Genomic DNA, 56719 nt, shown 5'->3' with positions numbered 1-56719 from the left:
ACCGACCGCGAGACCGAGGTGCTCCGGCTCGTCGCCAAGGGGCTGAGCTACAAGCAGATCGCCGAACGCCTGGTCATCTCGCACCGCACCGTGCAGAACCACGTGCAGAACACCCTGGGCAAGCTCCAGCTGCACAACCGCGTGGAGCTCGTGCGGTACGCGATCGAGCGAGGTCTCGACGACGCATGACCCCTCATAAGAGTGAACCCGCGTGATCAACTCCCCTTTATCGGCCAGGAATTGACCATCCGGACCGTCCCTGAGTGACCTGGATCACCATTAGCGTGACTCGCATCAGGTCACTGAGGCGAAGGGACGTTTCCATGGCGGCCAAGAAAATCGGAGTACTGACCGGAGGCGGCGACTGCCCCGGGCTCAACGCCGTCATCCGGGGCGTCGTCCGCAAGGGCGTGCAGGAGTACGGCTACGACTTCGTCGGCTTCCGGGACGGCTGGCGCGGTCCGCTGGAGGGCGACACCGTTCCGCTCGACATCCCGGCCGTGCGGGGCATCCTGCCGCGCGGCGGCACCATCCTCGGCTCCTCGCGCACCAATCCGCTCAAGGCGGAGAACGGCGTCCGCCGGATCAAGGAGAACCTCACCAAGTACGAGGTCGACTCCCTCATCGCGATCGGCGGCGAGGACACCCTCGGCGTCGCCGCGCGGCTCACCGACGAGTACGGCATCAACGTCGTCGGCGTACCGAAGACCATCGACAACGACCTGTCCGCCACGGACTACACCTTCGGCTTCGACACCGCGGTGGGCATCGCCACCGAGGCGATCGACCGGCTGCACACCACCGCCGAGTCGCACATGCGGGTCCTGGTCTGCGAGGTCATGGGGCGGCACGCGGGATGGATCGCGCTGCACTCCGGGCTCGCCGGGGGCGCGAACGTCATCCTCATCCCCGAGCAGCGCTTCGACGTCGACCAGGTGTGCGCCTGGGTGACCTCGCGGTTCAAGGCGTCGTACGCGCCGATCGTCGTCGTCGCCGAAGGGGCCATGCCCAAGGACGGCGAGATGGTCCTCAAGGACGGCACGCAGGACTCCTTCGGGCATGTGCGGCTCTCGGGCGTGGGGGAGTGGCTGGCCAAGGAGATCGAGGGGCGCACCGGCAAGGAGGCGCGGACCACCGTCCTCGGGCACATCCAGCGCGGCGGGACGCCCAGCGCCTTCGACCGCTGGCTGGCCACGCGGTTCGGCCTGCACGCGATCGAGGCCGTGCGGGACGGCGACTTCGGGAAGATGGTCGCGCTGCAGGGCACGGACATCGTGCGGGTTCCTATCGCGGAGGCGACGGCGAAGCTGAAGACGGTGGATCCGAAGCTGTATTCCGAGGTCGGGGTCTTCTTCGGCTGATCTTCGGTGGGCGGGTGCCCCTGTGCCGCCGCTTCGCGGCGGAGCTCTTCCACCCGCCCACCCGTTCCCGTAGTGCCGTCCTGCCCCGACATATCTAGACTCGCCCGCATGGAGATCCTCGCCTTCGGCGTGCAGACCGACGAGCGGCCGTTGATCGAGAAGGCCTTCGCCGCGCACCACGACGTCCGCTGCCTGGACGTCTTCCTCACCGAGGACACCGCCCCCATCGCCGCGGGCTACGAGATCGTCTCCACCAGCGTCAACGCCGATCTCGGCAACCGCGTCCTGCAGACCCTCGCCGCGGGCGGCACGCAGCTGATCGCCCAGCGTTCGACCGGGTTCAACAACATCGATCTCCAGGTCGCCGAACGCCTCGGCCTCACCATCGCCCGCGTCTCGTACTACTCGCCGTACTCCGTCGCCGAGTTCGCCTGGACCCTGGCGATGGCCGTCAACCGCCGCATCGTCCGCGCGAGCAACCGCACCCGCGACTTCGACTTCAGGCTCGACGGCCTGATGGGCAGGGACCTGCGCGGTCGCACGGTCGGCGTGCTCGGCACCGGGAAGATCGGTGAGGCGTTCACCCGGATCGCGCACGGCTTCGGCATGAATCTGCTCGGCTGGGACGTCGCCGAGAACCCCGCGTGCGTCGAGCTCGGCATGAAGTACGTCCCGAAGGAGCAGCTCTTCGCCGACGCCGACCTGATCAGCCTGCACGTGCCGCTGCTGCCCGCCACGCAGCACATCATCGACGCGGACGCGCTGCGGACGATGAAGGACGACGTGATCCTGGTGAATTCGAGCCGCGGCGGCCTGATCGACACCGACGCCCTGGTCTCGGAGCTGCGGAGGGGGCGCTTCGCGGGCGTCGGGCTCGACGTGTACGAGGCGGAGGCCGGGCTCTTCTTCCTCGACAGGTCGCTCGAAGCCATCGAGGACGACACCCTGGCCCGCCTGATGACGTTCCCGAACGTCGTGGTCACCTCGCACCAGGCGTACTACACCGCGGACGCGGTCGGCCAGATCATCGACACCACGGTCCAGAACGTCCTGGACTACAAGGAGGGCCGCCGCAGCGAGAACGTGCTGGTCCCGGCGGCCCCCAAGCCCTAGACCGCTGCTAGACCAGTACCCCTGAGAGCAGCTCCCGCACGATCGCCGTCCCGCGCAGCGAGAGCACCGACTCCGGGTGGAACTGGACGCCCGCGAAGCCGGGCCCCCGCAGCGCGTGCACCTCTCCCGTGGCCTCGTCCCTGCTGACCTCGATGCCGTGCGCCGCCAGCTCCAGCGAGGTCTCCTCGTCGCAGCGGGCCACGAAGCTGTTGTAGAAGCCGACCGTCTCCGGCCGCCCGAACAGATCGATCCGCGTCTGGGCGCCCTGGTACGGGACCTCCTTGCGGACGATCTCCAGGCCCAGCTCGGCCGCCAGCAGCTCATGGCCGAGGCAGACGCCCAGGACGCCGTGGCGGTGCTCGCGGACGGCCTCGGCGGTCAGCGAGCGCAGGAAGGCCATCTTCGGGTCGGCGGGGTCCGACGGGTCGCCGGGTCCCGGACCGATGACCAGCGGGCCCTCGTGGGCGAGCGCCGCTTCCCGCAGCCCCGGCTCGTCGTAGCGGCGTACGGAGACCGTGAGCCCTGACGAGCGCAGCAGATGCGCGAGCATCGCCGTGAACGTGTCCTCGCCGTCGATCACCAGAGCGTGCCCGGACAGCTCCGCCGTCGGCTCCCGCATCCGCAGCCAGAACGGCGCGAGCCCGGCCCGCCGGCCGTCGAGCGCCTCCCGCACCCGCGGGTCGTCGGCGAGCGCGGGGCGTACGCGCTCCTCGCGGGGCCGCCCCGGCCGCACCCCGAGTGCGGCGAGCACGCCGGCCGCCTTCGCGTGCGTCTCGGCCACCTCGCCCGCCGGGTCCGAGCCGCGCACCAGCGTCGCGCCGACCGGGACCCGCAGCTTCCCCCGCGCCGAGATGTCGGCGGTGCGGATCAGGATGGGGGAGTCGAGGGTCTGCGCGCCGCCCGCGTCGCGGCCGATGAGGGCGAGGGCGCCCGCGTAGTAGCCGCGCCCGCCCGCTTCGTGGCGCTCGATGACGCGGCAGGCGTTCTGCACGGGCGAGCCGGTGACGGTCGCCGCGAACATCGTCTCCTTCAGGACCTCGCGCGCGTCGAGCGACGACTTGCCCCGCAACTCGTACTCGGTGTGCGCGAGATGGGCCATCTCCTTGAGCCGGGGGCCGATGACGACCCCGCCCATGTCGCCGACGGTGCACATCATCTTGAGCTCCTCGTCGACGACCATCGACAGCTCCTCGGTCTCCTTGCCGTCGGCGAGGAAGCCGAGCAGATCGTCCGCGGTGGGGCCGTCGGCCGGGTAGCGGTAGGTCCCGCTGATCGGGTTCATGACGACCGTCCCGCCGGACATCCGCACATGCACCTCGGGGCTCGCCCCGACCAGGGTCCTGTCCCCGGTGTGCACGACGTACGTCCAGTAGGCGCCCCGCTCGCCCACGAGCAGCCTGCGGAAGAGGGCCAGGGCGTCCGCCCTGCCGAAGCCGGGGATCTCCCCCTCGTACGTCCGGCGGATGACGAAGTTCGCGCCCTCGCCCCGCCCGATCTCCTCGCGCAGGACCCGCCCGACGATCTCCGCGTACGCGGTGTCGTCGACGTCGAAGGCCCCGCCCTCGACGCGCACGTCATGGGCGGGCAGCGTCGAAAGGGCCTCGGAGAGCGGGATCTCGTACGTCTCGTCGGCGGTCAGGACCGCGAGCGGCGTGCCGTCGTCGCGTACGTCGAATCCGCGCTCCCTGATCTGCCGGAAGGGGATCAGGGCGAGGCCCTCGTCGGGGATGTCGGCGAGCCGGTCGTACGTGGCGACGGCGCCGACGATGACCTCGACCGTGTCGTGGTCATGGCCGGGCGTGCGGCGCCGGAGCACGGCGAACGGCCGGTCGTCGTCGATCAGGTCGGTCAGATCGAGCAGGTGCGGCTGGGAATGCATCGGTTCGGTTCCTTCTCACTCGGAGAGGAACGGCCCCGGTCCTGAGCTTCCCGGGCAGGTCCGGAAAACACTGAAGGCCGCCCCTCGGGCGGCCTTCGCGAGTCTCGATACGCGCAGAATCAGTGGGCCGCCGGATGAGCGGGCCACCACCAGTTTCGGGTCGTCTGCGCGTGCATGTCCCGCACCCTAGCGCATCACCCCGTGTCTGGTCCGTCTCACTTGGTGAGCGGGGGGATGGACGGCGGACATCACCCCGTAATGTTGTGCGGGTGACCGTGAACGCTAAGACCACCCCTACCGGTGGCAACACCTGGCGAGACCTTCCCGCGGCGCAGCAGCCCGAGTACCCCGATGCCGAGGCTCTGCGCGATGTGATCGCGGAGCTCGAGTCGTATCCGCCGCTCGTCTTCGCGGGCGAGTGCGACCAGCTGCGCGCCCGACTGGCTTCCGTCGCCAAGGGCGAGGCGTTCCTGCTTCAGGGCGGCGACTGCGCCGAGGCTTTCGACGCCGTGTCGGCCGACCAGATCCGCAACAAGCTGAAGACGCTGCTCCAGATGGGCGCCGTCCTGACGTACGCGGCCTCCGTGCCCGTGGTGAAGGTCGGCCGCATCGCCGGGCAGTACTCGAAGCCGCGCTCCAAGGGCACCGAGACCCGCGACGGCGTGACCCTGCCGACCTACCGCGGCGACTCGGTCAACGGCTTCGACTTCGACGAGAAGTCCCGCATCCCGGACCCCGAGCGCCTGAAGCGGATGTACAACGCGTCCGCCTCCACGCTCAACCTGGTCCGCGCCTTCACCACCGGCGGGTACGCGGACCTGCGCCAGGTCCACGCCTGGAACCAGGACTTCGTGAAGTCGTCCCCCTCGGGCCAGCGCTACGAACAGCTGGCGCGCGAGATCGACAACGCGCTCAACTTCATGCGCGCCTGCGGGACGGACCCGGAGGAGTTCAAGACCGTCGAGTTCTTCGCCTCGCACGAGGCGCTGCTCCTGGACTACGAGTCGGCCCTCACCCGCGTGGACTCGCGCACCGGGCGGCTCTACGACACCTCGGGCCACATGGTCTGGATCGGTGAGCGCACCCGTCAACTGGACGGCGCGCACATCGAGTTCGCCTCCAAGGTGCGCAACCCGATCGGCATCAAGCTCGGCCCGACGACGACCGCGGAGGAGGCGCTGCAGTACATCGAGCGCCTCGACCCGGACCGCGAGCCCGGCCGCCTCACCTTCATCGTCCGCATGGGCGCCGACAAGGTCCGGGACAAGCTCCCCGAGCTGGTCGAGAAGGTCACGGCCTCCGGCGCGACCGTCGCCTGGGTCACCGACCCGATGCACGGCAACACCTTCGAGGCGGCATCGGGTCACAAGACCCGCCGCTTCGACGACGTGCTCGACGAGGTCAAGGGCTTCTTCGAGGTCCACAAGGGCCTGGGCACGCACCCGGGCGGCATCCACGTCGAGCTCACCGGTGACGACGTCACCGAGTGCGTGGGCGGCGGCGACGAGATCTTCGTCGACGACCTGCACCAGCGCTACGAGACGGCCTGCGACCCGCGCCTGAACCGCAGCCAGTCCCTGGACCTGGCCTTCCTGGTGGCGGAGATGTACCGCGACCAGTAGATATTCCCGAAAGACGCGGCGGTGGGGCACGGATCCATGTGATCCGTGCCCCACCGGCGTATCGGGGCTTTTGTGGACCCGGGGTCGTGGGTAAGGTTAGGTTAGCCTCACCGATTAATCGGGACGGCGCCGCCGATGAATCCTGCCCGGGAGGTGAACCGCGTGTACGTCTGCAACTGCTTCGGAGTGACCGAGGCGCAGGTGAAGAAGCACGCGGCGGACGGTGCCTGCACACCCCGCCAGATAGCGTCCGCCAGCAAGGCGGGCACCGACTGCGGTTCGTGTGTACGCAGCATTCAGGCGCTCCTGGGCCGGGGCACGTGCCCCCGCAGGGAGCTGGCCGACCAGGGTGCGCCCGTCCTCACGGGCCTGGACGAGGCCGCCTAGCTCTCCGGCTGCTCGATGAGCTGCGAGATGTAGAGCGGCTCGCCCAGCTTCTCGACCAGTTCGAGCTGGGTGTCGAGATAGTCGACGTGGTGCTCCTCGTCCGCGAGGATCGACTCGAAGATATTCGCGGAAGTGACGTCTCCCTTGCCGCGCATCACCTCGATGCCGCGCCTGAGGCGGTCGATCGCCTCCGCCTCGATCTGCCGGTCGGCCTGGAACATCTCCGTGACGGTCTGCCCCACGCGCACGTGGAAGAGCCGCTGATAATTGGGCAGGCCGTCGAGGAAGAGAATCCGGTCGGTCAGGATCTCCGCGTGCTTCATCTCGTCGATCGACTCGGACCGGGTGTACTTCGCGAGCTTGGGCCAGCCGAAGTTCTCCTGCATCTTGGCGTGGAGAAAGTACTGGTTGATCGCCGTGAGTTCGGCGGTCAGCTGCTCGTTGAGAAATTCGATGACCTCGGGGTCGCCCTGCATCGCAGAGGCTCCTTCCACGTGGTAACTGGGCAGGTTCCGCGCATCCTTGCACCGGTGCGAGAGGCCGTCCAGTAAGTGCACGCTTAGTAGGAGTTGCCCCAATCAGCGTCCGGTCGGCGCCTGTCGGCGGCCTCCTGGTCACGTCCACCTTCCCCGGTCTGTCAGGATGTAGACATGGGTCAGCCGGCGGATCGCGCATCACGGGGAGCAGTGGAGCCGGAGCTTCCACCGGGGCAGCGGCTCCAGCGGGGCTGGCCGGTCACGCACTACGGCCCGGTGCCGAAGTTCCGCCCGGAGCGGTGGGAGTTCAGGGTCTTCGGGGCCACCGCCGACGGCGACAAGCACTGCTGGACGCACGAGGAGTTCTCGGCCCTTCCGTACGCCACCGTGACCGGTGATCTGCACTGCGTCACGAAGTTCAGCATGCTCGGCGCCGAATGGGGCGGTGTGTCCGCGCGGGCGCTGCTGGAGATCGCGCCGCCCGCGCCCGACGCCACACACGTGATGGTCTGGGCCGAGTACGGCTTCAGCTCGAATCTGCGCATGGCCGACTTCATGGACGAGCGCGCGATCTTCGCCACCCACAAAGGGGGCGAGCTGCTGACCGCGGAGCACGGGTTTCCGCTGCGGCTCGTGGTGCCCCATCTGTATGCCTGGAAGGGCCCCAAGTGGGTCCGCGGTGTCGAGTACATGACCGCCGACCGCCGCGGCTTCTGGGAGGAGCGCGGCTATCACAACGTCGGCGACCCCTGGACCGAGCAGCGCTACTCCTACCAGGAAGAGCCCGGGGACGGCCCCGAGCTCTAGTCCCGCCGCCGCCCCAGGGCGCTCAGATGCTCCTGAGCTCCTTCAGGCGCGCCACGTCCGCCGCGTGCCCTTCCTTGCCGCCGGGCGTCTCGATGATCAGCGGTACGTTCTCGGTGGCGGGGTGCAGCATCAGCTCGCGGAAGGGCTCCTCGCCGATGTGGCCGGTGCCGATGTTCTCGTGGCGGTCCTTGTGGGCGCCGACCACGTCCTTGGAGTCGTTGGCGTGCACCAGCTTCAGGCGGCCCTCGCCCACCGTGTCGACCAGCAGGTCGAGGGTCTGCTTCATGCCGCTCGGGCCGGTCAGATCGTGGCCCGCCGCGAAGATGTGGCAGGTGTCCAGGCACACGCCCAGCTTCGGATGGGCGTCCAGCGCCTCGAAGTACGGGCCGAAGTCCCAGGTGCGGGAGCAGAGCGAGAAGCCCTGGCCCGCGGTCGACTCCAGGAGGAGGAAGGGGTCGTCCTCGTGCGTCAGCTCGTCCAGCAGCGGCAGCAGCCGCTCGCGCACCTGGCGCAGCGCGACGGCGCGGTCCCGGCCGCCGGTCGCCGAGCCGGTGTGCACGACGACGCCGAGCGCGCCGATCTCGCGGCCCCGGCGCAGCGAGTGGCGCAGGGACTCCACCGACTTCTCGGCGGTCGCCTCGGTGTGCGAGCCGAAGTTGATGAGGTAGGGCGCGTGGACGTACGCCGGAATGTTCTCGGCGGCGCAGGCCGCGCGGAACGCTTCGTCCTGCTTCGGGTTGCCGGGCGGGGTCGCCCAGCCGCGCGGATTGGCCACGAAGACCTGGACGGCCTCGGCGCCGAGCTCCCTGGCATACGAAAGCCCTACGGAGGCGAGACCGCCGGCCACGGGGACATGGCCGCCGACGGGATTGCGGGAGGCGAGGCTCTGGGCCACGGTGCTGGGGGACTTGTCGCTGCTCACGCGTTCAAGGGTGGCATGGGCGCGGGGGCGCCCTGCCGCCGGACCGGCCGGGGCGGCAGGGCCCCGGCCGGGCTCAGCGGATCTCGATGGTGATCGTGGACCCCTTGGGCGCCTTGTCGCCGCCGTCCACCGACTGGCCCTTGACCGTGTCCCCGAAGATGCCGAGGATGCCGCGGTCCTCGTCGACGTCGAAGCCCTCGGCCTCCAGCTCCTGCGTGGCCTCGTCGACGCTCATGCCCTCGACGTCCGGGACCTCGATCATCTCCGGGCCCTTGGAGAGCGTCAGCGTGACCGTGTCGCCCTCGGCGAGCCGCTTCTGGCCCTCCCGGGGGGACTGGTCGACGACGGTGCCCTTGTCCTCGTCGGAGTGGACCCGCTTCTGCTCGATCTTGACCTTGAGGCCCGCGTCCTCCAGGTCGGAGGTCGCGTCGGCCTGGGAGTCGCCGGTGACGTCGGGGACCTCGACCTCGGGGCCCTTGCTGACGGTGAGCGTGATGGCGGAGCCCGCCTTGCGCTTGGTGCCCGACTTCGGGTCCGTACCGATCACGGAGCCCTTGCGGATCTCCTCGCTGAAGGCCTTGTTCGTCATCCCGGGTGCGAGCCCGGCATCCTTGAGTTTGTCCTTGGCCTCCGCCAGGGAGGTACCCGAGAGGTCGGGGACCTTCACGATCTCGGGGCCCCTGGAGATGGTCAGCGTCACGCTGCCGTTGTCACGGATGCGCTCGCCCGCCCCGGGGTTGGTGGCCATGACCGTGCCCCGCTTGTCGGTGTCGCTGTACGCGCGCTTGACGTCCTTCACGTCGAGTCCGGCCTCGCCGAGCCGCTTCTTGGCCGCTGACTCGGTCTTCGCCAGGAGCGGCGGGACCTTGGTGAACTGGCCGGAATTGATGTACCAGACGCCCGCGCCGAGACCGAGCGCGAGAAGGACGGCGGCGACGATCGCCAGGACGCCGCGGCGCGGGTTGGGCCGCCGCCTGCGGTCGGGGGCGGCCGGTGGAGCGGGCGGCGGTGTCGCCAGGATGCTGGTGCGGTTGAGCTGGTCCTCGCGGTCGCGCCGGTCCTCGGGGCCCTGATCGCCGTCCGTGGGCAGCGGCAGCTGCACGGACCGCGCCGAGCGCGGAATCACGCTCGTACGGTCGTCGGCGTTGTCGTGTCCGGTGCTGTGCGCCTGCGGCGGCACCGCGTCCAGCTGCTCCAGGGAGAGCGCGGCCCGCGCGTCCCTGGCCTGCCCGAGGAGCGCCACCGCGTCGTGCGGGCGGACGTCGGGCGTGCGGGCGGTGGCGGACGCGACCAGGTCGTCGAGCTCGACGGCGAGTCCCGGAACCACCGCGGACGGCGGCGGCACGTCCTCGTGGAGGTGCTGGTAGAGCACCTGGGCGGGCGACTCACCGGAGTGCGGCTTGGCGCCGGTCAGCATTTCGTAGAGCACGACCCCGCACGCGTACACGTCCACGCGTGTGTCGGCCGTGCCGTGCTCTATCTGCTCGGGGGCGAGATAGGAGACCGTGCCAAGGACCGTGCCCGTCGTGTTCGTGACGGTGTCCACCGCGCGCACGAGCCCGAAGTCGGCGACCTTGACCCGGCCGTCATCCCCTATGAGGACGTTCTCCGGCTTCATGTCGCGGTGCACGAACCCCGCGCGGTGCGCGGCGCCGAGCGCGGCGAGGACCGGCTCCAGGATGTCGAGGGCCGCGCGCGGCTGCAGGGCGCCGCGCTCGCGGAGCACGTCACGCAGGGTGCAACCGGCCACGTACTCCATCGCGAGATAGACGTACGCACCGTCGGCGCCCTGGTCGTACACCCCCACCACGTTCGGGTGCGAGAGCCGGGCGATCGACTTCGCCTCGCGGATGAAGCGGTCGACGAACGAGACGTCGGCGGCCAGCGTCGGGTGCATCACCTTGAGCGCGAGCACGCGGTCGAGGCGGGTGTCCACGGCCCGGTAGACCGTGGCCATCCCGCCGACCGCGATCCGCCCGTCCACGCGATAGCGGCCGTCGAGCACCTGCCCGAGGAGCGGGTCCTGAAGGGTCGTGTCCACGAAGGGAGTCTACGAGCCACCGCTGACAGGGTTGCCCGCCCGGTCCGGCTCGGACCGGGACTGCAGCCGAGCTGTAACAGGCGCGCGACGCTCAGAAGGCGGGCCGCTCCGGATCGAGCCGGGCCATCCCCTCCGCTGGCGAGGAGGCCTCGGCGAAGTGCCGCCTGGGGATCCGCCCGGCCCGGTACGCGAGCCGCCCCGCCTCGACCCCGTGCCGCATGCCCTCGGCCATGAGGACCGGCTCCTGCGCCCGGGTCACGGCGGAGGCGAGCATCACACCCGCGCACCCCAGTTCCATCGCGAGCGCCGCGTCGGACGCCGTTCCCGCCCCCGCGTCCAGAATCACCGGCACGCGTGCGTGCTCCACGATCAGCTGGAAGTTGTGCGGGTTGCGGATGCCGAGCCCGGAGCCGATGGGGGAGCCGAGCGGCATGATCGCCGCGCAGCCCACGTCCTCCAGCTTGCGGGCGAGCACCGGGTCGTCGTTCGTGTACGGAAGGACCGTGAAGCCGTCGTCGACCAGGGTCTCGGCGGCGTCGATGAGCTCGATCGGGTCGGGCAGCAGCGTCCGCTCGTCCGCGATGACCTCCAGCTTGACCAGGTCGGTGCCGAGCGCCTCCCGCGCGAGCCGGGCGGTCAGGACGGCCTCGCCCGCGGTGAAGCAGCCCGCCGTGTTCGGCAGGACCCGGATGCCCAGCCGCTCCAGGACGGAGAGCACCGAGCCCTGCACACCGGGATCGAGGCGGCGCATCGCGACCGTCGTCAGCTCCGTGCCGGAGGCGACGAGGGAACGCTCCAGGACGTCCAGGCTCGGCGCACCGCCCGTACCCATGATCAGACGCGAGGAGAGGGTGAGCCCGCCGATGAGGAAGGGGTCGTCTGCCATGTCGGTTCAGCCTCCCTGGACCGCGGTGAGGACCTCGACGCGGTCCCCTTCGGTGAGCGCGGTGGTGGACCACCGGGTGCGCGGCACGACGGTTTCGTTGAGCGCGGCGGCGACCCCGGACGGGGCCGCGGTGAGGGTGGCGACGAGGGCTTCGAGGGTGGTGCCCGCGGCCACGTCGCGCGCCTCTCCGTTGACGGAGACGGCTGTTACGGCTGAGAGAGTCATGCGGGCTGCTCCATGAAGCGCTTCGTGAGGGGACTGCCGGTGAAGCGCCGGGGGGTGAACCCCCGCGCCTCGTCGGGCAGTTCACCGGTGGTCAGGGCGTGCGCCATGACGTCACCGGTGATGGGCGTCAGCAGGACGCCGTTGCGGTAGTGGCCGGTGGCCAGCTGGAGGCCGGACAGCGCGCTCGGGCCGAGCAGCGGCGCGTTGTCGGGGGAGCCGGGGCGCAGGCCCGCGCGGGTCTCGGTCAGCGGCAGTTCCGTGATGCCCGGTACGAGCTCGTGGGCGTCCCGGAGCAGCTCATACACGCCGCCCGCGGTGACCGTCGTGTCCCAGCCGAGCTCCTCGCTGGTCGCGCCGACGACGAGCTCGCCGTTCTCGCGCGGCACCAGATAGACGTGGCTGCCGCGCACGACGGCGCGCACGGTGCGGCTCAGGAACGGCGCGTACCGCTTCGGCACCGTGAGCCGCAGCACCTGCCCCTTCACGGGACGCACGGGAGGCAGGACGCCCTCGGGGACCCCGGCGAGGCGCCCGCTGAGGCTGCCCGCCGCGAGCACGGTCTGGCCGGCCTCCAGGGCGGTGCCGTCGGTGAGGACGATGCCGGTGGCCCGGTCTCCGGCGACCGTCAGGCGCTCCGCCCACACACGGTGGAAGACCACTCCCGCCCGCTCGCAGGCCACGAGCAGCGCCGCCGCGAGCCTGCGCGGGTCGACCTGGTGATCGCCGTCCACCCGGAGGCCGCCGCGGACGCCAGGCGCGAGCATCGGTTCGAGGCGGCGGCACTCGCGCCCGCTCAGCCACTCGGACGTGAGCCCCGACCGCTCCTGGAGGGCGTGCAGTTCGCGCAGGTGGGCGCGGTCGTCGGAGTCGAGCGCGACGGCGAGCGTGCCGCACGCGCGGTAGCCGAGATCGCGACCGCTGGCCTCCGCCAGCTCGGCCACGAACGCGGGATAGCGCTGCGCCGACGCCAGATTGAGGCCGAGCAGCGTCTGCTCGCCGTAGTGCAGCTCGGTGACGGCGGCCAGCATGCCCGCGGCGACCTGCGCCGCGCCGCCGCCCGGTTCGGGGTCCACGACCGCGGTGGACAGACCGCGCTGGGCCGCCCGCCAGGCCGTGACCAGGCCGATGATGCCGCCCCCGACGACAAGGACGTCGGTCGGCCCCGTCGCCCCATGGGGTGGTGTACGTGAATGCATGGGCGTCCAGCCCCTCCCTTCGCCGGCATGACCCGGATCAGGTTCGTACGGTCGGAGGCCGTCCAGCCTCCCTCTCAGCCCGGTGCGTCCGGGCTCCCGCGAGTGTTCTGCATCCGCCACCCTAGCCCCTGGTGTCCGGGGGCAGTAGGGGAGCTGTCCGGGTATGCGCCGTGACGGTGTGTCATAGATCTCCCCGTAGCGCTCTGCGGGGCGCGTCACCCGCCGCCCTAGAGTGATCGGGTGAGCGAGCAGCGGAGGCAGGCAGAGCGGCGCGTAGTCGTCGTCGGCGCGGGGATGGCAGGGGTACAGACCGCCGTGGCCCTGCGCGAGCAGGGGTTCGCCGGTGCGGTCACCCTGATCGGAGCGGAACCCCATCAGCCGTACGACAGGCCGCCGCTGTCCAAGGCCGTGCTGCTCGGCAAGGCGGAGGGCTCCGCCTTCGACATCGACTTCGAGGCGCTCGGCATCGAACTGAGCCTGGGCCACGAGGTCACGGGCGTGCGCCCCGCGGACCACGCGCTGGACACCGCGTCGGGCCCGGTGCCCTACGACACCCTCGTCATCGCCACCGGCGCCCAGCCGATCCTGCTGCCCGGCTCCTCGGGAGTCCCCGGTGTCCATCTGCTGCGCACCCTCGACGACGCCGAGCGGCTGCGGCCCGTGCTCGCCGAGCAGCACCGCATCGTGGTCGTCGGCGCGGGCTGGATCGGCGCCGAGTTCGCGACCGCCGCACGTGAGGCGGGCTGCTCGGTCACCGTCGTCGAGGCCGCCGAGCGACCGCTGGCCGGGGCGCTGCCCGCGGAGGTCGCGGCGCCGATGACGTCCTGGTACGCCGATTCCGGCGCCGAACTGCGCACCAGCGCGCGCGTGGAGCGCGTCGAGCCCGGCAGCGTCCTCCTTGACGACGGCACCCGGCTGCCCGCGGACGCGGTCGTCGTCGGCATCGGCGCACGCCCCGCCACGGACTGGCTCGCGGACTCCGGCATCACCCTGGGCGCCCACCGGGAGGTCCTGGCCGACGACCACCTGCGGACGTCCCACCCCGACGTGTACGCGGTCGGCGACTGCTCCTCCTTCCCTTCGGGAAGGTATGGCGAGCGCCTCCTCGTGCACCACTGGGACAACGCGCTCCAGGGCCCGCGCACGGTGGCGGCGAACATCATCGGCGAGACCCCTTCGGCGTACGACCCCGTCCCGTACTTCTGGTCCGAGCAGTTCGGCCGCTTCGTCCAGTACGCGGGACACCACGCGTCCGCCGACGAGCTCGTGTGGCGCGGCGACCCCTCGGGCGCCGCCTGGACTGTGTGCTGGCTCCGCCGGGGCGCCCTGGTCGCCGTACTCGCGGTGGGCCGGCCCAGGGACCTGGCGCAGGGCCGCAAGCTGATCGAGGCGGGCGCCCGCCTCTCCCCGGAGACGGCCTCGGACCCCGCGGTACCGCTGAAGAAGGCCGTGCTCCCGTAGGCGCTGCCGTCAGCGAGGGGACCCGCTGCCCGGCCGCTGTCAGTGGCCGGAGATACGCTTGACCCCGTGACCGAGATTGACGCAAAGACTGATGCTCTCGTCCCCGAGTGGCTGCACCTCCCCGACATCGCAGAAATGCTCGACGTCGAGGTGACGCGTGTGCGCCAGCTGGTCAAGGAAGGCCAGCTGATCGCCGTGCGCCGTGGTGAGAACCGCGCGCTCGCGGTGCCGTCCGCCTTCATCGACGGCGACAAGATCGTCAAGGGCCTCACCGGCACCCTGACGCTCCTGCGGGACGACGGCTTCTCCGACGAAGAAATGCTGGAGTGGCTCTTCACTCCCGACGAGACCCTGCCCGGCACCCCCGCGCAGGCTCTGAGCGAGAATCGCGGCACGGAGGTGAAGCGCCGCGCCCAGGCGCTCGCCGTCTGACCGACACGGAAAACCGTTGCGTGCGGGCCGCGCGTCCCCCGGGGACACGCGGCCCGTAGGCCACCGACACCCCGGGGGGACCTCTTCATGGCCACCAAGCCTGCCCGCGAGCAGCTCGCGGACGCCCGCCTCTATCTGTGCGTGGACGCCCGCAAGCGCCAGGGAGACCTCCCGGAGTTCCTCGACGCCGTCCTCGGTGGCGGTGGCGGTGTCGACATCGTGCAGCTGCGGGACAAGGGCATGGAGGCGGCCGAGGAGCTCGACCACCTCCAGGTCTTCGCCGACGCCGCCCGCCGGCACGGCAAGCTCCTCGCGGTGAACGACCGCGCGGACGTCGCGCACGCCATCGGCGCCGACGTCCTGCACCTGGGCCAGGGCGACCTGCCGGTGCCCGCGGCCCGCCGCCTCCTGGGCGACGACGTCCTCATCGGCCGTTCCACGCACGCCGACGCCGAGGCCGCCGCCGCGGCGACACAGGACGGCGTGGACTACTTCTGCACCGGACCCTGCTGGCCGACCCCCACCAAGCCGGGCCGGCACGCCCCCGGACTCGACCTGGTCCGGTACACGGCGTCGCTCGGCACGGACCGCCCGTGGTTCGCCATCGGCGGCATCGACGCGGGCAACCTCGACGAGGTGCTCGAAGCGGGCGCCCGCCGCGTCGTCGTCGTACGGGCGATCACCGAGGCGGACGATCCGGCGGCCGCCGCCGCCGACTTCGCGAAGCGCCTGCGTACGGCCTGATCGGCGATCTTCGGCCAACCTTCGGGGAGGCTGTCCGCAGGTTGGACGGGGATTGGCCGCTGGCGGCACCCCGTCGCTAACCTGCCCGTATGGCCCTAGGCACTGCTTCCACCCGATCTGATCGCGCACGCACCGTGCGCGACATGCTCGCGACCGGCAAGACGACGTATTCGTTCGAGTTCTCGGCGCCCAAGACCGAGAAGGGCGAGCGGAACCTGTGGAACGCCCTGCGCCGGGTCGAGGCGGTGGCCCCCAGTTTCGTCTCCGTGACGTACGGAGCGGGCGGCTCGACGCGTGCGGGCACGGTCAAGGAGACGGAGCAGATCGTCGCCGACTCGACGCTCACGCCGGTCGCCCACCTGACCGCGGTCGACCACTCCGTGGCGGAACTGCGCAACATCATCGGGCAGTACGCGGACGCGGGCATCAGGAACATGCTCGCGGTCCGCGGCGATCCGCCCGGCGATCCCCTCGCCGACTGGGTCAAGCACCCCAAGGGCCTTGAGTACGCCGCCGAACTGGTCCAGCTGATCAAGGAGTCGGGCGACTTCTGCGTGGGCGTCGCGGCCTTCCCCGCGATGCATCCGCGCTCGGCCGACTGGGACACCGACGTCCGGCACTTCGTCGACAAGTGCCGCGCGGGCGCCGACTACGCGATCACACAGATGTTCTTCTACCCGGAGGAGTATCTGCGTCTTCGCGACCGGGTCGAGGCCGCGGGCTGTTCGACGCCGATCATCCCGGAGATCATGCCGGTGACGAACGTGCGCATGCTGGAGCGGCTGCCCCAGCTCAGCAACGCTTCCTTCCCTCCGGCTCTCAAAGAGCGCATCCTCACAGCCAAAGACGATCCGGCGGCTGTACGCTCCATTGGCATCGAGTTCGCGACGGAGTTCTGCGCGCGGTTGCTGGCCGAGGGTGTCCCGGGGCTGCACTTCATCACGCTCAACAACTCCACGGCGACTCTGGAAATCTACGAGAATCTGGGCCTGCATCACCCGCAGGCCTGACCGGCCGTACCCCTGGGGGCGGCGGCCGCGGGGAGAGGGGCGTACATGGGCTGGACGGTCCTCTACATCGCGTTCGGATGCGTCGCGCTGTGGCTGCTCGGCGAGGTGCTGCTGCAGTACAAGGCGCGGCTGCGCTGGCGGCTGCTCGCCTTCGGCGGCTTCCTCGGTGTGGTCGTCGGCGTGCTGCTGCCGTCGGTGGTGGTCATCGGGATCGGCGCGATCGCCTTCGCCACGGGACAGACGTACGTGACGCTGTCGTTCCGCCGCGGCTTCTCCACCGGCTGGGCGCTCGGCGGCCAGCCGGGCCTGAGCAAGCGCCGCAAGACGACGCAGCGGGGCGGCGAGGCCCAGGAGCCGGTCCTCCAGGTATCCGACCTCGAGTACGAGGCGGCGGGCCCGGCGGGGCCGCCGCCCGAGACCGCTCCCGGCACCGGGGTCTACGCGCCGGAGCCGCTGCCCGACGACACCGGGCAGTACGGCGTCTACAGCGACGCGGCGTACGAGCAGCAGCAGTCCGCCTCGGCCGACAGCGGCTACGGCTACGACACGTACGCCACCGCGGGCTACGACCCCCAGCAGCCGTACGCGTACGGCGAGACGGGTCAGCAGCAGTACGCCGCGTACTCCGACCCGTACATCGGGACGCAGACGTACGGCGGCCAGCAGAGCTACGACACGTACGGCGACCAGCAGCAGTACGCGCCCTATCCCGCCGCCGATCCCTACGGCGCCGGGGCCGAGGCCTACAACGAGACGCCGCCCGGCGGGGTCTGGGTGCCCCAGCAGCGCAGTGTCGAGGACCCCTACGGCCAGTACGGCGGCGAACTCCCGCCGGAGCAGCCCTATCCGTACCAGGGCGAGCAGGCCCAGGAGAACGGATACGACGCGGGGTACAACGAGCAGTACCGGTACTGATCCGGAGGCCCGTGGCGACGGTTTCCGTCGCCGCGGATTCCTGTCCCCGCTGCTCGGCTCAGCTCACTGCGAGCCCCGGAAGTCCGGCCCCTCCACGATCAGCCCCGCGACCAGCGTGCCCGACATGCCCGCGTGCGGCAGACCGCCGCCCGGGTGCGCCCAGCCGCCGACCGCGAAAAGACCCGGCAGGCGCGTGCTGTTGGCCGGGTGGAGCAGCCGCCCATCGCCGGCCGCGAGGGACGGGGGCGGGACCGCGCCGCCGTCGGCGCCGGTGGCCTGCGCGATGTCGGCGGGGGTGCGGACCTCGTGCCACAGCAGCCGCCGGCGCAGGCCGGGCACCACGGCGTCGGCACGGTCGAGCAACCGCTCCACGTCCGCCTCGGTGATCTCCGTGTGCGCGGGCACCGTCACCGTCAGCGTGACCGCCTCGTGCCCGGCGTCGGGCGTGAGCGCCGGGTCGCCCGGGCGCAGCACCGTGAGGGTGGGGGCGCTCGGCAGCCCGGGACCGTCCCCGAAGAGGCGGTTCAGCTCGTCCTGGCGGTCGGGGGTGTGCTGCACCGTCCGATGCGGCGTCCCCTGCGGCCGTGCGCCGGTCAGCGCCAGGAAGACCATCAGGCGGCTGGGCAGTCCGGAACGGGCCCGCACCTCACCCTCCGCCCGTATGTTCACACCGGATCCGCCGGGCATGCCGGATACACTGGACAGCAAGCCGTCCAGTGCGCCGGGCGCGACACCGGCGACCACGAAGTCCGCTTCGCACGCCGTCCCGTCCGCGAGCTCGACGCCCGCCACGCGGCCGTCCTTCTCGACGATCCGGGTGACGGGGGAGTCGAACGCGAACTCGACCCGCCGGGCCAGGCACCGCTCGTACACGGCCCGCGCGAGCGCGCGCATTCCGCCGCGCACGGACCAGGCGCCGAAGGTGTGCTCCAGGTAGGGCAGGACGGCCGCGCTGGCCGGCGTCGCCCGGGGGTCGAGGCCGTGCGCGAGGGCGTACTGCTCGAGGAGCGCCAGGAGCCGTGCGTCGCCGCCCAGTTCGAGCTCGCCGACCTCGGTGAGGGTGCTCGCGCGCCGCTCGCGCCGCAGCAGGCGCTTGTGCGGCACCGAGGGGTAGGGCTCACGGTCGGCGAGCACCTGCCAGTTCGGCCAGAGGGGCTCTTCCAGGAGGGGGCGGCGGGTGCGGTCCCAGGCCTCCCGGGCGCGGTTCATGTACGCCGACCAGTCGGCGCCCGCGCCGCTGCCGAGCGCCGCGTCGAGGGCCTCGCCGACGCCCGCGCGTGAGGCGTTCGGCAGATCGGCCGCCGTGCCGTCCGCGAAGACGTGCCGCACGGCGGGCTCCACCTGGGACAGCTCGACGCACTTGTCCAGCGGCTCCTTGCCCGTCTTGACGAACAGGTCGCGATAGACGGCGGGGAGATGCAGGAGAGCGGGGCCCGTGTCGAAGACGAAGCCGTCACGCTCGAGGCTGCCGAGCGCGCCGCCGTACGAACCCGACCGCTCGTGCACCACCACCCGGTGGCCCGCGACGGCCAGCCGGGCGGCGGCCGCCATCGCGCCCATCCCTGCGCCGATCACCACAATCCGTGCCATGCCAGGGACCTTATCGGCCACCACTGACAGTCACGCCGGGAGCCCTCAGTCCGGTGGCCGTCCCGCGTGCGCCGCGAGCTGCTTCTCCTCGCGGCGCTGGGCCCTGCGCCGCCAGAACCGCCGGATCCGCGAGATCAGGAAGTACAACAGGATCAGGCCGAGCACCAGCAGCACGGCCGCGATGATCGCCGCCGCCTCCGGATAGAACATCGCGAAGGTGACGATCCCGCCGACCCCGAGATCCTCCGCCGTGCTCACGATGACGTTGCTGAAGGGCTCGGGCGAGGTGTTGATCGCCATCCGCGTCCCGGCCTTCACGAAGTGGCTCGCCAGCGCCGTCGAACCGCCCACGGCTCCCGCGGCCAGATCGGGGAGCGAACCGCTCTGGCCCGCGAGCAGCGCACCCACCACGGCGCCGGACACCGGCCGGATCACGGTGTGCGCCGTGTCCCACACCGAGTCCACGTAGGGGATCTTGTCGGCGACGGCCTCGCAGGCGAAGAGGATCCCGGCGACGATCAGCACATCAGGACGTTGCAGCGACTCGGGAACCTCGTCGGTGATCCCGGTCGCGCCGAAGACACCGAGCAGCAGGACAACGGCGTACGCGTTGATCCCGCTCGCCCAGCCGCTGGTGAAGACCAGGGGGAGTACGGACACGGACGCGATCGTAACCAGTTGGGAACGACCCGGCCTGGGGTTGAGCACCCAGGTCTGAGTATCCGTACCTAGTAATGGAGATGAGTACCAGCGCGGATAGGTCCCGACCTGCGAAGACGAAAGAGTGAGGGACACGGAGAAGGGCGCAGCGCCCGTACCGCCGACACGGGGCGGCGGAACGGCGCGGCGCCCTTGGCCGCTCCTCCCACCCCACCGAAGGTGGGAGCGAGGCACGGGGGTGACGGACGGCGACCTGGGGATGACCACCCGGGGGGCCGAACGGGGGAATGCGGGGGACCGCGGGGGAACAAGAGAAGCGCCGGTCCGGCGCCGCCTGGCGATCAGGCGGCTCCGGACCGGCGCTTCTTTTTCGTATGCGGCTTCGGTTTCGTACGCGGCTTCGGGGCGGCTCAGCGCCCGCCGCTCACCCGGCCCTGCAACAGCCGCGAGAGCGCCGAGTGCACGTCGTCGAGGGAGCGCTCCGGCTGGAAGGCCTGCCAGTCGAGCGCGGCCACCAGGACCATCCCGACGAGCGCGGCGGCCGTCAGCGGGATGTCGATCTCCTCGCTGAGCTCGCCGTTCTCGACGCCTGCGCGCAGGACGTCCTCGACGACGGCGACCGCCTGCTGCCTGACCACCATCAGGGTGGACTGCCAGGCGCGGTTGGTGCGCCACAGCTCGGCGACGTAGAGCTGGGTGAAGGCCGGGTAGCGGTCGATGAAGACCAGGCCCGCCCGGATCATCGCGTCGAGCGCGTCCACCTGCCTGCCGTCACTGCCCGCCGCCTTCTCGGCCGCCTCCTTCAAGGAGGCGGTGAGCAGCCCGACGCCGTGCCGCAGCAGCTCTTCGAAGAGCACCGACTTGCTCGCGAAGTTGTAGTAGACCGTGCCTTTCGCGACCCCGGCCCGCTCGGCGATCTCGTCGACCGTCGTGGCCGAGAAGCCCTGCTCCGCGATGAGGGTGACGGCCGCTTCGTAGAGCTTCTGCCGGGTGGCCTCACGCCGGGTGCTGGTTGCGCTGCTGTCCATGGGCCTGATTCTCACAGGTCTTGGCGCTCGTACAGGCTCGGTTCCGGGTCTCACAGGCTCAGCTCCGGGTGCAGCCGGTCCAGGGTCCACACCTGCTTGCGGCGCGCGGAGAGCGCGGTGAGCGCCAGGGCGCCCGCCGTGAAGGCCGTGAGGACCACGCACGCCTGCCAGACGGGGCCGAGACCGCCGCCCGTGATGAGCCTGCGCAGGGCGTCGACGACGTAACTCATCGGCAAGAAGGGGTGGATCGCGCCGAAGAACGACGGACTCGTCTGGACGGGATAGGTGCCGCCCGCCGAGGTCAGCTGGAGCATCAGGGCCGCCAGGACGAGGATCCGCCCCGCCGCCCCGAAGCGCGCGTTCAGCCACTGCACGATCGCCGCGAAGCAGCAGGTCACCAGGGAGAGGAAGCCCACCGTCCCGGCCGCGTGCGCCATCTGCAGGCCCAGGCTCCAGTGCAGGACGGACATCAGGGCCGCCGTCTGGAGCACGCCGAGGGCGGCGACCGGCAGCCAGCCCGCGAAGGCGATCCGCCAGGAGGAGGCACCGGCGGCCAGCGCACGCCGGTTGAGCGGCTGGATCAGCATGTACGCCACCATCGCGCCGACCCACAGGGACAGCGGGATGAAGTACGGGGCGAAGCCCGTGCCGTAGTTGGGCGCCTTGTGCATCGACTGCGAGGCGAGCTGGACCGGGTCGGCCATGACGTCGGTGCGCTGGTCGCGGTCCTTCTTGTCGTAGTCGGGGATCTTCTTGACGCCGTCGTGCAGCCCGCCGGACAGCTTCTCGGAGCCGTCGGCCAGCTTGAACATGCCGCCCTTGAGGTGGCTCGCGCCCGTCTTGAGCTTGCCGACGCCCGTGTCGAGGTCCGTGGCGCCCGTCTTGGCGGTGCCGAGGCCCGTGTGCAGCTTCTTGGCGCCCTTGGTGACCTTCCCCGCGCCCGTGTTGAGGTCGTTGATCTGGGTGACGGCCTTGTCCAGGTCCTCGTTCAGGTGCGGTGCGCGGTCGGCGAGCGCCTGGGACCTCTTCTGGAGCGTGGTGAGCTGCTTCTTGAGCTTCTTGACGTCGCTGTTCTGATCCTTGACCAGGGTGTTCATGTCGTCCGCGATGGTCGACACGTTCTCGGCGGCGGTCTTGGCCTCCTTGAGCTCCGGGCAGGCCGGGTCGGGCACCGGCAGGTCCGTGCAGCGTCCCTTGTAGAGGCCGCCGATGGTCTCGGAGCCCTTCTTGGCTCCCTCGGCCGCCACGGGCGCCAGCTTCACCCAGGTGTCCAGGTTGTGGCGCAGCGCCTTGGAGGAGTCCGCGACGAGCTGGGCCGTGTCCCCGATGGTCTTGCCGTTGTCCTTCAGGAAGGGGCGCACCTGGTCCGCGGTGCCGTTGACCTTGTCGGCCAGCTTCTGGGTGCCGTCCGAGACCTTCTTCGACCCGCTCTCCAGGTCGCCTGCCCCCTTGTCGAGCTTCTTGATGCCCCCGGCCAGGTCACTGCTGCCCTTCTTGGCGTCCTTGAGGCCGGTCACGAGCTTCTTCGAGCCCTTCTTGGCCTCTCCGATGCCGCTGTCGAGCTTGTCGGCGCCCTTGGCGGCCTTCGCGGTCGCCCCGTGGATGTCGGAGAACGAGATGAAGATCTTGTCGAGGAAGGAGCGCGACGCCTTGGTGGAGGCGGCCGTGCGCACCTCGGAGAAGACCGTCCGCGAGATCTGCCCGACGATGTAGTTGTTGGCGTCGTTCGTACGGACCCGCAGGGCGCCCGTCTCCGGGGAGTCCCCCGAACTCGACGCGACGCGCTTGCTGAAGTCGGACGGCATCGTCAGGGACAGGTAGTACGTCCCGTCCTCGACGCCCTCGCGCGCCTCGGCGGAACTCACCTCGTGCCAGTCGAACGTCTTGCTGTCCTCCAGGCCGTCGACGATGCCGTCGCCCACGGCGAGCTTCTTGCCCGCCGCCGTGGCTCCCTTGTCGTCGTTGACGAGCGCCACGGGTATGCGGTCGAGACGGCCGTACGGGTCCCAGAACGAGCACAGGTACAGCGCGCCGTACAGCAGGGGCAGCAGCAGGAGCGCGACGAGCGCCATCCGCGGCAGCTTCCCCCTGCCGAAGCGCCTGAGCTCAAGAGCGGCCAGCTTCGGCGAGCGCATCCGCCGTCTCCTTGTCGTTGTCGTCGGCGTCCGCCGATGAGGCGTCCGTCGATGCGGCCGGAGCCTCGGTGGACTTGCGGTCCGTGGACACGGTGACCGCGTCGTCGGGCGCCTCGTTGCACACGGCGACGACGGTGGTGCCGCTCTCCGTGATGGACCTCAACAGGGCCCAGGCCTGGTCCCGTTCGGCGTCCGACAGCTTGAGGTCGACGTCGTCGACGCCCAGCAGCCGCGGACGGCCGATCAGGGCCAGGGCCACGGAGAGCCGCAGCGCCTCCAGGCGCTCCAGGTCGCGCACGGACGTCCGGCGCCCCTTGGGCAGCGACTCCGTGTCGAGCCCGGCCGCGGCCAGCGCGGTGTCGATCCGCAGCCGCGCCTCGGCGGCCCGCTCGGCGCGCGGCCTCAGCAGACCCCGCAGGGCGCCGCCGAACCGCCGCTCCAGCAGCGCCCGTTCGTGCAGATGCTCGGCCACGGTCAGCGCCGGGTCCAGATCCGTCACGCCGGGCACGGGCCCGAGCGCGCTGATCCGGCGCACCGCGGCGAGCTGCTTGGGCAGCCGGAAGCCGCCCACGACCGCCTCGCCCTCGGTGGGGCGCATCCGTCCGGTGAGCGCGAGCAGCAGACAGGTGCGGCCCGACCCCGAGGGACCCTCGACCGCGATCAGTGCTCCGGGCCCGGCCTCGACACCGACCCCGCGGAACGCCCAGCCGCGCGGTCCCTCGAGCCCGAACTCCCGTGCTGTGACGGCGACTCCCCGCTCGTCGTCGCTTGGCCCGTCCACAGTCCCCCCTCGCGTTCTTCTTTTTGAACTGACTGGTCAGTGCAAAAACTAACGCGAACCCGCGATCGGGGCAAAGCCGCATGTCGGTTCTCGGTCGACGTGGCGAATGTGCACGTGAGCTGTCGAGCTGCGTGGCGAGTTCTCAACTGATCTGGCGAGCGAGGGGTGGCAGCTCCTGGCGGGTCGGGGGTTAAGGGGCGTCGGAACGAAAACCGGCGCCAAGCCCCGGGTGCGCAGCCGCCTGGGACTCCTTCGTGCCCGGTCCGGGTCCGTTCTCACTCCTGCCAATTTCGTTTGTTGCGTTTGCTTCATTTATTGCGGATACTGGGTGTCGTAAGGGACCGGTAGCTATTCACGACCACAGATCAACTCGACACAGAGAAACAACTCCTGCAGGGGCTCCGAGCGGCCCCGGCCCACCCATATCGCCAGCCCGCGGGACCCACCCGTCCTCACGAGACGGCCGCGGACTTCTCTCTGGCGCCGCCCGCACACCACCAAGGGGCGCACCATCATGACCAAGATCGCAACACGGCCGGTTCGTCTTCCGGACGACCAGCAGCACACTGCCAACCTCGCCGTTCGCCGCGTCTGCGCGTACCTAGACGAGCACCGGGAAGCAGACCCGATCAACGTCACCGTTCAGGACGGCGGCGACCGCGAGCCGCTCACGCTGCCCCGCGAGGCAGTAGTGCTCCTCGCCAACCTGCTCACACACCTCGGCGCTGGCCGAGCCGTGTCTGTCGTGCCGTCGGACGCAGAGCTCACCACTCAGCAGGCCGCCGACATGCTCAACGTCTCCCGTCCATACCTGATCGGACTACTCCAGTCCGGCCAGATCGACTACCGGACCGTTGGAACCCACCGCAGAATCCTCGCGTCGTCCCTGCTGGAGTACCAGCGCCAGGACGACACCCGTCGCCGAGCGGTAGCCGATGAGCTCACCCAGCTCGGCCAGGAGATGGGAATGTACTAGGCCATGGCTTTCACCGCCGTCTACGACGCATGCGCCCTTTACCCGTGCACCCTGCGTGACGTGCTCATCCGCGTCGCCTTGGGAGGGCTGGTACAAGCGAAGTGGACGGACCAGATCCTCGATGAGGCCTTCGATAACCTGAAGGAGAACCGCCCCGACCTGGACCCGGATAATCTCGACCGAACCCGTGATCTGATGTCCCGCTCCGTCCGGGACGTACTGGTCACCGGGTACGAGCCGCTCATCGGCATCCTTGAGCTGCCCGACCCCGACGACCGGCACGTCCTCGCGGCCGCGATCCGCTCCAAGGCTGAGGTCATCGTCACGTCCAACCTGACGGACTTCCCCGCGGACCGGCTGGAGCCCTGGAATGTTCAGGCCGTCCACCCGGACGACTTCGTCCTAGCCCAGATCGACCTGGACTCGCACCTCGTGTCCGAGATCCTCCAAGACATTGCTAAGTCCTGGAAGAACCCGGGCGCGACGGTTCAGGACGTGATCGCGTCGTTGGAGAGCAACGGTCTGCCGAAGTCGGCGACGGCGTTGAGAGCCCTGCTTTGAGATCTGAACCGGATGCCCCCGGCCTACCTGGTCGGGGGCATCGGCGTGTCCTGAGTCTGAGATGTCCAGGATGAGAGTGCCTAGAGAGACCATGTGAGCTAGGTCGACAGGCTATGTGGCGCCCGTGCCGGGACAGCGGGCGAATGCGTATGACCTCGCGCAGGCTCCGGCGGCAGGGCGGGCCTGCGCGTCACCCATGACACCCTTCCCGTGAAGCGTGAAGCACGTCACTTCCAGGGTGAGATGCCGCCTACTCCGGTCGGAGTTCCTGTCAGATCTGGCGAATTGGTGGCGGGTCTCATTTGACATAGCGAGCCTGAATGGGTGAGCGCACGATTGCGAAGCGTGGTGGGCGGGGCTCCGGGAAGGTTCGGGGGCTTCGAGGTGAGCTACATGGGTGGGGACGGGGTGGAGCGCCGGGTGCCGTTGGTCCGGGCGGCGAAGGTGCCGTTCGAGGACGGGCGTCCGGTGCGTGAGTTCCCCTCGTACCGTGGCCAGCGGAACTATCCAGGCCTGTACTGGTCGGCAACGCTGGGGACGCACGTCGGCTATGAGTCGTGGCTGGAGCGCGACCATTTGATGGCGCTCGACTTCGATCCGCAGGTGTCTGCGCTGGTCTCGCAGCCGTTGTGGCTGTTCTGGGAGGACGAGCGGGGCAAGACGGTCTCGCACGCGCCGGACTACTTCGTACGCCGGGCCGATAAGTCAGTGCTGCTCGTGGACTCCAGGCCCGAAGAGCGGCGGCCCGCGCGGGACATGTCGAAGTTCGACGCGACCAGGCGGGCCTGCGTTGAGGTCGGCTGGAGTTACGCCCTGTGGGGCGAACTGGACCAGGTGGAAGCCGTGAACCTGCGATGGCTGGCCGGATACCGGCATCCGCGGTGTTTCCGCGTCGAAGTCGCCGGGCGGCTGCGGGAGTTCTTTGCCGGGCCGGGGCTGCTGATGGAGGGGGCCGAGGCAGTGGGCGACCCGATCGCGGTGCTGCCGGTGCTGTTCCACCTGCTCTGGCGTCAGGAGTTGGTCACCGACCTGTCGGTCCTGCTGGGTGACCGGAGCGTGGTTCAGCTGACTGTCGGGGAGGCTGAGTGATGAGCGGTCGCCCGCTGTTGAAGGTCGGCGACCGGGTGGTCTTCGGCGGCCTGGAGCACACCGTGGTGGCCATCGCCGGAACTACGGTGCGGCTTCTGTCCGCTGCTGGGGAGCCGTCCGTGGTTCTGACGGCCTACTTGTTCGCCGCCGCCGACTTCGAGGTGATCGGCTCGGCGCCGGTGGCGCCGCTGACCTCGCAGGGGCTGTTGGAGGGGCTGCCGAAGAGTGTCGCGGACACGGCCTGCCGGTGGGAACGCCATCTGATTGAGGTGGAGACAGGCCTACCGCCGGACGCCCCAGAGGGGGCTGTTCCCCGCCCCGCCTACGATCCGGGCTGTCAGTCTCTGGCAGAGCGAGAGAAGGCGAAGGCCGCCGAGCTGCAGGCCGGACTGCGGACAGTGCAGCGGATGCGTCGGCGTTATCGCGAACAGGGCCTGTGGGGTCTGGTCGATGGTCGGTATGCGCCGCGGCCGAGGCCGACGGGGAACGTCGATTCGCGGATTGTGCAGGCCGCTGTGGTGGCGATCGAGGCTCAGACCGGTACGTCGACGGGCACGAAGGCCCGGATACTGCGGCAGGTCGAGCGTTGTCTGGCCGAGGAGTACGGCGAGGGAAGGGTGGCGATGCCGTCTCGCGCGACGTTCTACCGGTTGGTGGACGCACTCTCGGCGGGTCGGCACACCTTCGGCTCGGCCATCACGCGTCGTCAGACCGCCAACCGGCCCAGCGGGGTGTTCACCGCGACCATCGCGGCGAGACCGGGTGAGCAGGTGCAGATCGACACCACGCCGCTGGACGTCATGGCCGTGATGGATGATGGGGTGCTCGGCCGCACGGAGCTTACGATCGCGGTTGACATCGCGACGCGGACGATCTGCGCAGCGGTGCTGCACCCGGCCGGAGCGAAGGCGGTGGATGCTGCGCTGATGCTCGCCCGCATGGTCATTCCGGAGCCGGTGCGGCCTGGTTGGGACGCGTTGTTGCGCATGTCCGCGTCCCGGATGCCACACGGCCGCCTGGTCGACGTCGACACACGGCTGGAGCTGACAGCGGCCAAGCCAGTCATCGTTCCGGACACCATCGTGGTGGACCGCGGCAAGGTCTATCTGTCTGAGACATTCCTGCGGGCTTGCCGCACCCTCGGCATCTCGGTGCAGCCCTGCCACCCTCGCTCACCTGCGGAGAAAGGTGTGGTGGAGCGGACCTTTTCCTCGATCAACTCGCTGTTCGTCCAGTACTTGGCGGGCTACACCGGCCGCGACGTCACCCGCCGCGGGAGCGACGTCGAGACCCGGGCCGCCTGGCCGGTCGCCGACCTTCAGGACCTGCTAGACGAATGGATCGTCGCCGGCTGGCAGATGCGTCCGCACGAGGGCCTGCGTCATCCACTCACGCCTGACCGTCCGTTGTCGCCGAACGAGGCTTACGCCGCGATGGTCGCCGCCGCCGGATACGTTCCCGTCACGCCCACCGGTGATGACTACATCGAGATGCTGCCCTCGCTCTGGCGGGGCATCAACGACTACGGCGTCCAGATCGACTACCGCACCTACAACAGCACCGCGCTCGCCCCCTACCGCAGGCGAGCCTCCGGAGTGACGGCCCAGCGAGGGGCCTGGGAAATCCATTACGACCCCTATGACCTGACCCGGATCTGGGTTCGTGACCACCACAAGGGCGGCTGGATCACCGCGGAGTGGACCCAGCTCCCGCTGATCAGACAGCCGTTCGCCGACTTCACCTGGCGCTATGCCCGCACGGTCGCGGCGCACCGGGGCGTCGACGCCACCAAGGAGTCCTCGGTGGCCGTGGTCCTGGCGGGCATCCTCAAGCGAGCCGAGGAAGGCCCCGGGCCCGAGAGGCGGGCCACGGCCAAGGCCCGCGCGGCGACCGCGATGCCTCACCGGCTACCGATTCCCTTGCAGACCCCGCCTCCCGTCGACGAACCGGACGACGAGGAAGCCGTAGCTGTCGAGACAGCGGTCGGCGGAGAGGTTGTTCCCTTCGGGCTCTACGACCCCTACGCGGAAGGGGACGATCAGTGAGCCGGGACATTGAGGGGATGCCGCCGCTGGCCAGCCTGGACGGTTGGCGCGCGTTCATGTCACAGAGCCTGCCCGAGCCGCCCCCGCTGCTGCCAGCAGAGGCATGGCAAGGCCTCAGCCGCGTCGAGCGGAATGTCTACGACCAGGCCCGCACCGCCTACCACGATGAGCTCCTGCTGGTCAGCACCCCGGCGATCCGGGGGATCACGACCACCGGGATGAAGCTGATTGCCCGCAACACGCGCCGCCAGACCGGCCGCAAGGGGCTGATCGTGTCCGGGCCGTCCGGCACCGGCAAGACCACCTCGGTTTCCCAGCTCGGCAAACGCCATCAGCTCAAGGTCGAGCGCAGTTCGCCCGTTGATGTCACCGGCGAGCGCATGCCGGTCGTCTACATCGTCACCCCGCCTGCGGTGAAGCCCCGCGACCTCGTGGTCGAGTTGGCCGCCTTCCTGGGCCTGCCCTACGCCTACCGCGAGAGCCCGCAGGTGATCACCCATAACGTGATCTCCGTGCTCCACAAGGTCTGTTGCCGCCTGATTGTGGTTGACGAGATCCACAATCTGGACCTCACCACGCGCAATGGTCAGGACGCCTCCGACCAGCTCAAATACCTCTTCGAGCAGATCCAGGCGACGTTCGTCTACGCCGGAGTGAACGTCAGCGAGAACGGCCTGTTCTCCGGCCTGCGGGGCCGTCAGCTGGCCGGACGGTTCATCACCCTGCACACCGGCCCGTTCGAGCACGACACACCCCAGCAGCGCGAGGACTGGGAACGGGTGGTCATGACCATGGAGGCCACCCTCCGACTGCACCGCCACCCCACCGGGACCCTCCTGCGGCACGAGTCTTACCTGCACAAGCGGACCAGCGGCATGATCGGCAGCCTTGACCAACTGATCTACGAGGCCGCCAACGACGCCATCGCCGACGGCACCGAGAAGATCACCAAACGGCACCTCGAAGCCGTCGTCCTCGACACCGCCGCCGAGGAGGACCGGCGATGAAACGCTGGGAGAGACCAGCTCGCCCGCTTCCGCTGCGGGCGCGGCCCATGGCCGAGGAGACCGTCGTGTCCTTCGTCGCCCGGCTGGCCGCCGCGAACGACTTCCCCGCCACGCTGCTGCTCCGCACGATCGGGGACTGCACCCCGGGCAAGCACGTCCTGCACCGCGATGCCTACCTCAACGATCCCGCCCAGGACCGGCTCGGCATCCTCGCCCGCACTCCGGTCGCCCAACTCCGCAAGGCCCTTCCCACGCTGAGCTGCACACCCCGATACGTGGCGCTGCCCCACCAACATCCTTACCTCCGCTTCTTTCGCGGCTCCCCCTATCCCGTCCTGGCCTGCCGCAACTGCACACTGCGGCACAGCCCGGCCACTGCCGTCGGATGGGAGTACCGCGACCGAGACCGCTGCGTCTGCCTCACACACAACCGGTGGATCAGCAGCGCTCCACAGTTCAATCTCGCGGCGGCCCCCGAGATTGCCACGGCCCAGGCTGACTACGACGAGCTCGTCGTGCGCTACGGCCGGGACAAGGCATCCGCTGCCCTCTTCCAGGCATGGAACATGACGACCCGCTGGGGCACGGAACAGAGGCATCCCGCCCTGCTCGACCGCTGGCACACCCGAGGCGCCGCCATCGGCGCTACCGGCCCCGGCAAAGCAGCGGTGAGGTTCCCCGAAATGGTGCAGCTTGCCCAAGTGCTCACCGACCCGGACTGGCGACGTCACATCGCCATGGTCGAGCTCCACCACCTCGACAACTTCTACCGCTACACCGCCCGAGTCCTCGGCGCTGATCGCGAAGGTTTTATCACTGATCGAGGCCGCGTGGACCCGCTCTGCGCATGGGCTCAGGATCTGCGAACCCGCCACGCGGGAGCCCGCCTCGGGTTCTGGGCCGACCTCCAGAAGAACCGCTACCGCTATGGGAGCGTCCCGCGGTCGTTCCCCGAAAGTTGCCACTTCGAATGAGAAAGACGACGCATGGATGTCTCACGCCAAATGGCGAAGGCCAGCTCACGACAACCGCCCTCGCGCCAGGTCAGGACAGAACCAACACCGCAGGTCAGAGCCGATTGTCAGTGGCGTACTACACGATGTGCACATACGGCCACATAGCCGTTACGCGACGACAGGAGGTTCGTCATGGCCAGCACTTCCGCAGCAGCCGCACGTCGGCACCGCCCCGTCGGCCCTGCCCCCGTGACCGCCGGCCCCGCGAGCGACGTCCACCCCGTCCTGCGCCGGGCCACGGCCCCGCCCGCCGCACTCGAACTGCTCGCCCAGGCCCGCGCCGGCATCGACGAGGCCGCGCACCTGGAAACGTCGAACGAGCGCTACGCCACCGCCCACCTGGCGGCCCTGCGCACCGCGGCCGCGGTCCTCGCCGCCCGCGGCCGCCCCGAGGCGACCCCGCGACGCAGGCAGCGGATCCGGAGCGCCTGGGAAGTGCTCCCCGAGATAGCCCCGGAACTGACCGAGTGGAGCGCCCTGTTCGCCTCCGGCGCGGCGCGCAGGGCCAGGGCGGAGGCGGGGATACAGGGCGCGGCCACCATCCGCGACGCGGACGACCTGCTGCGTGACGTGGCGATGTTCCTGCGCCTCGTCGAGCGGATGCTGGTGCTGCAGCCGGTGCTGCCCCAGCCCAGGCAGGAGCAGCCGGACACGGGCCGGGAGGGGTGACGGGACGGACTCCCGGAGGGGCGCCGGGACGAGTGACGGGGCAGTCGGCCGAAGGCAATAGGGTGGGAGCGCCCGCACCCTCCTGTCTGCGGCAAGAGCAGGTGGAGGGAACCCCCTAGCTCCGCCGCGGACGTGCGGTGGACGCGCCGAGGAGTCAACTGCCGTGTCGGACCCGATGCGCCCCCGCGCTTCTCTCCGTACCGCCGTGGTCTGGGATGTCCTGAAGGACGCCCTCGACCGCCGGGTCAAGGCCACGGGCCGGGAGTCACACTCCCTCGACGTGCTCGACACCGGAGGCGGCAGCGGCAACTTCGCCGTGCCCGTCGCCCGGCTCGGCCACCGCGTCACCGTCGTCGACCCCAGCCCGAACGCCCTCTTCGCGCTGGAGCGCAGGGCCGCCGAGGCGGGCGTCGCCGAGCGGGTGCGGGGTGTCCAGGGCGACGTACACGGACTCTTCGACGTCGTGGAGCGCGCCGGGTTCGACGCGGTCCTGTGCCACGGCGTCCTGGAGTACCTGGACGACCCCGCCGAGGGCGTGCGCAACGCGGTCGGCGCGCTGCGCCCCTCCGGCACCCTCAGCCTGCTCGCCGCCGGCCTCGGCGGAGCCGTGCTCGCCAGGGCGCTCGCCGGGCACTTCACCGAGGCCAGGCAGGCGCTCAGCGACCCGGCGGGACGCTGGGGCGAGGGGGACCCGGTGCCCCGGCGCTTCACCGCCGAGCAGCTCACCGAGCTGGTCGAGGCATCGGGCGTCAGGGTCGACGCGGTGCACGGCGTGCGGGTCTTCGCGGACCTGGTCCCCGGCGTCCTCGTGGACACCGAACCGGGCGCCCTGGAGGCCCTCCTCAAGCTGGAGGCGGCCGCCGCGGAGCTCGCCGCCTTCCACTCCGTGGCCACCCAGTTGCATGTGCTGGGTGAGACCCGGGATGCCGACGGGGCCTGACGCTCGGCGCGGCTGCCTCGCTGATCAGCGACGCAGCCGCACATGGAGTACGGCACACACCCCCCGAACGGGCTATGGGCGCCGTATGATCGAGGCAGACCGTCCGGCATGCCGGACCGGCCGCTGGGGAATGCACGCTTCAGCGAGCCGGAGCGGCAGGGTGGTCCGGTTTGGCGAAGTTGGCGCAGAGGGGCGGGTTTCACGGGGGCGATTCCCTGCCTATCCTGAAGGGGACCCCCGGTCGCCCCGGCGACTGCACGATGAGGAGGACTCCGTGCCGCTCTCGGAGCACGAGCAGCGCATGCTCGAGCAGATGGAGCGAGCGCTGTACGCCGAAGATCCCAAGTTCGCGACAGCGCTCGAGGGAAGCGGGCTGCGTACGTACACCCGGCGACGGGTCTACCAAGCGGTCGCGGGCTTCCTTGTAGGTATCGCCCTTCTCATGGCCGGAATGGTCGCCCAGCAGATCTGGGTGAGCGTGGTGGGATTCCTCGTCATGCTGGGATGTGCGGTGCTCGCCGTCACCGGATGGCGCAAAGCGCCCAAGCCAGGTGAACAGCCGGCCGCCGGTACGCCCGCGGCGCCGGGAGCCACTCCTGCCGCCCGTCGGCAGACCAGGCAGCGCCGGTCGATGATGGACCGGATCGAGCAGCGCTGGCAGCGTCGCCGCGACGAACAGGGCCAATGAGTTCTTAGCTGTGCCAGTCATGCGTAAGGGGTGACCGCCCAGGGCGGTCACCCCTTACGCATGTCCTCCTGCGCGGGCCCTCAGCCCTCCTGCTGCGAAGGCTGCGAAGGCTGCGGCGGCTGCGAAGTCCGAGAGGGCCTGCGCAGCGCCGTCCACCGCTTCGCGATCCGCTCGGACCACCGCTCCTTGAGCGCCGTCCAGCGGTCCGAGACCGCCCACACCACCCGAGCGGCCGAACGCGGGGCGAGCGTCGCCCGCAGCCGTGCCGGACGGCTCGCGGTGGCATCCAGACCGTCACGAATGCGGTGCACGTCGTCGGCGAGGCCTGCCGTCGGCTGGGGCCGCGGCGCGTAGAGCACCTGCTCGACCGCGGCAGCCAGGCGGTGGACGGACTCCGCGGGCGCCGCGGCGAGCTGCCCGATCCGTACGATCCGGGCCGCCGCCTTGCGCGGCGTCTGCGACTCGTCCGGCGCGATCCCGTGGTCCCAGGCCGTGTCCGTCACTTCGAGCCAGGCGGCAAGAGTGCGCGCTGCCGCATCCGCCTCGGTGCGGCCGGGCGAGCCCAGACGCACCGCACGGATCCGCTTGCGCCACAGCATCGGCAGCAAGGGCAGACCGAGGGCCAGGAGCGCCCCCAGGGACACGGCCACGATCGTGCCGATTGGCGGTCCTTCGCCGCCCGAGCTGCCCGCGAGCGCCGGGGCCGTGCTCGCGCAGCCGCCCTGCCGCTGCTGGTCGGGCGGGCAGCTCGCGGAGGCCGAGGGCTCGTCGGACGGAGCCGACGACGCACTCGACTCGGGCGCCGCCGGGTCGCTCGCACCGTCGGTCGGGGTGTCCGGGCGCGTGTAGTCCGGCACCGTGCCGCGGTTCGGGGTCGGCTCGAAGCGGGTCCAGCCCACGCCCTCGAAGTACAGCTCGGGCCAGGCGTGCGCGTCCCGCAGGCCGACCGACATCGAGCCGTCCCCCTTGGCGGTGCCGGGCGTGAAGCCCACCGCGACGCGCGCCGGGATGTCCAGCGTCCGCGCCATCGAGGCCATGGCGAACGAGAAGTGGACGCAGAAGCCTTCCTTCTGCTCCAGGAAGCGGGCGATCGCCGCCGGACCACTGCCCGCACGCACCTGCGTGTTGTACGTGAAGCCGCCCTCGGAGGCGAACCAGTCCTGGAGCTTGACCGCCTTCTCGTAGTCGTTCGACGAGCCCTTGGTGATCTTGCGGGCCTCGGAGGCGACCACGGACGGCAAGGTGTCGGGCACCTTGGTGAACTCATCGGCGATCTGCTTGGGCGGCTCGGAGGCGCCCGCCAGCTGCTCGGCCGTGGGCTCCACGACGAGGCTCTTGACCTCGTACTGCGCGCCCCGCGTCGTCTGGCCCCGGTCGCCCACCAGGGCGCGCCCCACCGGCTCGTACCGCCAGCGGCCGTTGATCTTCACCTCGCTCGCCGGGTAGGGCATCGGCAGCCAGTTCTGCCCGTAGTTCTCGGCGGCCGAGATGTTCGTCTGGATCTCGCTCCTGGGGACGTCCGGGTAGAGGCCGGGCGGGTCCTCCAGGCGTCGCGGTACGTCCTCGATGCTGCGGACCTTGCTCTTCCAGTTCGTGCCGTCGAACTGGTCGAGCGAGACGATCCGCAGGTAGAGGTTCTCGGTCTCCTTGGCGTTCGTCTTGTACGAGATGACCTCGCGGTCGTCCGGTTCGTTCAGGCTGTCCTGGAGCGCGACCAGCGGGTTCACCGCCGAGATCGTGCCGCCACCGCCGGAACCCGAGCCTCCGGCGCCACCGGAACCGTCCAGGAGCCCGCCGTCCAGGGCGGGCAGCGCCAGCGGCACCACCAGGGCGATGCCCAGCGCGACGGCACCGATGCGCCGCCCCGTGCGGACCGGAGCGACGGCGCCGCCGTCGGTCTCCAGGCCTCCCGCGATCCTGCCGGGCGCCCGTGCGGCGCCCCCGAAGACCCGCCCCCACTGGGAGAGCCGGTCCCGGCCCTCCGCGAGGAGCAGCAGCAGATACCCGGCGGCGGCGAGCAGGAACCACAGCCACCCCGCCCCGTCCCCGGAGAGCCCCGCGGCGACCGAGTACAGCGCGAGCAGCGGAAGACCCGCGGGCGCCGCCGTACGGAACGTCACCGCGAGGGCGTCCACCGCGAGGCCGATCACCAGGACGCCGCCGACCAGCATCAGCCGGATGCCGTCACTGAGCGGCGCCGGAATCGCGTACTGCCCGACGTCGTTGCCGCCCGCCTCAAGGAGCAGCCCGAACTCCCGGAAGACATCGGGACCCGGAAGCACCCCGCCGATCGCCTGCCCGCGGGCGAACACCAGCGTGAGGAGCAGCAGGGTCACCAGGGCCTGCACCGCGACCGTGACCGGCCTCGCCAGCGGGACCCGCCGGGTGAGCGCGCCCACACCGCTCTGCAGCGCGAGCAGGATCGCCGCCTGGACGAACCACGTCGCCGGATCGACGAGCGGCAGCATCGCCCCCGAAGCCATCAGCGTCGCCGCCGTGGCACAGAGCGCGAGTCGCGCGCGCCCACTCATGAACGTCCCCCTGTTGTCGTGCCCGTGGTCATCCTGCCGGGCAGGCCGCCGCTCATCCCCAGCCCCCGGTCGTCGTCCCCGCCGCCGGAGCCGGGCCCGTGCTCGCCCGCAGCTGGTCCGCCTGGCGCCACAGGTCCACCAGAGCGACCCCAGGAGGCACCGCCACGGCCGTCCAGCCCGCCTCGCGCAGCATCCGGACCCGCTCGTCGCCGGGGCCCTGCAAAGCGCCACCGGGGCCCTGCGCCCAGGCCGTGCTGTCCAGGACGAAGGCGACCGCGGCGCCGCTGCGTTGGCGCATCTTGGCGGCCACCGTCGCCTGCTCCTCGTCGAGGTCGCCCAGGAAGGCGATCAGCAGGCCTTCGTTGCCCCCGCGCAGCACGTCGTACGCGGGGGAGAGCCCCGCGCCGTCCGAGTGGTCGATCACCGCGAGGGTGTCCATCATCAGTCCCGCCGCGTCCGCCGACTCCTGGCTCGCGCCCGCGAAGCCGTCCGAGCCCTCGCCGGGCACGGAGTTGCCGGTGTCGGTCAACAGTCGTACGGAAAAGCCCCGTTCGAGCATGTGCACCAGGGCGGACGCCGTGCCCGACACCGCCCACTCGAAGGCCGAGTCCGGTCCCGCGCCCCGGAAGGCGTGCGCCCGGGTGTCCAGCAGGACCGTGCAGCGGGCCCGCTGCGGCTGCTCCTCGCGGCGCACCATCAGCTCTCCGTAGCGAGCCGTGGAGCGCCAGTGGACGCGGCGCAGGTCGTCGCCGTGGCGGTAGCCCCGCGGGATCACGTCGTCCTCGCCCGCGAGGGCCAGCGAGCGGTTGCGCCCGTCGCCGTACCCCTTGGCCTCGCCGGTCAGCCGCACCGCGGGCAGCGCCTCCACGCGCGGGATGACCGTCAAGGTGTCGTACGTCGAGAAGGAGCGGGTCAGTTCGCACATCCCGAAGGGGTCCGTCAGGCGCAGTTGCAGCGGGCCGAGGGGATAGCGCCCCCGCAGGTCCGAACGGACGCGGTAGGACACCTCCCTGCGGCCGCCCGCCTCCACCCGGTCGAGCACGAACCGGGGCCGCGGCCCCAGGACGTAGGGCACCCGGTCCTGGAGCATCAGGAGGCCCGTGGGAAGCCGCGAGACGTTGTCCATCCGCAGATGGACACGGGCCTCGGAACTGGCGGGCACGCGCGCGGGGGAGAGCCTTCGGCTGCCCGCGACGCGGTAGCGGGTGCGGTAGAGCACCGTCGCGCACACCAGTGGCAGGACGGCGAGCAGCAGCCCGACCCGGAGCAGATCGCTCTGCCCCAGGACGTACGCGCAGATGGCGGCGGCGACACCGGCCGCGAGGAACGAACGCCCGCGCGTGGTCATGCCCGCGAGCGCGGTCCGCAGCCCGCCCTTGCCCTCCTCCGCCTGCGCCGGCTGCGGCCCCCCGGCCGCCATCACAGCCTCCGCGCGCCGGGCGGCTGCTGACCGAAGTAGCCGCTGTTGGGCTGGACGGCGGCCGGTACGGGCGTGTGCTGGAGGATCTCCAGGACGACCGACTCGGCCGTACGCCGGTTCAACTGGGCCTGTGCCGTGGGCAGCAGACGGTGGGCGAGCACCGCCACGGCGAGGGCCTGGACATCGTCCGGCAGGGCGAACTCCCGGCCGCTGAGCGCGGCGGAGGCCTTGGCGGCCCGCAGCAGGTGCAGCGTGGCGCGCGGGGAGGCCCCGAGTCTCAGGTCCGGGTGGTTGCGGGTCGCCCCGACGAGCTCGACGGCGTACCGCCGGACGGAGTCGGCGACGTGGACCGTGCGGACCGCGTCGATGAGCTTCACGATGTCGTGCGCGTGCGCCACGGGCTGGAGGTCGTCCAGCGGCGACACGCCGCCGTGCACGTCCAGCATCTGCAGCTCGGCCTCCGGGTTCGGATAACCGATCGAGACGCGCGCCATGAAGCGGTCGCGCTGCGCCTCGGGCAGCGGATAGGTCCCCTCCATCTCGACGGGGTTCTGCGTCGCCACCACCATGAAGGGGCTCGGCAGTTCGTAGGTCTGCCCGTCGATGGTGACCTGGCGCTCCTCCATGGACTCCAGGAGCGCGGACTGCGTCTTGGGAGACGCGCGGTTGATCTCGTCGCCGATCACGATCTGCGCGAAGATCGCGCCGGGCTTGAACTCGAAGTCCCGGCGCTGCTGGTCGAAAATGGACACACCAGTGATGTCCGACGGCAGCAGGTCGGGCGTGAACTGGATACGCCGCACGGAGCAGTCGATGGACCGCGCCAGCGCCTTGGCGAGCATGGTCTTGCCCACGCCCGGTACATCCTCGATCAGCAAATGCCCCTCGGCGAGGAGCACGGTCAGCGAAAGCCGTACGACCTCTGGCTTACCTTCGATCACACCCTCGACCGACCTGCGGACACGCTCCGCTGTGGCGGTCAGATCTGTGAGGCTCGCTCGATCGTCATAGGTCGTCACCCGGCCCTCCTCGGACACGTTCTCCGGGCCGACGCATGTGTGTGCGGCCCGGCCCACCCCGAATCACGGACACCACGCACGAATCGTTCAGCGTGGTGCCCCACCCGCATTCTTGTTGGGCATACCGGGTTGTGTCACTCGCCCGCGGATAACTGGCGGCGATATGTCGTGGCTTGCGGCCTTATGCCGGGCGGACCGTTCCGGAAAGGTCCGGTCCGGAGCCCGTCACCCAGGGTCGATCTCCCGCAGCAGACCGGTGGTCACATCGAAGACGAATCCGCGCACATCGCCGGTGTGCAGAAGGAACGGCGACGTCCGCACGCGCTGCATCGACTGCCGCACGTCCTGGTCGACGTCGCGGAAGGCCTCCACGGCCCAGGCGGGCCGCTGGCCGACCTCGAGCTCCAGCTCGTGCCGGAACTCCTCGGTGAGGCTCTCCAGACCGCAGCTGGTGTGGTGGATCAGCACGACGCTCTTCGTGCCGAGGGCGCGCTGGCTGATCGTCAGGGAACGGATGACGTCGTCGGTGACCACGCCGCCCGCGTTGCGGATGGTGTGGCAGTCGCCCAGTTCGAGGCCGAGCGCGTCGTGGAGGTCGAGGCGTGCGTCCATGCAGGCGACGACGGCCACGCCCAGCACGGGACGTGCGTCCATGCCGGGATCGGTGAAGCCCGAGGCGTACCGGTGGTTCGCCTCGACGAGGCGGTCCGTGACCGTGCCGTCGGTGGCTATGTCACCGATCGGCTCTGCGGGGGTGCGGCCCGTAGGAGATGCGGAAGTCGACATGACTATGACCGTAGTCGGCACCGATCGCTCGGGCCCGCTGTGAGAAGGGACAAAGAACGTCAATGACTCTTGTTGTGAGGCAACCCACAAAGGTGGGCCGCGCGCGCCCGAACGGGTGACGGAGCCGGATCCACGACTCCCACGAGGACCCGTCCGCGACGCGCAGGCCAGTTGATTGACCGGGCGACACCGTGGACTAAAGTGACGCGAAGTGGGAGCCGTGACCTGCTCCCCGCTGGACTGTTCACCCGGGGATTCCCTGAATCCCCCCACGTGCGCGGCGCGTACGTACGGCTCGGCCTCCTCCCGCTCCCGGTCGGCTGACGCCACTTCCCCGGCGCCAGCAGGCCATTCCCCTTTCCGAGCGGGCGGGGACCCGGCCGTGCGCACGACGTCCGTGCCGGACCTGAGAGGGCCCTTTGAGCCAGACCCGACACGTCCCGGTGATGCTCCAGCGATGCCTGGACCTGTTGGCTCCGGCGCTCGCGGAGCCCGGCGCGGTCGTCGTGGACTGCACCCTGGGACTCGGCGGCCACAGCGAGGCGCTCCTTTCCACCTTCCCGTCGGCCCGCCTCATCGGCCTCGACCGCGACAAGGAAGCCCTGCGGCTCTCCGGGGAGCGGCTCGCCCCCTTCGGCGACCGGGCCGAACTCGTGCACGCGGTCTACGACGAACTCCCCGACGTGCTCGACCGGCTCGGCATCGCGAAGGTCCAGGGCGTCCTCTTCGACCTCGGCGTCTCCTCCATGCAACTCGACGAGGCGGACCGAGGGTTCGCCTACGCGCAGGACGCGCCCCTGGACATGCGCATGGACCAGACGACCGGCGTCAGCGCCGCCGAGGTCCTCAACACGTACGCGCCGGGCGAACTGGTCCGGATCCTGCGCCAGTACGGCGAGGAGAAGCAGGCCAAGCGGATCGTGAGCGCCGTGGTGCGCGAGCGCGACAAGGAGCCGTTCAGCAACAGCGCGCGGCTCGTCGAGCTGATCCGCGACTCCCTGCCGCAGGCCGCCAAGCGCACCGGCGGCAACCCCGCCAAGCGCACCTTCCAGGCCCTGCGCATCGAGGTCAACGGCGAGCTGAGCGTCCTGGAGGCGGCCATCCCGGCGGCCGTGAAGACGCTCGCCGTCGGCGGCCGCATCGCCGTCCTGTCGTACCACTCGCTGGAGGACCGGCTGGTCAAGCAGGTCCTGGCGGCCGGCGCCGCGACCACGGCCCCGCCCGGTCTGCCGGTCGTCCCCGAGCGCTACCAGCCCCGGCTCAAGCTGCTCACGCGCGGCGCGGAACTGCCCACCGAGGAAGAAGTCGCCGAGAACCGCCGGGCGGCCCCGGCACGGCTGCGGGGTGCGCAGCGCATCCGCGAGGAGACTCCGTGAAGCGCGCCCTGCGGGAGCACCCGTGAACGGCGTCCCTGAGGAGGCCCCATGAGCAAGAAGCCCGAGCTGCGCGGAAGGGCCGCCCGGCTCGCGCGGCTGCTGCCGTCGGGGCCGAGCCAGGCCGCGCGTACGCCGTTCGTGCTGCTGGTCGTGCTGCTGCTCGGCGGCGGACTGATCACCCTGCTCATCCTGAACTCCTCGCTGAACGAAGGCTCGTTCCAGCTGAGCGAGCTCAAGAAGGAGACGACGGAGCTCACGGACCAGGAGCAGGAGCTCCAGCGGGACGTGGACGCCTACGCCGCTCCCGACGCCCTCCAGCGCCGCGCCCGCGAGCTCGGCATGGTGCCGGGCGGCGACCCGGCCTTCCTGAACCCGGACGGCACCGTGCGCGGTGTCCCCGAGGCCGCCGAGCAGTCCTCCGCCCTGCGGCCCGATCCGCGCCCCCAGGAGGTCGCCTCCCCGGCGCCCTCGGTCTCGATCCCGGTGGCGCCCACGGCCCCGCCCTCGCCGACCCCACCGCCCCAGGCATCCCCGGCGCCCTCCGCCACAGCCCCGTACGCCCCGCCCACGCCCACCCTCTCCGCGACGCCCGGCCCCACGACCTCCGGCAGGTGACGTAAGTGACGGACCGCCAACCCCCGCGACGCAGGGTCCCGGGTCCCGCGCGGCCCTCGCGCCCCGCCCGCCCCGGCGAACAGCGCCGCCCGGGAGCGGGGGCCCGCCCCGCGGCCCGCCGCCCGCGCCCCGCGGCCTCCAAATCCCGCACGATCCGGCTCGGCAGCCCGCGGCCCCGGCTGCGCATGGTGAGCCTCGGCCTGACCCTGGTGATGCTGGCCTTCGTCGTACGCCTCCTCCAGGTGCAGGCGGTCGACGCGAGCGTGTACACGACCAAGGCCGAGAAGAACCGCTACTTCAGCCATGTCCTGACCGCCGAGCGCGGTGGCATCACCGACCGCGGCGGCGTCGAGCTGGCCGCGAGCGTGGACGCGTACGACATCACGGCCGACCCCACGATGTTCACGGCCAAGGAGATGGGCATCAAGGACGCGCCCGAACAGGCCGCGGCCCTCCTCGCCCCGATCCTCGACAAGGACGTCGACCGGCTCACCGAACAGCTCAGGACGCCCAAGACCCGCTACGTCCTGCTCGCCCGCCGGCAGACCCCGCAGGTCTGGAAGCAGATCAAGGACCTGCGCGGCGCGCTCGCCGACAAGGAGCAGGCCGACGAGAAGAGCGCCAACGTCCTCGCGGGCGTCTTCCAGGACCCCAGCAGCAAGCGCGTCTACCCGAACGACACCCTGGCCGCCGGAATACTGGGCTGGGTCAACGCCGAGGGCAAGGGCGCGGGCGGCGTGGAGCAGCAGCTCAACAAGGAGCTCGCGGGCAAGGACGGCAAGATCAGGTACGCCCAGTCGGGCGGCCACCAGGTGCCGACCGCGGGCAGCACGGAGACGCCCGCCGTGCCCGGCTCGGACGTCGAGCTCACCATCGACCGCGACATCCAGTGGGCCGCGCAGAACGCCATCACCGAGCAAATGGAGAAGTCCAAGGCGGACCGCGGCTACGTGATAGTGCAGGACAACCAGACCGGCGAGGTCCTGGCCATGGCCAACTCCCCGGGCTTCGACCCGAACGACCTCTCGCAGGCCGACGGCACGGCGCTCGGCAACGCCTCGCTCCAGGACGCCTTCGAGCCGGGCTCGACCGCCAAGGTCATGTCCATGGCCGCCGTCCTGGAGGAGAACGCGGCCACGCCGGGCACACACGTGACGGTCCCCAACCGGCTGCACCGCGGCGACCGGCTCTTCAAGGACGACATCGACCACCCGACCTGGCACCTCACGCTCAGCGGCGTGCTCGCCAAGTCCAGCAACATCGGCACGATCCTGGCCACCGGCGAGCTGGGCAGGACCCAGCGGGAGGCCAACCGGTCGCTCTACTCGTACCTGCGCAAGTTCGGCATCGGCAGGGAGACCGGACTCGGCTTCCCCGGCGAGACGTCCGGCATCTTCGCGGCCCCCGACAAGTGGTCCACCTCGCAGCAGTACACGATCCCGTTCGGCCAGGGCTTCTCCATCAACGCGATGCAGGCGGCCTCCGTCTACTCGACCATCGCCAACGACGGCGTACGCATCGAGCCCACGCTGGTGCGCGGCATAAAGGGTCCCGACGGCCGCTTCACGCCCGCCCCCAAGCCCAAGAAGACCCGCGTGGTGAGCGAGAAGACGGCCAAGACGGTGTCGCAGATGCTGGAGTCCGTCGTCGACGACGAGGAGGGCACCGGCACCAAGGCCCGCATCTCCGGATACCGGGTCGCGGGCAAGACGGGTACGGCCAACCGGGTCGACCCCGAGACCGGCAGGTACAAGGGTTACACCTCGTCGTTCGCCGGGTTCGCGCCCGCCGACAAGCCGCGTGTCACCGTCTACTGCGCCATCCAGAACGCCACCAAGGGCAGCTATTTCGGCGGCCAGATCTGCGGCCCCATCTACAAGGAAGTCATGCAGTTCGCCCTCAAGACGCTCCAGGTCCCGCCCACCGGCAAGGGCGCGGCCAGGCTTCCCGTCACCTTCGAACCCTGAGCCCTGCCAGGCCGGCGCCCCACCAGGACAAACCCGTGACAACGATCACCCCGAGGCCGGGGAACCAGCCCCCGCCACACCGCCCGCTTCGCCCAACAGCCGGTGCGCCCGGTACGCTCACCGCCGTGCCACACGCCGATCAGTCCCAAACCACCCAGAAGGGCGTTCCCGTGACATATCCGGGACCGCCGCGGCCGGTCCAGGTCTCCGCGACGCCGCTCGCCCGGATCGCCGACCAACTGGGCGTCGCCGCCCCGGGCACGGGGGAGGTCAGCGGCATCACGCACGACTCCCGTGCGGTCCGCCCCGGCGACATCTACGCCGCGCTGCCCGGCGCCCGGCTGCACGGCGCCGACTTCGTCGCCCAGGCGGCCGACCTCGGCGCCGCCGCGATCCTCACCGACCCGACGGGCGCCGAGCGCGCGGCCGTCACGGGCCTGCCGGTCCTGGAGGTCGCCGACCCGCGCGGTTCCATGGGGGAGCTCGCGGCCACGGTGTACGGCCATCCGGGGCGCGATCTGCTCCAGATCGGCATCACCGGTACGTCCGGCAAGACCACGACGGCCTACCTCGTCGAGGGCGGCCTCAAGGGCATCCGGTCGACCGGCCTCATCGGCACGGTCGAGATGCGCATCGGCGACGAGCGGATCAAGTCGGAGCGGACGACCCCCGAGGCGACCGACCTCCAGGCGCTGTTCGCGGTGATGCGCGAACGCGGCGTCGAGGCCGTCGTCATGGAGGTCTCCAGCCACGCCCTCGTGCTCGGCCGGGTGGACGGCTGCGTCTTCGACGTCGCCGTCTTCAACAACCTCAGCCCGGAGCACATGGAGTTCCACTCCGACATGGAGGACTACTTCCAGGCCAAGGCGCAGCTGTTCACCAAGCTGCGCTCCCGGCTCGGAGTGGTCAACTTCGACGACGAGTACGGCCGCAGGCTCATCACCGAGTCGGAGGTCCCCGTCACCACCTTCTCCGCCGAGGGCCACCCCGACGCCGACTGGCGCGCGCAGGACGTCGAGGTCATGCCGTTCGACTCCACGTTCGTCGCGGTCGGCCCGAAGGGGGAGCGGATCACCGCCAGGTCCCCGCTCGCCGGCCCCTTCAACGTCGCCAACACGCTCGCCGCGATCGTCTCGCTGGCCGTCGCGGGGATCGACCCGCAGCAGGCCGCCGACGGTGTCGCCGCGGTCCCGGGCGTCCCCGGCCGCCTGGAGCGCATCGACGAAGGCCAGCCCTACCTCGCGGTCGTCGACTACGCCCACAAGACGGACGCCGTCGAATCGGTCCTGCGCGCCCTGCGCAAGGTCACCGAGAACAAGCTGCACATCGTCCTCGGCTGCGGCGGCGACCGGGACAAGACCAAGCGGATGCCGATGGGCGCCGCGGCGGCCAGGCTCGCCGACACCGCCGTACTGACCGCCGACAACCCCCGCGGCGAGGACCCCCTGGCGATCCTCGCCACGATGCTCGCCGGCGCCGCCGACGTGCCGGCCCACGAGCGCGGCGACGTCGCCGTCTTCGAGGACCGCGCCACCGCCATCCGCGCGGCCGTCGCCCTGGCCGAACCGGGCGACACGGTGCTCGTCGCGGGCAAGGGCCACGAGCAGGGGCAGGACATCGCCGGGGTGGTGCGTCCCTTCGACGACCGCCAGGTACTTCGCGAAGCTATCCAGCAAACCCAGGGATGAATCTGTGATCGCCCTCTCCCTCGCCGAGATCGCCACTGTCGTCGGCGGGCAGACCCACGACATACCGGATCCGTCCGTCCAGGTCACCGGCCCGGTCGTCAGGGACTCCCGTGAAGTGGAGCCCGGCAGCCTCTTCGTCGCCTTCGTCGGCGAGCGCGTCGACGGCCACGACTACGCGTCCGCGGTGGTCGAAGCGGGCGCCGCCGCCGTCCTGGCCGCGCGCCCCGTCGGCGTACCCGCCATCGTCGTCGACGACGTGCAGGCGGCGCTCGGTGCCCTCGCACGGCACGTCGTGGAACGCCTGGGCGCGACGCTCGTGGCGCTCACCGGCTCCGTCGGCAAGACGAGCTGCAAGGACCTGCTCGCCCAGGTCCTGCGCAGCAAGGCACCCACGGTCTTCACGCCGGGCTCGCTCAACAACGAGATCGGCCTGCCGCTCACCGCCCTCAGCGCCACCGACGAGACACGGTTCCTCGTCCTGGAGATGGGCGCCCGCGGCATCGGCCACATCCGCTACCTCACCGGCCTCACCCCGCCGAAGATCGGCCTCGTGCTCAACGTCGGCACCGCCCACATCGGCGAGTTCGGCGGACGCGAGCAGATCGCAGTGGCGAAGGGTGAACTCGTCGAGAGCCTGCCCGCCGACGGCACCGCGGTCCTCAACGCCGACGACCCGCTGGTGCGTGCCATGGCTTCGCGCACGAAGGCGCGCGTCCTGCTCTTCGGAGAGGACGCCGACGCCGACGTACGTGCCGAGAATGTCCGGCTCACGGACAGCGGACAGCCTGCCTTTACGCTGCACACACCCACCGGGTGCAGCGACGTGACCTTGCGGCTGTACGGTGAGCACCACGTGTCGAACGCGCTTGCCGCGGCCGCCGTCGCCCATGAGCTGGGCATGTCCGCAGAAGAGATCGCCCGCGCGCTCTCCGACGCTGGCACGCTGTCCCGCTGGCGGATGGAGGTCACCGAGCGCCCGGACGGCGTGACGGTCGTCAACGACGCCTACAACGCGAACCCCGAGTCCATGCGAGCCGCCCTGCGCGCGCTCGTGGCCATGGGCAGGGGACGTCGTACGTGGGCGGTGCTCGGTCATATGGCCGAGCTCGGTGACGAGGGGCTCGCCGAACACGACGCGGTCGGACGGCTCGCCGTCCGGCTGAACGTGAGCAAGCTCGTGGCAGTCGGGGGCAGGGAAGCGTCCTGGCTCCAACTGGGCGCATACAACGAGGGTTCGTGGGGTGAGGAGTCGGTGCACGTGTCCGACGCACAGGCGGCGATCGACCTGCTGCGCAGCGAGCTGCGCCCGGGAGACGTCGTGCTGGTGAAGGCTTCCAGATCGGTCGGTCTCGAGCGGGTCGCCACGGCGCTGCTCGACGGCTCCGCGTCGTCCGAGGGGCAGGTCGCCGGCCGATGAGGCAGATCCTCTTCGCGGGTGTGATCGGGCTCTTCCTGACCCTGGTCGGAACCCCGCTCCTTATCAAGTTCCTGGCCCGCAAGGGCTATGGGCAGTTCATCCGGGACGACGGCCCGCGCGAGCACCACAGCAAGCGCGGTACGCCGACCATGGGTGGCATCGCCTTCATCCTCGCCACGCTCATCGCGTACTTCCTCACGAAGATCATCACGGGTACGGAGACCACGCTCTCCGGGCTCCTCGTGCTCTTCCTGATGGCGGGCATGGGCCTGGTCGGCTTCCTCGACGACTACATCAAGATCGTCAAGCAGCGCTCGCTCGGCCTGCGCGCCAAGGCGAAGATGGCGGGTCAGCTGATCGTCGGCATCGGCTTCGCCGTGCTCGCGCTGAACTGGCCGGACAGCCGCAACCAGACCCCGGCCTCCACCAAGCTGTCGTTCGTCACGGACTTCGGCTGGTCGATCGGCCCGGTGCTCTTCGTGGTCTGGGCGCTGTTCATGATCCTCGCGATGTCGAACGGCGTGAACCTCACCGACGGCCTCGACGGCCTGGCCACCGGCGCCTCCGTGATGGTCTTCGGCGCGTACACCTTCATCGGTGTCTGGCAGTACCAGGAGTCCTGCGCCAACGCCGTCACGCTCACCAACCCGCAGGCGTGCTTCGAGGTCAGAGACCCACTCGACCTCGCCGTCGTGGCCTCCGCACTGATGGGAGCCTGCTTCGGCTTCCTGTGGTGGAACACCTCGCCCGCCAAGATCTTCATGGGTGACACCGGCTCGCTGGCCCTGGGCGGCGCGCTCGCCGGACTGGCGATCTGCTCCCGCACGGAGCTGCTCATCGCGCTCCTCGGCGGCCTGTTCGTCCTGATCACCATGTCCGTCGTGATCCAGGTCGGCTCCTTCAAGATGACCGGCAAGCGGGTCTTCAAGATGGCGCCACTGCAGCACCACTTCGAACTCAAGGGGTGGTCCGAAGTCCTTGTGGTGGTCCGCTTCTGGATCATCCAGGGCATGTGCGTGATCGTCGGACTCGGCCTCTTCTACGCAGGATGGGCAGCCAAGAAGTGACCAGCTGGCAGGGGAAGAACGTCACCGTCGCCGGGCTCGGCGTCTCGGGGATCCCGGCGGCCCGCGTGCTGCACGGCCTGGGCGCCGTCGTCACGGTCGTGAACGACGGCGACGACGAGCGCTCCCGTACGCAGGCCGAGGAGCTGACGGCCGAGGGCATCACCGTCCGCCTCGGCGACGGGGCCACCCTGCCCGAAGGCACCGAACTGATCGTCACCACGCCCGGCTGGCAGCCGGACAAGCCGCTCTTCGCGGCGGCCGCCGCGGCGGGCGTGGAGGTGTGGGGCGACGTCGAACTCGCCTGGCGCCTGCGCGGGCGGGACGGCAAAGAAGCAGCGCCGTGGCTCGCGGTCACCGGCACGAACGGCAAGACCACGACCGTGCGCATGCTCGCCTCGATCCTGGAGGCGGCAGGTCTGCGGACCGCGGCCGTCGGCAACATCGGGGTTTCGCTCCTCGACGTCGTCACGGGTGACGAGCCGTACGACGTCCTCGCGGTGGAGCTCTCCAGCTACCAGCTGCACTGGGCGCCCTCGCTGCGCGCCCACTCCGCGACGGTCCTGAACCTCGCGCCCGACCACCTCGACTGGCACGGCTCCATGGAGGCGTACGCGGCCGACAAGGGCCGGGTCTACGAGGGCAATCAGGTCGCCTGCGTCTACAACCTCGCCGACAAGGCGACCGAGGACCTGGTCCGCGCGGCCGACGTCGAAGAGGGCTGTCGCGCCATCGGTTTCACGCTGAACGCGCCCGCGCCCTCGCAACTGGGCGTCGTGGACGGCATCCTGGTCGACCGTGCCTTCGTGCCGGACCGCCAGAAGCAGGCGCAGGAGCTCGCCGAGATCTCCGACGTGCAGCCGCCCGCGCCGCACAACATCGCCAACGCCCTGGCCGCCGCCGCTCTCGCGCGCGCCTACGGCGTGCCCGCGACGGCGGTCCGCGACGGTCTGCGCGCCTTCCGTCCGGACGCCCACCGCATCGAACACGTCGCCGACGTGGCCGATGTGGCGTACGTCGACGACTCCAAGGCCACCAACACCCACGCGGCCGAAGCCTCGTTGGCCGCCTACGAATCGATCGTGTGGATCGCGGGCGGACTCGCCAAGGGCGCCACCTTCGACGAACTCGTCACCAAGTCGGCCAAGCGGCTGCGGGGCGTCGTCCTGATCGGCGCCGACCGCGCGCTGATCCGTGAAGCCCTCGCGCGACACGCCCCCGAGGTCCCGGTCGTCGACCTCGACCGGACCGACACTGGGGCGATGTCCGATGCGGTACGACAGGCTGCGCGACTCGCCGAGCCGGGGGACACCGTACTGATGGCCCCGGCCTGTGCGTCGATGGACATGTTCACCAACTACAACAAGCGTGGTGACGCGTTCGCGGACGCGGTCCGCGAACTCGGCGCGAGCGCCTGACGCGGGCCCCTGCGGTCCGGGGGCGCCCGGCACCCTTAGGAGGGCACGTGGCAGCGTCGTGGTGTCTTGGCGGGGGGCCTGATGGCCGGCAGTAGCGGACGGGCGCCCACGCGCCTCGCCAGGCGGCCCGCGCCGGTCCGTTCCCCGGGCCCACCGCGCCCGCGGGGCGAGAACGCGGTGCGGCGGTTCTACACCCGGGTCAAGCGCGCCTGGGACCGGCCGCTGACCGCGTACTACCTCATCTTCGGCAGCAGCCTGCTGATCACCGTGCTCGGTCTGGTGATGGTCTACTCGGCGTCGATGATCCAGGCGCTCCAGCTGGACCTGCCCGCCGCGTACTTCTTCCGCAAGCAGTTCGTGGCGGCCGTACTCGGCTCGATCCTGCTGCTCGTGGCCATGCGCATGCCCATCAAGCTGCACCGGGCGCTCGCCTATCCCATCCTCGCGGTGACCGTCTTCCTGATGGTGCTCGTGCAGGTCCCCGGGATAGGGCGCAGCGTCAACGGAAACCAGAACTGGATCTATCTGGGCGGCCCGTTCCAGCTCCAGCCCAGTGAGTTCGCCAAGCTCGCCCTCGTCCTGTGGGGCGCGGACCTGCTCGCCCGCAAACAGGACAAGCGCCTGCTGACCCAGTGGAAGCACATGCTGGTGCCGCTCGTCCCGGTCGCCTTCATGCTGCTCGGCCTGATCATGCTGGGCGGCGACATGGGCACCGCGATCATCCTCACGGCCATCCTCTTCGGCCTGCTCTGGCTCGCGGGGGCGCCGACCCGGCTCTTCGCGGGGGTGCTCTCGATCGCGGCCCTGCTCGGCGTGATCCTCATCAAGACCAGCCCCAACCGCATGGCGAGGCTCGCCTGCATCGGCGCCACGGATCCGGGTCCCGGCGACCAGTGCTGGCAGGCCGTGCACGGGATCTATGCGCTCGCCTCCGGCGGATTCTTCGGTTCCGGGCTCGGCGCGAGTGTGGAAAAATGGGGTCAACTGCCGGAACCGCACACCGACTTCATCTTCGCCATCACGGGGGAGGAACTCGGCCTTGCGGGGACGCTGTCGGTGCTCGCCCTGTTCGCGGCTCTAGGCTATGCGGGTATCCGCGTGGCCGGACGCACGGAGGACCCCTTCGTACGGTATGCCGCGGGAGGCGTGACCACCTGGATCACGGCGCAGGCCGTGATCAATGTCGGTGCGGTGCTCGGTCTGCTGCCGATCGCCGGTGTCCCGCTCCCGCTGTTCTCCTACGGGGGTTCGGCCCTGCTGCCGACCATGTTCGCCATCGGACTCCTCATCGCCTTCGCGCGGGAGGATCCGGCGGCAAAGGCGGCCCTGGCCATGCGGCAACCTCGGGTGAGATGGAACACGATGAGACGGCGCGTCAAGGCGCGTTCGTCCGGAGAGCGGTGAATTTCGGTGCATGTCGTACTCGCCGGTGGGGGGACCGCCGGCCACATCGAGCCCGCGCTCGCCCTCGCGGACGCCCTGCGGAGGCAGGACCCGACCGTGGGCATCACGGCCCTGGGCACGGAGCGTGGACTCGAGACCCGGCTCGTACCCGAGCGGGGCTACGAACTCGCGCTGATCCCGGCCGTTCCGCTGCCGCGCAAGCCCACCCCTGAGCTGATCACCGTCCCGGGGCGGCTGCGCGGCACGATCAAGGCGGCCGAGCAGATCCTGGAGCGTACGAAGGCGGACTGCGTGGTCGGCTTCGGCGGCTATGTCGCGCTGCCGGGATACCTCGCGGCCAAGCGGACCGGTACGCCGATCGTCGTGCACGAGGCCAACGCGCGTCCCGGCCTCGCCAACAAGATCGGCTCGCGGTACGCCCACGGGGTGGCCGTCGCCACGCCGGACAGCAAGCTGCGCAACTCCCGCTACATCGGCATTCCGCTGCGCCACACCATCGCCACGCTCGACCGGGCCCGGGTCCGCCCGGAGGCGCGCGCCGCCTTCGGCCTCGATCCGAACCTGCCGACGCTCCTGGTCTCCGGTGGCTCGCAGGGCGCCCGGCGGCTCAACGAGGTCGTCCAGCAGGTCGCTCCGGTGCTCCAGCGCGCCGGGATCCAGATCCTGCACGCGGTCGGCCCGAAGAACGAAATGCCGTACGTCGAGAACATGCCCGGTATGCCGCCCTACATCCCGGTACCGTACGTGGACCGGATGGACCTCGCGTACGCCGCGGCGGACATGATGCTCTGCCGTGCGGGCGCGATGACCGTCGCCGAACTCTCCGCCGTCGGGCTGCCGGCCGCCTACGTACCGCTGCCCATCGGCAACGGCGAACAGCGGCTGAACGCCCAGCCGGTGGTCAAGGCGGGCGGTGGACTCCTCGTGGACGACGCCGAACTGACGCCCGAGTGGGTGCAGGGCAACGTACTCCCGGTGCTCGCCGATCCGCACCGGCTGTACGAGATGTCCCGCGCCGCATCGGAGTTCGGGCGCCGGGATGCCGACGACCTGCTCGTCGGCATGGTGTACGAGGCGATCGCGTCGCGCCGCAACGGGTGACGCGCCACTAGAAGGCACAAGAAGGCAGGGGACCGTGGCCGGACCGACCACCGCCGAACGGCAGAAGTCTGCTTCTGGTGGGTCCCGCCCGCCCCGTCCTCCCCGCCTGCCCCGCCTTCTGGGAGGTCGCGTACGTATCCCGCGACCGCGCACCCTGATCCTCTCGCTGGTCGCCCTCGTGCTGCTCGGCGCGGGAGGCGTCTGGCTGTTCTACGGCTCGCAGTGGCTGCGCGTGGAGCGCGTGACGACTTCCGGCACCCGGGTCCTGACCCCCGAAGAGGTGCGCGAAGCCGCCGCGGCGCCGGTCGGCTCGCCCCTGATCTCGGTCGACACCGACGCCATCGAGGACCGGTTGCGCGAGAAACTCCGGCGCGTCGACTCGGTCGAGGTCGTCCGTTCCTGGCCGCACGGAATCGGTCTGAAAGTGACCGAACGTAAGCCGGTTCTCCTTATCGAAAAGGGCGGAAAGTTCGTCGAAGTGGACGCCAAGGGCGTGCGATTCGCCACGGTCGGACACCGGGCGAAGGGTGTTCCACTCCTGGAATTGAGGCCGGATCGGGAGAACGCGGCGGCGAGTCTGCGCCGTTTCGACTCCCACCGCTTGCGCCGCGAGTCGGTACGGGTCGCGGGCGCGCTTCCGGCCGCCGTGGCCCGCGATACACGGGCCGTCAAGGTCCGTTCGTACGACTCGATCTCGCTGGAGTTGAGCGGCGGACGCACCGTAGCGTGGGGCAGCGGCGAGAAGGGCCGGACGAAGGCAAGCACACTCACCGCCCTGATGAAAGCCGCCCCCAAGGCACGGCACTTCGATGTGAGTGTCCCCACCGCCCCTGCGTCATCGGCGAGTTGACGCATATCGTCGCAGGCCAGCACCCTGGTTCTGCAGCGCTACGGCTGATCACATAGGGTGAAAAGAAAAACGGGAGGTTCGGCGTGTTCGTTGAACGTGCGCCACTTGTCGACTTAGTGTCCTGTTCGGAAGAGTCCAAGGAACAGACACACTGGTAACCCTAAACTTCAGCGTTAGGGTTCGGGTCGGCGTTCGGACCGTCCCATTCGGCATCAGTCGTCGCGGCGCGAACCCGCGAGGCGGCGACACGTAACTCGAGGCGAGAGGCCTTCGACGTGGCAGCACCGCAGAACTACCTCGCAGTCATCAAAGTCATCGGTGTCGGCGGCGGTGGTGTCAATGCCATCAACCGGATGATCGAGGTCGGTCTCAAGGGCGTCGAGTTCATCGCCATCAACACCGACGCGCAAGCCCTGTTGATGAGCGACGCCGACGTCAAGCTCGACGTCGGCCGTGAACTCACCCGTGGCCTCGGCGCCGGAGCCAACCCGGCAGTCGGCCGCAAGGCGGCAGAAGACCACCGCGAGGAGATCGAGGAGGTCCTCAAGGGGGCCGACATGGTCTTCGTCACCGCCGGCGAAGGCGGTGGCACCGGCACGGGCGGCGCACCTGTCGTCGCCAACATCGCCCGCTCCCTGGGCGCCCTGACCATCGGCGTCGTGACCCGGCCGTTCACCTTCGAGGGCCGTCGTCGCGCCAATCAGGCCGAGGACGGGATCGCGGAGCTGCGCGAAGAGGTCGACACCCTCATCGTCATCCCCAACGACCGGCTCCTGTCCATCTCGGACCGGCAGGTCAGCGTTCTGGACGCCTTCAAGTCGGCGGACCAGGTCCTGCTCTCCGGTGTCCAGGGCATCACCGACCTCATCACGACCCCCGGTCTGATCAACCTCGACTTCGCCGACGTCAAGTCGGTCATGTCCGAGGCGGGTTCGGCCCTCATGGGCATCGGTTCGGCGCGCGGCGACGACCGCGCGGTGGCCGCCGCCGAGATGGCGATCTCCTCGCCCCTGCTCGAGGCGTCCATCGACGGAGCGCGGGGCGTCCTGCTCTCCATCTCCGGCGGCTCCGACCTGGGTCTCTTCGAGATCAACGAAGCGGCCCAACTGGTCAGCGAGGCGGCCCACCCCGAGGCCAACATCATCTTCGGCGCCGTCATCGACGACGCCCTGGGCGACGAGGTCCGGGTCACCGTCATCGCGGCGGGCTTCGACGGTGGGCAGCCGCCGTCCAAGCGGGACACCGTCCTGAGCGCCTCGTCGGGCAAGCAGCGCGACGAGCAGCCGGCGGCCACGAGCCGTCCGGCCGAGTCCCGTTCGCCGTACGGCGGCCTGGGCAGCGTCACGTCGCACGACGAGGCGTCGGCTCCGGAGCCCGCCGAGTCGGCTCCGGTCAACGAAGCCCCGTCCGCGCCCGTGGCCCCGCCGCAGGTTCCGCCGGCCCGTCCGTACTCGGACAGCCAGGCCGAAGAGCTGGACGTGCCGGACTTCCTGAAGTGATAAACGGGCACAGCACCGCGAGCGGCGCGCACTTCGCCTTCACCGACCGGTGGGGCGGGGTGAGCGCCGTTCCGTACGAAGAGCTCAATCTCGGCGGCGCGGTCGGCGACGACCCCGAGGCCGTGCGGACGAATCGTTCGCTCGCGGCCACGTCGCTCGGCATCGACCCGCAGCGGGTCGTCTGGATGAACCAGGTGCACGGCCCCGACGTCGTCGTGGTCGACGGACCCTGGGGCTCCGAGGCCGAGATCCCGGCGGTCGACGCCGTGGTGACCGCCCGCCGCGGCCTCGCCCTGGCGGTCCTCACCGCGGACTGCACGCCCGTCCTGCTCGCCGACCCGGTCGCCAAGATCGCGGCGGCGGCCCACGCGGGACGGCCCGGCATGCTGGCGGGGGTCGTCCCCGCAGCGGTCGAGGCCATGGTGAAGCTGGGCGCCGACCCGGCCCGCGTCATCGCCCGCACCGGCCCCGCGGTCTGCGGCCGGTGCTACGAAGTACCCCAGGAGATGCGCGCCGACGCCGCGGCGATCGAGCCCGCGGCGTACGCCGAGACGAGCTGGGGCACCCCGGCGGTCGACGTGACCGCGGGGGTGCACGCTCAGCTGGAGCGGCTCGGGGTGCGCGACCGGGAGCAGTCGCCGGTGTGCACCCTGGAATCCGCTGACCACTTCTCCTACCGCCGCGACCGGACCACCGGTCGTCTCGCGGGCTATGTCTGGCTGGACTGATAGGGCATGACGGACCGTAAGGCACAACTCACCGCGAACCTGGCGGAGGTCGAGGAGCGCATCGCCGCGGCGTGCGCGGCGGCCGGTCGCAAGCGGGAGGAGGTGACCCTGATCGTGGTCACCAAGACCTACCCCGCGAGCGATGTGCGGATTCTCTCGGAGCTCGGCGTGCGGCACGTCGCCGAGAACCGCGACCAGGACGCGGCTCCCAAGGCCGCCGAGTGTGCGGATCTTCCCCTTACTTGGCACTTTGTCGGTCAATTGCAGACCAACAAGGTCCGTTCCGTGGTCAGTTATGCGGGTGTGGTCCAGTCCGTGGACCGGCCCAAGCTCGTCACCGCCCTGTCGGCGGGGGCGGTGCGCGCGGAGCGGGAGCTCGGCTGTCTGATCCAGGTCGCCCTCGACGCCGAGGAGAACGGCCGGGGCGAGCGCGGGGGCGTGGGCCCCGGGGGAATCGAAGAGCTGGCGGCGCTCGTGGTCGGGGCTCCGGGGCTGCGGCTCGACGGTCTGATGACCGTGGCGCCGCTCACCGGTCCGTACGCGGGGCGGCAACAGGCGGCGTTCGAGCGGCTGATGGAATTCTCAACCCTTATGCGCGCGGCTCATCCGGCTGCGAACATGGTGTCGGCAGGGATGAGTGCGGACCTCGAACAGGCCGTGGCGGCCGGGGCGACACATGTGCGCGTCGGAACGGCGGTACTCGGAGTCCGACCCGGGCTCGGGTAACGTCGCCAAGAAGTCGGACCACAGCAGAAAATATGGTCATTCTCGCTGTTGGGCGGGGAGACCTCGTGGATCGCGGGCAGTTGGTGACGACAGCCGATCCACCACAGAGCGGAGGACTCAGAGCATGGCCGGCGCGATGCGCAAGATGGCGGTCTACCTCGGCCTCGTGGAGGACGACGGGTACGACGGTCCGGGGTTCGACCCCGATGACGAGTTCGAACCCGAGCCGGAGCCCGAGCGGGACCGCCGGCGGCATGAGCCGCCACATCAGTCGCACCAATCCCGTCAGGCGCACGCGTCTGAAAGGGACGAATCGGTACGAGTGGTACAGCCCCCCGCACAGCGTGAGCCGGTCGCCCATTCCGCTTCGCTAGGCGCGGAATCCGGACGTCCGGCGCGAATCGCCCCCGTGGCATCCATCACACCTGAACGCCAGAGCCTGGAGAAGAACGCACCGGTGATCATGCCCAAGGTCGTGTCCGAGCGGGAGCCCTACCGCATCACCACGCTGCACCCCAGGACCTACAACGAGGCCCGTACCATCGGGGAACACTTCCGCGAAGGCACTCCGGTGATCATGAATCTGACCGAGATGGACGACACCGACGCGAAGCGACTTGTCGACTTTGCCGCCGGTCTCGTGTTCGGTCTGCATGGCAGCATTGAGCGAGTGACGCAGAAGGTGTTCCTGTTGTCGCCTGCTAACGTCGATGTAACGGCGGAGGACAAGGCTCGCATCGCAGAGGGCGGGTTCTTCAACCAGAGCTGAGACGTAAGTGACGCAGTAACGCAGAACCGGCAAACGCAGCACGAGTAACAGGGGAGAGGGAACCGCCAACATGGGCGTGGTCTTGCAGGTGCTTTACATCGCGCTGATGTGCTTCCTCATCGTGCTGATCTTCCGGTTGGTCATGGACTACGTCTTCCAGTTCGCCCGCTCATGGCAACCCGGCAAGGCGATGGTGGTCGTTCTGGAGGCCACCTACACTGTCACTGATCCACCGCTCAAGCTTCTGCGGCGGTTCATTCCGCCGCTGCGTCTCGGGGGCGTGGCGCTCGACCTGTCCTTCTTCGTACTGATGATCATCGTCTACATCCTGATCACCGTCGTGAGCGGCTTGTGAACGATACGGTCTTGCCGAATGCCGACGACTACGTTGAGGTGAAGAGATGCCGTTGACCCCCGAGGACGTGCGGAACAAGCAGTTCACGACCGTCCGCCTCCGAGAAGGCTATGACGAGGACGAGGTCGATGCCTTCCTCGATGAGGTCGAAGCCGAACTGACTCGCTTGCTCCGCGAGAACGAGGACTTGCGCGCCAAACTGGCCGCAGCCACCCGCGCCGCTGCGCAGAACCAGCAGCAGGGCGGGATGCGCAAGCCTCCAGAACCGCAGGACCAGCGCGGTCCTGGTGCTCCCGTGCCCGCCGCAATATCGGGCCCGCAGCCGGTGCCGCCGCAGCAGCAGCACCCGCAGCAGCACCAGCAGCAGCACCAGCAGATGGGCGGTCCGCCGCAGCTGCCCGGTGGTGCGCCGCAGCTGCCCGCCGGTCCCAGTGGGCACGGCCCGCAGCAGGGTGGTCCGCAGGGTCCAGGGCCGATGGGCCAGGGTGGCCCGATGGGCGGCCCCATGGGTGGTCCCATGGGCGGTCACGGTCCGCAGATGCCCCAGCCCGGTCAGGGCCCCGGCGGCGACAGCGCCGCTCGTGTGCTCTCCCTTGCCCAGCAGACCGCCGACCAGGCGATCGCGGAGGCCCGTTCCGAGGCCAACAAGATCGTCGGCGAGGCGCGTTCGCGTGCCGAGGGCCTCGAGCGTGACGCCCGTGCCAAGGCCGACGCCCTGGAGCGGGACGCGCAGGAGAAGCACCGCGTGGCGATGGGCTCCCTGGAGTCCGCTCGCGCCACGCTGGAGCGCAAGGTCGAGGACCTGCGCGGCTTCGAGCGCGAGTACCGCACGCGTCTGAAGTCCTACCTGGAGTCGCAGCTCCGTCAGCTGGAGACCCAGGCCGACGACTCGCTGGCCCCGCCGCGGACCCCGGCTGCTGCTTCGCTTCCGCCGTCCCCGGCGCCTTCCATGGCACCGGCCGGCGCGGGCGCCCCTTCGTACGGCGGCCAGCAGTCGATGGGCGGCAACCAGCCCACCGGCGGCCCGTCCTACGGTGGCGGCCAGCAGCAGATGTCCCCGGCGATGACTCAGCCGATGGCGCCGGTGCGGCCGCAGGCCCCCCAGCCCATGCAGCAGGCTCCGTCGCCGATGCGTGGCTTCCTCATCGACGAGGACGACAACTGACGGCCGTTTCCACGCCTTAGGCGTCGGCAGCGTTCAGGGCGAGGCCCCCAGTTCTTCTGGGGGCCTCGCCCTTTTCCGTCCCCTTTTCCGTCCCACTTCCGTCCTGACCCGCAACCCTGGCCCGCATCGACGAAGGCCCGGTCCCGCCAAGCTTCTGGC

The 56719-nt window shown here is 70.4% G+C and carries 53 protein-coding genes and 1 riboswitch (1 of these 54 cut by a window edge); of the genes, 36 read left to right on the top strand and 17 right to left on the bottom strand.

The genetic code is table 11. The features are described from left to right. The 3 genes from ACFUPX_RS28555 to ACFUPX_RS28545 all read left to right on the top strand — a co-directional run. Positions 1–189 carry the final stretch of a response regulator gene (locus ACFUPX_RS28555; protein ID WP_383328702.1) on the top strand. 495 nt of this gene lie to the left of the window's left edge, so only the last 189 of its 684 coding nucleotides appear in the window; its start codon lies beyond the left edge, outside the window; it ends in the stop codon at positions 187–189. A gap of 134 nt (positions 190–323) precedes the next feature. Continuing rightward, complete coding sequence (locus tag ACFUPX_RS28550) at positions 324–1361, top strand: 6-phosphofructokinase (protein WP_383328699.1); 1038 nt, start codon at positions 324–326, stop codon at positions 1359–1361. A gap of 108 nt (positions 1362–1469) precedes the next feature. After that, positions 1470–2474 (top strand): 2-hydroxyacid dehydrogenase, encoded by a 1005-nt coding sequence (locus ACFUPX_RS28545; RefSeq protein WP_383328696.1) that lies wholly within the window; start codon positions 1470–1472, stop codon positions 2472–2474. Between the two features lie 7 nt (positions 2475–2481). On the opposite strand, the gene ACFUPX_RS28540 is transcribed toward ACFUPX_RS28545, so the two are convergent. Both ACFUPX_RS28540 and ACFUPX_RS28535 read right to left on the bottom strand, forming a co-directional pair. Further along, positions 2482–4353, bottom strand: coding sequence for an anthranilate synthase family protein (locus ACFUPX_RS28540; RefSeq protein ID WP_383328693.1), 1872 nt, complete (start codon positions 4351–4353; stop codon positions 2482–2484). A gap of 119 nt (positions 4354–4472) precedes the next feature. Then, on the bottom strand, positions 4473–4529 hold the full coding sequence (locus ACFUPX_RS28535; protein WP_351162541.1) for a trp operon leader peptide: 57 nt from the start codon (positions 4527–4529) through the stop codon (positions 4473–4475). 93 nt (positions 4530–4622) lie between these two features. On the opposite strand from ACFUPX_RS28535, the gene ACFUPX_RS28530 reads away from it, so the two are divergent. Both ACFUPX_RS28530 and ACFUPX_RS28525 read left to right on the top strand, forming a co-directional pair. Continuing rightward, positions 4623–5975 (top strand): class II 3-deoxy-7-phosphoheptulonate synthase, encoded by a 1353-nt coding sequence (locus tag ACFUPX_RS28530; protein WP_383328690.1) that lies wholly within the window; start codon positions 4623–4625, stop codon positions 5973–5975. Positions 5976–6110: 135 nt separating this feature from the next. Continuing rightward, the gene (locus ACFUPX_RS28525; protein ID WP_383328687.1) at positions 6111–6362 is read left to right on the top strand and encodes a bacterioferritin-associated ferredoxin; all 252 of its coding nucleotides are present in this window, start codon (positions 6111–6113) and stop codon (positions 6360–6362) included. Here the strand turns inward: ACFUPX_RS28525 and bfr are convergent. Beyond that, entirely contained in the window at positions 6359–6838 is a 480-nt protein-coding gene (gene bfr, locus ACFUPX_RS28520; RefSeq protein ID WP_383328685.1) for a bacterioferritin, read from the bottom strand. The two genes, ACFUPX_RS28525 and bfr, sit on opposite strands and share 4 nt — an antisense overlap. Before the next feature lie 174 nt (positions 6839–7012). On the opposite strand from bfr, the gene ACFUPX_RS28515 reads away from it, so the two are divergent. After that, a complete protein-coding gene (locus ACFUPX_RS28515; RefSeq protein WP_383328682.1) occupies positions 7013–7645 on the top strand; it encodes a sulfite oxidase-like oxidoreductase in 633 nt (210 codons plus the stop codon). Positions 7646–7667: 22 nt separating this feature from the next. Here the strand turns inward: ACFUPX_RS28515 and ACFUPX_RS28510 are convergent, their stop codons facing one another. The 5 genes from ACFUPX_RS28510 to thiO all read right to left on the bottom strand — a co-directional run bounded on the left by ACFUPX_RS28510 (position 7668) and on the right by thiO (position 12915). Then, complete coding sequence (locus ACFUPX_RS28510; protein ID WP_383328679.1) at positions 7668–8567, bottom strand: deoxyribonuclease IV; 900 nt, start codon at positions 8565–8567, stop codon at positions 7668–7670. A 73-nt stretch (positions 8568–8640) separates the two neighbouring features. Beyond that, positions 8641–10608: a Stk1 family PASTA domain-containing Ser/Thr kinase gene (gene pknB, locus ACFUPX_RS28505; RefSeq protein ID WP_383328676.1), complete on the bottom strand. Its 1968-nt coding sequence runs from the start codon at positions 10606–10608 to the stop codon at positions 8641–8643. A gap of 91 nt (positions 10609–10699) precedes the next feature. Continuing rightward, entirely contained in the window at positions 10700–11494 is a 795-nt protein-coding gene (locus tag ACFUPX_RS28500) for a thiazole synthase (RefSeq protein ID WP_383328673.1), read from the bottom strand. A gap of 6 nt (positions 11495–11500) precedes the next feature. After that, a complete protein-coding gene (thiS, locus tag ACFUPX_RS28495; RefSeq protein WP_383328670.1) occupies positions 11501–11719 on the bottom strand; it encodes a sulfur carrier protein ThiS in 219 nt (72 codons plus the stop codon). Then, positions 11716–12915, bottom strand: a complete 1200-nt coding sequence (thiO, locus tag ACFUPX_RS28490) for a glycine oxidase ThiO (RefSeq protein ID WP_383328667.1) — start codon at positions 12913–12915, stop codon at positions 11716–11718. Before thiO ends, thiS begins: the two co-directional genes overlap by 4 nt. After that, positions 12913–13025, bottom strand: a riboswitch (TPP riboswitch). It overlaps the preceding gene by 3 nt. Before the next feature lie 184 nt (positions 13026–13209). Here thiO and ACFUPX_RS28485 point away from each other — a divergent pair. The 5 genes from ACFUPX_RS28485 (at position 13210) to ACFUPX_RS28465 (ending at position 17477) form a co-directional block, all read left to right on the top strand. Continuing rightward, positions 13210–14376, top strand: a complete 1167-nt coding sequence (locus tag ACFUPX_RS28485; RefSeq protein ID WP_383328730.1) for an NAD(P)/FAD-dependent oxidoreductase — start codon at positions 13210–13212, stop codon at positions 14374–14376. Between the two features lie 66 nt (positions 14377–14442). Beyond that, the gene (locus ACFUPX_RS28480; RefSeq protein ID WP_383328664.1) at positions 14443–14808 is read left to right on the top strand and encodes an Rv2175c family DNA-binding protein; all 366 of its coding nucleotides are present in this window, start codon (positions 14443–14445) and stop codon (positions 14806–14808) included. An 87-nt stretch (positions 14809–14895) separates the two neighbouring features. Further along, positions 14896–15552, top strand: a complete 657-nt coding sequence (gene thiE / locus ACFUPX_RS28475; RefSeq protein WP_383328662.1) for a thiamine phosphate synthase — start codon at positions 14896–14898, stop codon at positions 15550–15552. 89 nt (positions 15553–15641) lie between these two features. After that, complete coding sequence (metF, locus tag ACFUPX_RS28470; protein WP_383328659.1) at positions 15642–16562, top strand: methylenetetrahydrofolate reductase [NAD(P)H]; 921 nt, start codon at positions 15642–15644, stop codon at positions 16560–16562. Between the two features lie 45 nt (positions 16563–16607). Continuing rightward, positions 16608–17477 carry a hypothetical protein gene (locus tag ACFUPX_RS28465; protein ID WP_383328656.1) on the top strand — a complete coding sequence of 290 codons (870 nt, stop codon included), beginning with the start codon at positions 16608–16610 and terminating at the stop codon, positions 17475–17477. A 63-nt stretch (positions 17478–17540) separates the two neighbouring features. Here ACFUPX_RS28465 and ACFUPX_RS28460 read toward each other — a convergent pair whose 3' ends face one another. The 5 genes from ACFUPX_RS28460 to ACFUPX_RS28440 form a co-directional block, all read right to left on the bottom strand. Next, positions 17541–19067: a phytoene desaturase family protein gene (locus ACFUPX_RS28460; protein WP_383328653.1), complete on the bottom strand. Its 1527-nt coding sequence runs from the start codon at positions 19065–19067 to the stop codon at positions 17541–17543. Between the two features lie 45 nt (positions 19068–19112). Next, positions 19113–19727 (bottom strand): DUF4126 domain-containing protein, encoded by a 615-nt coding sequence (locus ACFUPX_RS28455; RefSeq protein ID WP_383328650.1) that lies wholly within the window; start codon positions 19725–19727, stop codon positions 19113–19115. A gap of 410 nt (positions 19728–20137) precedes the next feature. Continuing rightward, positions 20138–20755: a TetR/AcrR family transcriptional regulator gene (locus ACFUPX_RS28450; RefSeq protein ID WP_383328647.1), complete on the bottom strand. Its 618-nt coding sequence runs from the start codon at positions 20753–20755 to the stop codon at positions 20138–20140. A gap of 50 nt (positions 20756–20805) precedes the next feature. Then, a complete protein-coding gene (locus ACFUPX_RS28445; RefSeq protein WP_383328644.1) occupies positions 20806–22890 on the bottom strand; it encodes a YhgE/Pip family protein in 2085 nt (694 codons plus the stop codon). Continuing rightward, positions 22862–23671: an ATP-binding cassette domain-containing protein gene (locus ACFUPX_RS28440; protein ID WP_383328641.1), complete on the bottom strand. Its 810-nt coding sequence runs from the start codon at positions 23669–23671 to the stop codon at positions 22862–22864. The genes ACFUPX_RS28445 and ACFUPX_RS28440 overlap by 29 nt, the downstream gene beginning before the upstream one ends. 514 nt (positions 23672–24185) lie before the next feature. On the opposite strand from ACFUPX_RS28440, the gene ACFUPX_RS28435 reads away from it, so the two are divergent. From ACFUPX_RS28435 to ACFUPX_RS28395, 9 genes are all read left to right on the top strand, one after another. Further along, the gene (locus ACFUPX_RS28435; RefSeq protein ID WP_383328638.1) at positions 24186–24647 is read left to right on the top strand and encodes a helix-turn-helix domain-containing protein; all 462 of its coding nucleotides are present in this window, start codon (positions 24186–24188) and stop codon (positions 24645–24647) included. A gap of 3 nt (positions 24648–24650) precedes the next feature. Beyond that, positions 24651–25208, top strand: a complete 558-nt coding sequence (locus ACFUPX_RS28430; protein ID WP_383328636.1) for a PIN domain-containing protein — start codon at positions 24651–24653, stop codon at positions 25206–25208. 393 nt (positions 25209–25601) lie between these two features. Further along, on the top strand, positions 25602–26297 hold the full coding sequence (locus tag ACFUPX_RS28425; protein ID WP_383328633.1) for a TnsA-like heteromeric transposase endonuclease subunit: 696 nt from the start codon (positions 25602–25604) through the stop codon (positions 26295–26297). Further along, positions 26297–28342 carry a Mu transposase C-terminal domain-containing protein gene (locus ACFUPX_RS28420; protein ID WP_383328630.1) on the top strand — a complete coding sequence of 682 codons (2046 nt, stop codon included), beginning with the start codon at positions 26297–26299 and terminating at the stop codon, positions 28340–28342. The genes ACFUPX_RS28425 and ACFUPX_RS28420 overlap by 1 nt, the downstream gene beginning before the upstream one ends. Further along, positions 28339–29349 carry a TniB family NTP-binding protein gene (locus ACFUPX_RS28415; RefSeq protein WP_383328627.1) on the top strand — a complete coding sequence of 337 codons (1011 nt, stop codon included), beginning with the start codon at positions 28339–28341 and terminating at the stop codon, positions 29347–29349. The genes ACFUPX_RS28420 and ACFUPX_RS28415 overlap by 4 nt, the downstream gene beginning before the upstream one ends. Next, the gene (locus ACFUPX_RS28410) at positions 29346–30323 is read left to right on the top strand and encodes a hypothetical protein (RefSeq protein ID WP_383328624.1); all 978 of its coding nucleotides are present in this window, start codon (positions 29346–29348) and stop codon (positions 30321–30323) included. Before ACFUPX_RS28415 ends, ACFUPX_RS28410 begins: the two co-directional genes overlap by 4 nt. A gap of 174 nt (positions 30324–30497) precedes the next feature. Next, positions 30498–31034: an SAV_6107 family HEPN domain-containing protein gene (locus ACFUPX_RS28405; protein ID WP_383328621.1), complete on the top strand. Its 537-nt coding sequence runs from the start codon at positions 30498–30500 to the stop codon at positions 31032–31034. Positions 31035–31197: 163 nt separating this feature from the next. Then, a complete protein-coding gene (locus tag ACFUPX_RS28400) occupies positions 31198–31974 on the top strand; it encodes a class I SAM-dependent methyltransferase (protein WP_383328618.1) in 777 nt (258 codons plus the stop codon). Between the two features lie 274 nt (positions 31975–32248). Continuing rightward, entirely contained in the window at positions 32249–32662 is a 414-nt protein-coding gene (locus ACFUPX_RS28395; protein WP_383328615.1) for a DUF3040 domain-containing protein, read from the top strand. A gap of 80 nt (positions 32663–32742) precedes the next feature. Here ACFUPX_RS28395 and ACFUPX_RS28390 read toward each other — a convergent pair whose 3' ends face one another. From ACFUPX_RS28390 to ACFUPX_RS28375, 4 genes are all read right to left on the bottom strand, one after another. Then, the gene (locus ACFUPX_RS28390; RefSeq protein WP_383328612.1) at positions 32743–35193 is read right to left on the bottom strand and encodes a DUF3488 and DUF4129 domain-containing transglutaminase family protein; all 2451 of its coding nucleotides are present in this window, start codon (positions 35191–35193) and stop codon (positions 32743–32745) included. Between the two features lie 52 nt (positions 35194–35245). Further along, positions 35246–36613 (bottom strand): DUF58 domain-containing protein, encoded by a 1368-nt coding sequence (locus tag ACFUPX_RS28385; protein ID WP_383328609.1) that lies wholly within the window; start codon positions 36611–36613, stop codon positions 35246–35248. Next, positions 36613–37632 (bottom strand): AAA family ATPase, encoded by a 1020-nt coding sequence (locus ACFUPX_RS28380; protein WP_383328606.1) that lies wholly within the window; start codon positions 37630–37632, stop codon positions 36613–36615. The genes ACFUPX_RS28385 and ACFUPX_RS28380 overlap by 1 nt, the downstream gene beginning before the upstream one ends. A gap of 225 nt (positions 37633–37857) precedes the next feature. Further along, positions 37858–38418: a beta-class carbonic anhydrase gene (locus ACFUPX_RS28375; RefSeq protein WP_383328604.1), complete on the bottom strand. Its 561-nt coding sequence runs from the start codon at positions 38416–38418 to the stop codon at positions 37858–37860. Positions 38419–38837: 419 nt separating this feature from the next. On the opposite strand from ACFUPX_RS28375, the gene rsmH reads away from it, so the two are divergent. From rsmH to ACFUPX_RS28295, 16 genes are all read left to right on the top strand, one after another. After that, positions 38838–39794, top strand: coding sequence for a 16S rRNA (cytosine(1402)-N(4))-methyltransferase RsmH (rsmH, locus tag ACFUPX_RS28370; protein WP_383328601.1), 957 nt, complete (start codon positions 38838–38840; stop codon positions 39792–39794). A 48-nt stretch (positions 39795–39842) separates the two neighbouring features. Then, positions 39843–40409 carry a septum formation initiator family protein gene (locus tag ACFUPX_RS28365; RefSeq protein WP_383328598.1) on the top strand — a complete coding sequence of 189 codons (567 nt, stop codon included), beginning with the start codon at positions 39843–39845 and terminating at the stop codon, positions 40407–40409. 5 nt (positions 40410–40414) lie between these two features. Next, positions 40415–42376: a peptidoglycan D,D-transpeptidase FtsI family protein gene (locus ACFUPX_RS28360; protein ID WP_383328595.1), complete on the top strand. Its 1962-nt coding sequence runs from the start codon at positions 40415–40417 to the stop codon at positions 42374–42376. Between the two features lie 35 nt (positions 42377–42411). Continuing rightward, the gene (locus ACFUPX_RS28355) at positions 42412–44064 is read left to right on the top strand and encodes a UDP-N-acetylmuramoyl-L-alanyl-D-glutamate--2,6-diaminopimelate ligase (RefSeq protein ID WP_383328592.1); all 1653 of its coding nucleotides are present in this window, start codon (positions 42412–42414) and stop codon (positions 44062–44064) included. Between the two features lie 4 nt (positions 44065–44068). After that, the gene (murF, locus tag ACFUPX_RS28350) at positions 44069–45481 is read left to right on the top strand and encodes a UDP-N-acetylmuramoyl-tripeptide--D-alanyl-D-alanine ligase (protein ID WP_383328589.1); all 1413 of its coding nucleotides are present in this window, start codon (positions 44069–44071) and stop codon (positions 45479–45481) included. Continuing rightward, complete coding sequence (gene mraY, locus ACFUPX_RS28345) at positions 45478–46548, top strand: phospho-N-acetylmuramoyl-pentapeptide-transferase (protein WP_249590431.1); 1071 nt, start codon at positions 45478–45480, stop codon at positions 46546–46548. The genes murF and mraY overlap by 4 nt, the downstream gene beginning before the upstream one ends. Then, positions 46530–47963, top strand: coding sequence for a UDP-N-acetylmuramoyl-L-alanine--D-glutamate ligase (murD, locus tag ACFUPX_RS28340; protein WP_383328585.1), 1434 nt, complete (start codon positions 46530–46532; stop codon positions 47961–47963). Before mraY ends, murD begins: the two co-directional genes overlap by 19 nt. Before the next feature lie 81 nt (positions 47964–48044). Next, positions 48045–49367, top strand: coding sequence for a putative lipid II flippase FtsW (gene ftsW, locus ACFUPX_RS28335; RefSeq protein ID WP_383328582.1), 1323 nt, complete (start codon positions 48045–48047; stop codon positions 49365–49367). Between the two features lie 6 nt (positions 49368–49373). After that, a complete protein-coding gene (gene murG, locus ACFUPX_RS28330) occupies positions 49374–50468 on the top strand; it encodes an undecaprenyldiphospho-muramoylpentapeptide beta-N-acetylglucosaminyltransferase (RefSeq protein WP_160504531.1) in 1095 nt (364 codons plus the stop codon). Positions 50469–50502: 34 nt separating this feature from the next. Next, positions 50503–51318 carry a cell division protein FtsQ/DivIB gene (locus tag ACFUPX_RS28325; RefSeq protein WP_383328578.1) on the top strand — a complete coding sequence of 272 codons (816 nt, stop codon included), beginning with the start codon at positions 50503–50505 and terminating at the stop codon, positions 51316–51318. A 275-nt stretch (positions 51319–51593) separates the two neighbouring features. After that, entirely contained in the window at positions 51594–52817 is a 1224-nt protein-coding gene (ftsZ, locus tag ACFUPX_RS28320) for a cell division protein FtsZ (protein WP_383328575.1), read from the top strand. After that, positions 52814–53545: a peptidoglycan editing factor PgeF gene (pgeF, locus tag ACFUPX_RS28315; protein WP_383328572.1), complete on the top strand. Its 732-nt coding sequence runs from the start codon at positions 52814–52816 to the stop codon at positions 53543–53545. The genes ftsZ and pgeF overlap by 4 nt, the downstream gene beginning before the upstream one ends. Positions 53546–53551: 6 nt before the next feature. After that, positions 53552–54271 carry a YggS family pyridoxal phosphate-dependent enzyme gene (locus ACFUPX_RS28310; protein WP_383328569.1) on the top strand — a complete coding sequence of 240 codons (720 nt, stop codon included), beginning with the start codon at positions 53552–53554 and terminating at the stop codon, positions 54269–54271. Between the two features lie 124 nt (positions 54272–54395). Next, the gene (locus ACFUPX_RS28305; RefSeq protein WP_383328566.1) at positions 54396–55040 is read left to right on the top strand and encodes a cell division protein SepF; all 645 of its coding nucleotides are present in this window, start codon (positions 54396–54398) and stop codon (positions 55038–55040) included. Between the two features lie 70 nt (positions 55041–55110). Further along, a complete protein-coding gene (locus ACFUPX_RS28300) occupies positions 55111–55395 on the top strand; it encodes a YggT family protein (protein ID WP_361188804.1) in 285 nt (94 codons plus the stop codon). Between the two features lie 46 nt (positions 55396–55441). Continuing rightward, the gene (locus tag ACFUPX_RS28295; protein WP_383328562.1) at positions 55442–56560 is read left to right on the top strand and encodes a DivIVA domain-containing protein; all 1119 of its coding nucleotides are present in this window, start codon (positions 55442–55444) and stop codon (positions 56558–56560) included. Positions 56561–56719: the final 159 nt, after the last annotated feature.

It is taken from the genome of Streptomyces sp. NPDC057302, assembly GCF_042667685.1.
Lineage (GTDB): Bacteria > Actinomycetota > Actinomycetes > Streptomycetales > Streptomycetaceae > Streptomyces.
The sequence above is the reverse complement of the archived record's forward strand: the minus strand, read 5'-3'. Positions and strand labels throughout refer to the sequence as shown.

Excerpts from the sequence above, each read along its gene's own strand:
- murD (WP_383328585.1), top strand. The coding sequence starts at position 46,530 with ATGGGCAGCCAAGAAGTGACCAGCTGGCAGGGGAAGAACGTCACCGTC.
- ACFUPX_RS28385 (WP_383328609.1), bottom strand. The coding sequence starts at position 36,613 with ATGGCGGCCGGGGGGCCGCAGCCGGCGCAGGCGGAGGAGGGCAAGGGC.
- ACFUPX_RS28425 (WP_383328633.1), top strand. The coding sequence starts at position 25,602 with ATGGGTGGGGACGGGGTGGAGCGCCGGGTGCCGTTGGTCCGGGCGGCG.
- ACFUPX_RS28390 (WP_383328612.1), bottom strand. The coding sequence starts at position 35,193 with ATGAGTGGGCGCGCGCGACTCGCGCTCTGTGCCACGGCGGCGACGCTG.
- ACFUPX_RS28545 (WP_383328696.1), top strand. The coding sequence starts at position 1,470 with ATGGAGATCCTCGCCTTCGGCGTGCAGACCGACGAGCGGCCGTTGATC.
- ACFUPX_RS28405 (WP_383328621.1), top strand. The coding sequence starts at position 30,498 with ATGGCCAGCACTTCCGCAGCAGCCGCACGTCGGCACCGCCCCGTCGGC.
- ACFUPX_RS28445 (WP_383328644.1), bottom strand. The coding sequence starts at position 22,890 with ATGCGCTCGCCGAAGCTGGCCGCTCTTGAGCTCAGGCGCTTCGGCAGG.
- ACFUPX_RS28485 (WP_383328730.1), top strand. The coding sequence starts at position 13,210 with ATGGCAGGGGTACAGACCGCCGTGGCCCTGCGCGAGCAGGGGTTCGCC.
- ACFUPX_RS28460 (WP_383328653.1), bottom strand. The coding sequence starts at position 19,067 with ATGGCACGGATTGTGGTGATCGGCGCAGGGATGGGCGCGATGGCGGCC.
- ACFUPX_RS28540 (WP_383328693.1), bottom strand. The coding sequence starts at position 4,353 with ATGCATTCCCAGCCGCACCTGCTCGATCTGACCGACCTGATCGACGAC.
- thiE (WP_383328662.1), top strand. The coding sequence starts at position 14,896 with ATGGCCACCAAGCCTGCCCGCGAGCAGCTCGCGGACGCCCGCCTCTAT.
- ftsW (WP_383328582.1), top strand. The coding sequence starts at position 48,045 with ATGGCCGGCAGTAGCGGACGGGCGCCCACGCGCCTCGCCAGGCGGCCC.
- metF (WP_383328659.1), top strand. The coding sequence starts at position 15,642 with ATGGCCCTAGGCACTGCTTCCACCCGATCTGATCGCGCACGCACCGTG.
- ACFUPX_RS28450 (WP_383328647.1), bottom strand. The coding sequence starts at position 20,755 with ATGGACAGCAGCGCAACCAGCACCCGGCGTGAGGCCACCCGGCAGAAG.
- ACFUPX_RS28420 (WP_383328630.1), top strand. The coding sequence starts at position 26,297 with ATGAGCGGTCGCCCGCTGTTGAAGGTCGGCGACCGGGTGGTCTTCGGC.
- ACFUPX_RS28550 (WP_383328699.1), top strand. The coding sequence starts at position 324 with ATGGCGGCCAAGAAAATCGGAGTACTGACCGGAGGCGGCGACTGCCCC.
- ACFUPX_RS28310 (WP_383328569.1), top strand. The coding sequence starts at position 53,552 with ATGACGGACCGTAAGGCACAACTCACCGCGAACCTGGCGGAGGTCGAG.
- mraY (WP_249590431.1), top strand. The coding sequence starts at position 45,478 with ATGAGGCAGATCCTCTTCGCGGGTGTGATCGGGCTCTTCCTGACCCTG.
- bfr (WP_383328685.1), bottom strand. The coding sequence starts at position 6,838 with ATGCAGGGCGACCCCGAGGTCATCGAATTTCTCAACGAGCAGCTGACC.
- ACFUPX_RS28525 (WP_383328687.1), top strand. The coding sequence starts at position 6,111 with ATGAATCCTGCCCGGGAGGTGAACCGCGTGTACGTCTGCAACTGCTTC.
- ACFUPX_RS28410 (WP_383328624.1), top strand. The coding sequence starts at position 29,346 with ATGAAACGCTGGGAGAGACCAGCTCGCCCGCTTCCGCTGCGGGCGCGG.
- ACFUPX_RS28300 (WP_361188804.1), top strand. The coding sequence starts at position 55,111 with ATGGGCGTGGTCTTGCAGGTGCTTTACATCGCGCTGATGTGCTTCCTC.
- ACFUPX_RS28295 (WP_383328562.1), top strand. The coding sequence starts at position 55,442 with ATGCCGTTGACCCCCGAGGACGTGCGGAACAAGCAGTTCACGACCGTC.
- ACFUPX_RS28430 (WP_383328636.1), top strand. The coding sequence starts at position 24,651 with ATGGCTTTCACCGCCGTCTACGACGCATGCGCCCTTTACCCGTGCACC.
- ACFUPX_RS28435 (WP_383328638.1), top strand. The coding sequence starts at position 24,186 with ATGACCAAGATCGCAACACGGCCGGTTCGTCTTCCGGACGACCAGCAG.
- ACFUPX_RS28515 (WP_383328682.1), top strand. The coding sequence starts at position 7,013 with ATGGGTCAGCCGGCGGATCGCGCATCACGGGGAGCAGTGGAGCCGGAG.
- ACFUPX_RS28365 (WP_383328598.1), top strand. The coding sequence starts at position 39,843 with ATGAGCAAGAAGCCCGAGCTGCGCGGAAGGGCCGCCCGGCTCGCGCGG.
- thiS (WP_383328670.1), bottom strand. The coding sequence starts at position 11,719 with ATGACTCTCTCAGCCGTAACAGCCGTCTCCGTCAACGGAGAGGCGCGC.
- ACFUPX_RS28305 (WP_383328566.1), top strand. The coding sequence starts at position 54,396 with ATGGCCGGCGCGATGCGCAAGATGGCGGTCTACCTCGGCCTCGTGGAG.
- ACFUPX_RS28375 (WP_383328604.1), bottom strand. The coding sequence starts at position 38,418 with ATGTCGACTTCCGCATCTCCTACGGGCCGCACCCCCGCAGAGCCGATC.
- ACFUPX_RS28465 (WP_383328656.1), top strand. The coding sequence starts at position 16,608 with ATGGGCTGGACGGTCCTCTACATCGCGTTCGGATGCGTCGCGCTGTGG.
- thiO (WP_383328667.1), bottom strand. The coding sequence starts at position 12,915 with ATGCATTCACGTACACCACCCCATGGGGCGACGGGGCCGACCGACGTC.
- ACFUPX_RS28500 (WP_383328673.1), bottom strand. The coding sequence starts at position 11,494 with ATGGCAGACGACCCCTTCCTCATCGGCGGGCTCACCCTCTCCTCGCGT.